The organism is Microbacterium sp. PAMC21962 (genome assembly GCF_019443465.1).
GTDB lineage: Bacteria > Actinomycetota > Actinomycetes > Actinomycetales > Microbacteriaceae > Microbacterium > Microbacterium hominis.
Genome location: NZ_CP080381.1, coordinates 3,252,167 through 3,309,629, shown reverse-complemented (window position 1 = coordinate 3,309,629; position 57,463 = coordinate 3,252,167). Strand labels below are relative to the sequence as shown.

General features: G+C 70.6%; 51 protein-coding genes and 1 pseudogene (2 of these 52 cut by a window edge). 22 read left to right on the top strand and 30 right to left on the bottom strand.

Annotation, left to right across the window (positions count from 1 at the left end):
- A protein-coding gene (locus tag KY498_RS15495; RefSeq protein WP_060960937.1) for a glycosyltransferase crosses the window boundary here: on the bottom strand, window positions 1-718 show its 5' portion. 185 nt of this gene lie to the left of the window's left edge; 718 of the gene's 903 nt are visible here — the first part of the coding sequence; its start codon is at window positions 716-718; its stop codon lies beyond the left edge, outside the window.
- Window positions 719-768: 50 nt separating this feature from the next.
- Window positions 769-1,959 (bottom strand): glycosyltransferase family 4 protein, encoded by a 1,191-nt coding sequence (locus KY498_RS15490; RefSeq protein WP_191008932.1) that lies wholly within the window; start codon window positions 1,957-1,959, stop codon window positions 769-771.
- An 86-nt stretch (window positions 1,960-2,045) separates the two neighbouring features.
- On the opposite strand from KY498_RS15490, the gene KY498_RS15485 reads away from it, so the two are divergent.
- The 3 genes from KY498_RS15485 to KY498_RS15475 all read left to right on the top strand — a co-directional run bounded on the left by KY498_RS15485 (window position 2,046) and on the right by KY498_RS15475 (window position 5,085).
- The gene (locus KY498_RS15485) at window positions 2,046-2,912 is read left to right on the top strand and encodes a glycosyltransferase family 2 protein (RefSeq protein ID WP_191008933.1); all 867 of its coding nucleotides are present in this window, start codon (window positions 2,046-2,048) and stop codon (window positions 2,910-2,912) included.
- Window positions 2,905-3,792, top strand: coding sequence for a glycosyltransferase family A protein (locus KY498_RS15480; RefSeq protein WP_219879423.1), 888 nt, complete (start codon window positions 2,905-2,907; stop codon window positions 3,790-3,792). Before KY498_RS15485 ends, KY498_RS15480 begins: the two co-directional genes overlap by 8 nt.
- Window positions 3,793-3,948: 156 nt before the next feature.
- Complete coding sequence (locus KY498_RS15475; protein ID WP_191008935.1) at window positions 3,949-5,085, top strand: NAD(P)-dependent oxidoreductase; 1,137 nt, start codon at window positions 3,949-3,951, stop codon at window positions 5,083-5,085.
- On the opposite strand, the gene KY498_RS15470 is transcribed toward KY498_RS15475, so the two are convergent.
- From KY498_RS15470 to KY498_RS15460, 3 genes are read right to left on the bottom strand one after another with little or no spacing between them, the layout of a single operon-like run.
- Window positions 5,078-5,542 (bottom strand): DUF2304 domain-containing protein, encoded by a 465-nt coding sequence (locus KY498_RS15470; RefSeq protein ID WP_060960941.1) that lies wholly within the window; start codon window positions 5,540-5,542, stop codon window positions 5,078-5,080. The genes KY498_RS15475 and KY498_RS15470 overlap by 8 nt on opposite strands.
- Window positions 5,539-6,285 (bottom strand): glycosyltransferase family 2 protein, encoded by a 747-nt coding sequence (locus KY498_RS15465; RefSeq protein WP_060960942.1) that lies wholly within the window; start codon window positions 6,283-6,285, stop codon window positions 5,539-5,541. The genes KY498_RS15470 and KY498_RS15465 overlap by 4 nt, the downstream gene beginning before the upstream one ends.
- Before the next feature lie 23 nt (window positions 6,286-6,308).
- Entirely contained in the window at window positions 6,309-8,252 is a 1,944-nt protein-coding gene (locus KY498_RS15460) for a DUF6541 family protein (protein WP_191008936.1), read from the bottom strand.
- Between the two features lie 144 nt (window positions 8,253-8,396).
- Between KY498_RS15460 and rfbA the strand changes: the two genes are divergently transcribed.
- Genes rfbA through KY498_RS15435 form a run of 5 tightly spaced genes read left to right on the top strand, consistent with a single transcriptional unit; the run spans window position 8,397 to window position 14,019 of the window.
- On the top strand, window positions 8,397-9,266 hold the full coding sequence (rfbA, locus tag KY498_RS15455; protein WP_060960944.1) for a glucose-1-phosphate thymidylyltransferase RfbA: 870 nt from the start codon (window positions 8,397-8,399) through the stop codon (window positions 9,264-9,266).
- Entirely contained in the window at window positions 9,266-10,267 is a 1,002-nt protein-coding gene (rfbB, locus tag KY498_RS15450) for a dTDP-glucose 4,6-dehydratase (RefSeq protein ID WP_191008937.1), read from the top strand. The genes rfbA and rfbB overlap by 1 nt, the downstream gene beginning before the upstream one ends.
- Window positions 10,268-10,326: 59 nt before the next feature.
- Window positions 10,327-11,238, top strand: coding sequence for an ABC transporter permease (locus KY498_RS15445; protein WP_191008938.1), 912 nt, complete (start codon window positions 10,327-10,329; stop codon window positions 11,236-11,238).
- A gap of 7 nt (window positions 11,239-11,245) precedes the next feature.
- Window positions 11,246-12,469 (top strand): ABC transporter ATP-binding protein, encoded by a 1,224-nt coding sequence (locus KY498_RS15440; RefSeq protein WP_060960947.1) that lies wholly within the window; start codon window positions 11,246-11,248, stop codon window positions 12,467-12,469.
- A gap of 38 nt (window positions 12,470-12,507) precedes the next feature.
- Complete coding sequence (locus tag KY498_RS15435; RefSeq protein ID WP_191008939.1) at window positions 12,508-14,019, top strand: polysaccharide pyruvyl transferase family protein; 1,512 nt, start codon at window positions 12,508-12,510, stop codon at window positions 14,017-14,019.
- Window positions 14,020-14,028: 9 nt separating this feature from the next.
- On the opposite strand, the pseudogene KY498_RS15430 reads toward KY498_RS15435, so the two are convergent.
- The 8 genes and pseudogenes from KY498_RS15430 to KY498_RS15400 all read right to left on the bottom strand — a co-directional run.
- Window positions 14,029-14,589, bottom strand: a pseudogene (locus tag KY498_RS15430) (dTDP-4-dehydrorhamnose 3,5-epimerase family protein); the annotation flags it as partial.
- Window positions 14,586-15,455: an NAD(P)-dependent oxidoreductase gene (locus KY498_RS15425; RefSeq protein ID WP_101306722.1), complete on the bottom strand. Its 870-nt coding sequence runs from the start codon at window positions 15,453-15,455 to the stop codon at window positions 14,586-14,588. The gene KY498_RS15425 and the pseudogene KY498_RS15430, both read right to left, overlap by 4 nt.
- Window positions 15,456-15,459: 4 nt before the next feature.
- On the bottom strand, window positions 15,460-16,692 hold the full coding sequence (locus KY498_RS15420) for an acyltransferase (protein WP_223848972.1): 1,233 nt from the start codon (window positions 16,690-16,692) through the stop codon (window positions 15,460-15,462).
- A gap of 7 nt (window positions 16,693-16,699) precedes the next feature.
- Window positions 16,700-17,827 (bottom strand): glycosyltransferase family 2 protein, encoded by a 1,128-nt coding sequence (locus KY498_RS16570; RefSeq protein WP_060960952.1) that lies wholly within the window; start codon window positions 17,825-17,827, stop codon window positions 16,700-16,702.
- Window positions 17,824-18,090: a hypothetical protein gene (locus tag KY498_RS15415; RefSeq protein WP_060960953.1), complete on the bottom strand. Its 267-nt coding sequence runs from the start codon at window positions 18,088-18,090 to the stop codon at window positions 17,824-17,826. The genes KY498_RS16570 and KY498_RS15415 overlap by 4 nt, the downstream gene beginning before the upstream one ends.
- A 214-nt stretch (window positions 18,091-18,304) precedes the next feature.
- Complete coding sequence (locus KY498_RS15410) at window positions 18,305-20,947, bottom strand: LGFP repeat-containing protein (RefSeq protein WP_191008941.1); 2,643 nt, start codon at window positions 20,945-20,947, stop codon at window positions 18,305-18,307.
- A gap of 38 nt (window positions 20,948-20,985) precedes the next feature.
- Window positions 20,986-21,507, bottom strand: a complete 522-nt coding sequence (locus KY498_RS15405) for a hypothetical protein (RefSeq protein ID WP_060960955.1) — start codon at window positions 21,505-21,507, stop codon at window positions 20,986-20,988.
- Between the two features lie 73 nt (window positions 21,508-21,580).
- On the bottom strand, window positions 21,581-22,951 hold the full coding sequence (locus tag KY498_RS15400; protein ID WP_223848993.1) for an excalibur calcium-binding domain-containing protein: 1,371 nt from the start codon (window positions 22,949-22,951) through the stop codon (window positions 21,581-21,583).
- 171 nt (window positions 22,952-23,122) lie between these two features.
- Here KY498_RS15400 and KY498_RS15395 point away from each other — a divergent pair, with 171 nt between their 5' ends.
- Window positions 23,123-23,716 carry an HAD-IIIA family hydrolase gene (locus tag KY498_RS15395; protein ID WP_191008942.1) on the top strand — a complete coding sequence of 198 codons (594 nt, stop codon included), beginning with the start codon at window positions 23,123-23,125 and terminating at the stop codon, window positions 23,714-23,716.
- Here the strand turns inward: KY498_RS15395 and KY498_RS15390 are convergent.
- The 11 genes from KY498_RS15390 to KY498_RS15340 all read right to left on the bottom strand — a co-directional run bounded on the left by KY498_RS15390 (window position 23,701) and on the right by KY498_RS15340 (window position 36,328).
- Window positions 23,701-24,282, bottom strand: a complete 582-nt coding sequence (locus tag KY498_RS15390; protein WP_060960958.1) for an SIS domain-containing protein — start codon at window positions 24,280-24,282, stop codon at window positions 23,701-23,703. The two genes, KY498_RS15395 and KY498_RS15390, sit on opposite strands and share 16 nt — an antisense overlap.
- A 24-nt stretch (window positions 24,283-24,306) precedes the next feature.
- The gene (locus tag KY498_RS15385) at window positions 24,307-25,791 is read right to left on the bottom strand and encodes a PfkB family carbohydrate kinase (RefSeq protein ID WP_191008943.1); all 1,485 of its coding nucleotides are present in this window, start codon (window positions 25,789-25,791) and stop codon (window positions 24,307-24,309) included.
- A 37-nt stretch (window positions 25,792-25,828) separates the two neighbouring features.
- On the bottom strand, window positions 25,829-27,100 hold the full coding sequence (locus KY498_RS15380; RefSeq protein ID WP_219879422.1) for a glycosyltransferase family 9 protein: 1,272 nt from the start codon (window positions 27,098-27,100) through the stop codon (window positions 25,829-25,831).
- Between the two features lie 17 nt (window positions 27,101-27,117).
- On the bottom strand, window positions 27,118-29,406 hold the full coding sequence (locus KY498_RS15375; protein WP_191008945.1) for a glycosyltransferase: 2,289 nt from the start codon (window positions 29,404-29,406) through the stop codon (window positions 27,118-27,120).
- Window positions 29,406-30,326 carry a glycosyltransferase family A protein gene (locus KY498_RS15370; protein WP_061782060.1) on the bottom strand — a complete coding sequence of 307 codons (921 nt, stop codon included), beginning with the start codon at window positions 30,324-30,326 and terminating at the stop codon, window positions 29,406-29,408. Before KY498_RS15370 ends, KY498_RS15375 begins: the two co-directional genes overlap by 1 nt.
- A 38-nt stretch (window positions 30,327-30,364) precedes the next feature.
- Complete coding sequence (locus tag KY498_RS15365; RefSeq protein WP_191008946.1) at window positions 30,365-31,486, bottom strand: glycosyltransferase; 1,122 nt, start codon at window positions 31,484-31,486, stop codon at window positions 30,365-30,367.
- A 4-nt stretch (window positions 31,487-31,490) separates the two neighbouring features.
- The gene (locus KY498_RS15360; RefSeq protein ID WP_191008947.1) at window positions 31,491-32,966 is read right to left on the bottom strand and encodes an LCP family protein; all 1,476 of its coding nucleotides are present in this window, start codon (window positions 32,964-32,966) and stop codon (window positions 31,491-31,493) included.
- Window positions 32,963-33,430, bottom strand: a complete 468-nt coding sequence (gene purE / locus KY498_RS15355; RefSeq protein WP_191009570.1) for a 5-(carboxyamino)imidazole ribonucleotide mutase — start codon at window positions 33,428-33,430, stop codon at window positions 32,963-32,965. Before purE ends, KY498_RS15360 begins: the two co-directional genes overlap by 4 nt.
- Before the next feature lie 252 nt (window positions 33,431-33,682).
- Window positions 33,683-34,798 (bottom strand): 5-(carboxyamino)imidazole ribonucleotide synthase, encoded by a 1,116-nt coding sequence (locus KY498_RS15350; RefSeq protein WP_258186424.1) that lies wholly within the window; start codon window positions 34,796-34,798, stop codon window positions 33,683-33,685.
- 99 nt (window positions 34,799-34,897) lie between these two features.
- A complete protein-coding gene (locus KY498_RS15345) occupies window positions 34,898-35,470 on the bottom strand; it encodes a PH domain-containing protein (RefSeq protein WP_061782057.1) in 573 nt (190 codons plus the stop codon).
- Window positions 35,471-35,548: 78 nt separating this feature from the next.
- A complete protein-coding gene (locus KY498_RS15340) occupies window positions 35,549-36,328 on the bottom strand; it encodes a biotin--[acetyl-CoA-carboxylase] ligase (protein ID WP_101306731.1) in 780 nt (259 codons plus the stop codon).
- 170 nt (window positions 36,329-36,498) lie between these two features.
- Here KY498_RS15340 and KY498_RS15335 point away from each other — a divergent pair, with 170 nt between their 5' ends.
- A complete protein-coding gene (locus tag KY498_RS15335) occupies window positions 36,499-38,100 on the top strand; it encodes an acyl-CoA carboxylase subunit beta (protein ID WP_219879626.1) in 1,602 nt (533 codons plus the stop codon).
- Window positions 38,097-38,351 (top strand): acyl-CoA carboxylase subunit epsilon, encoded by a 255-nt coding sequence (locus KY498_RS15330; RefSeq protein ID WP_060960969.1) that lies wholly within the window; start codon window positions 38,097-38,099, stop codon window positions 38,349-38,351. The genes KY498_RS15335 and KY498_RS15330 overlap by 4 nt, the downstream gene beginning before the upstream one ends.
- Window positions 38,352-38,598: 247 nt before the next feature.
- Here KY498_RS15330 and KY498_RS15325 read toward each other — a convergent pair whose 3' ends face one another.
- The 4 genes from KY498_RS15325 to KY498_RS15310 form a co-directional block, all read right to left on the bottom strand.
- The gene (locus tag KY498_RS15325; RefSeq protein ID WP_101306733.1) at window positions 38,599-39,636 is read right to left on the bottom strand and encodes a hypothetical protein; all 1,038 of its coding nucleotides are present in this window, start codon (window positions 39,634-39,636) and stop codon (window positions 38,599-38,601) included.
- Window positions 39,633-40,889: a sensor histidine kinase gene (locus KY498_RS15320; protein ID WP_223849530.1), complete on the bottom strand. Its 1,257-nt coding sequence runs from the start codon at window positions 40,887-40,889 to the stop codon at window positions 39,633-39,635. The genes KY498_RS15325 and KY498_RS15320 overlap by 4 nt, the downstream gene beginning before the upstream one ends.
- Complete coding sequence (locus KY498_RS15315; protein WP_060960971.1) at window positions 40,879-41,547, bottom strand: response regulator transcription factor; 669 nt, start codon at window positions 41,545-41,547, stop codon at window positions 40,879-40,881. The genes KY498_RS15320 and KY498_RS15315 overlap by 11 nt, the downstream gene beginning before the upstream one ends.
- 69 nt (window positions 41,548-41,616) lie before the next feature.
- Window positions 41,617-42,960 carry a class I SAM-dependent RNA methyltransferase gene (locus tag KY498_RS15310; RefSeq protein ID WP_191008949.1) on the bottom strand — a complete coding sequence of 448 codons (1,344 nt, stop codon included), beginning with the start codon at window positions 42,958-42,960 and terminating at the stop codon, window positions 41,617-41,619.
- Between the two features lie 200 nt (window positions 42,961-43,160).
- Between KY498_RS15310 and KY498_RS15305 the strand changes: the two genes are divergently transcribed.
- The 3 genes from KY498_RS15305 to KY498_RS15295 all read left to right on the top strand — a co-directional run bounded on the left by KY498_RS15305 (window position 43,161) and on the right by KY498_RS15295 (window position 46,161).
- Window positions 43,161-43,838, top strand: a complete 678-nt coding sequence (locus tag KY498_RS15305; protein ID WP_191008950.1) for a nucleoside triphosphate pyrophosphatase — start codon at window positions 43,161-43,163, stop codon at window positions 43,836-43,838.
- 78 nt (window positions 43,839-43,916) lie between these two features.
- Window positions 43,917-45,713 (top strand): biotin carboxylase N-terminal domain-containing protein, encoded by a 1,797-nt coding sequence (locus tag KY498_RS15300; protein WP_101306736.1) that lies wholly within the window; start codon window positions 43,917-43,919, stop codon window positions 45,711-45,713.
- A gap of 1 nt (window position 45,714) precedes the next feature.
- Window positions 45,715-46,161: a hypothetical protein gene (locus KY498_RS15295; protein ID WP_191008951.1), complete on the top strand. Its 447-nt coding sequence runs from the start codon at window positions 45,715-45,717 to the stop codon at window positions 46,159-46,161.
- Between the two features lie 54 nt (window positions 46,162-46,215).
- Here KY498_RS15295 and KY498_RS15290 read toward each other — a convergent pair whose 3' ends face one another.
- Entirely contained in the window at window positions 46,216-47,667 is a 1,452-nt protein-coding gene (locus tag KY498_RS15290; RefSeq protein WP_061782051.1) for an NAD(P)H-quinone dehydrogenase, read from the bottom strand.
- 107 nt (window positions 47,668-47,774) lie between these two features.
- Here KY498_RS15290 and KY498_RS15285 point away from each other — a divergent pair, with 107 nt between their 5' ends.
- Together KY498_RS15285 and KY498_RS15280 are read left to right on the top strand one after the other, a co-directional pair.
- Entirely contained in the window at window positions 47,775-48,608 is an 834-nt protein-coding gene (locus KY498_RS15285; RefSeq protein ID WP_191008952.1) for a purine-nucleoside phosphorylase, read from the top strand.
- Window positions 48,605-50,296, top strand: a complete 1,692-nt coding sequence (locus tag KY498_RS15280; RefSeq protein ID WP_191008953.1) for a phospho-sugar mutase — start codon at window positions 48,605-48,607, stop codon at window positions 50,294-50,296. Before KY498_RS15285 ends, KY498_RS15280 begins: the two co-directional genes overlap by 4 nt.
- 121 nt (window positions 50,297-50,417) lie before the next feature.
- Here the strand turns inward: KY498_RS15280 and KY498_RS15275 are convergent, their stop codons facing one another.
- On the bottom strand, window positions 50,418-52,343 hold the full coding sequence (locus tag KY498_RS15275; protein WP_101306739.1) for a transcription antiterminator: 1,926 nt from the start codon (window positions 52,341-52,343) through the stop codon (window positions 50,418-50,420).
- A gap of 109 nt (window positions 52,344-52,452) precedes the next feature.
- Between KY498_RS15275 and KY498_RS15270 the strand changes: the two genes are divergently transcribed.
- From KY498_RS15270 to KY498_RS15245, 6 genes are all read left to right on the top strand, one after another.
- Window positions 52,453-52,797: a PTS sugar transporter subunit IIB gene (locus KY498_RS15270; protein ID WP_060960978.1), complete on the top strand. Its 345-nt coding sequence runs from the start codon at window positions 52,453-52,455 to the stop codon at window positions 52,795-52,797.
- The gene (locus KY498_RS15265; protein WP_060960979.1) at window positions 52,794-53,069 is read left to right on the top strand and encodes an HPr family phosphocarrier protein; all 276 of its coding nucleotides are present in this window, start codon (window positions 52,794-52,796) and stop codon (window positions 53,067-53,069) included. The genes KY498_RS15270 and KY498_RS15265 overlap by 4 nt, the downstream gene beginning before the upstream one ends.
- Before the next feature lie 20 nt (window positions 53,070-53,089).
- Window positions 53,090-54,754 carry a phosphoenolpyruvate--protein phosphotransferase gene (gene ptsP / locus KY498_RS15260; protein ID WP_082808043.1) on the top strand — a complete coding sequence of 555 codons (1,665 nt, stop codon included), beginning with the start codon at window positions 53,090-53,092 and terminating at the stop codon, window positions 54,752-54,754.
- A gap of 32 nt (window positions 54,755-54,786) precedes the next feature.
- Complete coding sequence (locus KY498_RS15255) at window positions 54,787-56,457, top strand: PTS mannitol transporter subunit IICB (protein WP_191008954.1); 1,671 nt, start codon at window positions 54,787-54,789, stop codon at window positions 56,455-56,457.
- Between the two features lie 131 nt (window positions 56,458-56,588).
- Entirely contained in the window at window positions 56,589-57,026 is a 438-nt protein-coding gene (locus KY498_RS15250) for a PTS sugar transporter subunit IIA (RefSeq protein WP_060961040.1), read from the top strand.
- On the top strand, window positions 57,026-57,463 hold the 5' portion of the coding sequence (locus tag KY498_RS15245; protein WP_061782049.1) for a mannitol-1-phosphate 5-dehydrogenase. 711 nt of this gene lie beyond the right edge of the window; the window shows 438 of its 1,149 coding nt (coding positions 1-438); it begins with the start codon at window positions 57,026-57,028; its stop codon lies off the right edge, out of view. Before KY498_RS15250 ends, KY498_RS15245 begins: the two co-directional genes overlap by 1 nt.

The following is a 57,463-nucleotide window of genomic DNA, read 5'->3' as shown; positions in this document are numbered from 1 at the left end:
GCCGGCGGCGACGACCGAACACGCGGACGAGGATGGTGCTGTTGCGCACCATGTAATAGGTGCGGAACGGAGCGTGGTACAGGACGTGTCGGGGCTTCCCGGCGATCACGAGGTGACGGCCGAAGACCGTCAGGGGCACCAGCTCACCCAGTTCGTGGGCGATCTGCGCACCCGCCGCCACCACGAAGTGCAGGCCGTGCTCTTCGGCCCGGATGGAGAACTCGGAGTCGACCGCGTCGATGAACAGATCGGAGCGGTACGGTCCGACCTCGTCGAGGACCGACATCGGGATCAGCTGGCCGGCCTGGATCGGATCGAAAGCGAACCCGTCACGGAGCAGGACGCGCTGGCCGCCGACGAACTCGGGCACGACGGCCGCGACCTCCACCCCGGACGCCGCTGATGCCGCGAGGATGCGCAGTGCGCCCTCGACGTACCCGTCGGGGGCGGACGAGTCCTGATCGAGGGTGAGCACGTGGGTGGCACCGAGCTCGCGTGCGCGCTGCACCCCCTCGTTCAGAGCGTTGCCGATGCCCGAGTTCTCGGCGATCTCGACGATGTGCAACGAGGGGAGCTCGAGGCCGAGCGCCGCCGTCGAATGGGTCCCGTCATCCACCAGGACGACCGCATCGACCTGCTCCCGGAGGGCGGTCACGCGAGCAGCGAGGGCCGGCGGCGCGTGGAACACGGGGATGACGGCGATGACGAAGTGGGACACAGGACTCCTCGGCCGCTCTCACTGGAAAGGAGCGGGATTTTCATCGTAGATCAGCGTGTTCGTGGGAACCCTGCGTACAGGCCGCGGAGGCGTCGGTCGAACGCGGTCACTCCGTAGCGGCTCTCCGCCCACTGCTGCGCGCGACGGGTGCGGGCCGAGCCGTCCGCTGCGAGGGCGCCCACGACGGAGGCGGCGAACTCGTCGGCATCGTCCGTCAGCCCGGCGAACAGGTCCGCGTCGCCGATGCCCTCCGCGCCGACGGGCGTCGCCACGACGGGCACTCCCCGCACCATCGCGTCGATCGTCTTGAACTTCACGCCGGCGCCGGTGAACAGCGGGGCGATGAAGACCGACGCCTCGGCGTAGGACGGCTCGAGGGACTCGACATACCCCGTGAGCGCTGCTCGATCCGCGCGCGCGACCATGCGCTCGAGCCCCGGCCGGGCGTGCGCGCCCGCGACGACGAGCCGCGCAGACGGCACGGCACGCAGCACCGCGGGCCACACCCGTTGCAGGAACCACTCGATGCCGTTGTGATTGTCCGCGCGGTTGAGCGCCCCGGTGAACAGCACGATCGGCTCCGCCGCGTGCGGCGCGCGGGCCGGAGCGGTCCCTTCCGGTCCCAGGCCCGGGAGAACGACCTCCACGGGAGTGCCCGGTGAGAGCTCGCGGGCCAGATCGGCGTCCTTCTGACTGAAGACGATCACGACGTCCAGCTGCGCCAGCGACCGCTGCTCGCGGCCTCTGCTGCGGGCGGCTGCGACCCGGTACGCACTGCTCAGCGGAGCTCGTGCGGCCGCTGCGGCGCGCTCCCAGCGCTGCGTGATCACGTCGTGCGCGATCCCCACCAGGAATCCGTCCGGCATCCGGCGCCGTACCGGCTCGGCGAGGGCGAACATCTCCGACCACTGGAACTCGATGACGTCGGCCCGGTGCAGCCGATCCCACACCGCGGCATCCGCTCGGCGGAACTCGTTACGCACGTTTCGCGTGACCGCGCTTCCCGCCCAGGCGGCCTCGACGTCGGCGACGGGCTTCAGCCGGCCTCCGGCGAACAGTCCACGGCCGCGCATCAGAGCCACCGATGCGACGTCCTCGACGCGTCGAGACGCGTCCGCGTTGTCCGTCGTCAGCGGAGCGGTCGCATCGATCGCCCACTCCGACGCGAGGGCGCGGTAATGCGCACCGACGTAGCGGCCTCCCGCATGGGCGATACCCGGGTACGGGATATACTTCGTCAAGCTCGCAAGACGCGGAGGCTGCGCCTCGCTCGACTCCGAAACCACGCTTCACCTCTCCCACGACGCGCTCTGACAGCGACCACTTTATGGAACAGTACGCGACGATCGTCATCAGCTACCGACGGCCCGATCTCCTGCGTTCGGTGCTGGCGGAGCTGGCGGAGCAGACGGTCCCGCCCGAGCTCGTCATCGTCGTCGACAACGCCGGCGACCTCGACGAGGACGTGCTCCGCGAGAGCCCTCTGGCCCTGCGCACGCACCTCATCCGACGACCGGACAATCCCGGCTACTCCGCGGCGGTCAACGAATCTCGCCCGTTCGTGCGTGCCGCCGACATCGCTCGGCTGCTCGTCCTCACGCACGACGCGGAGTTCTCGCCGGAGCTGGCGGCCGAACTGCTGGTCGCGGCGGCCTCGCCGGCGGTCGGCGCCGCAGGACCGTTGCTGCGCCGGGCGTCGAACCCGTCGACCGTCTTCTCGGCGGGCGGGCGGCTCACGCGCAACGGGCGGGCATGGAACACCGTGGCTCCGGCCGCGGACGCGCCCTACCCGGTGGACTGGGTGGACGGCGCGATCGTCATGTACAGGACCGATGCGCTCGATCTCATCGACTGGCTCGACGAGCGCTACTTCCTCTACTTCGAAGACGTCGACACGGCATGGCGGATGCGGCGTGCGGGACGCCAGACCGTCGTGGTGCCATCGGCGCTCGCCGCCCAGGATCCCGGCGCGCATCCGATGTATCTCGGCATCCGCAACATGGTGCTCTTCGCACGCCGCGCCGGCATTCCCGGGTGGCGCTCGGCGCTGGGCGTGGCGCGCCGCGTCGCCGAGGAGAGCGCCTTCCGCGTGCTGCACGGCCGCCGCCCGGATGTGCTCGATGCGTGGCGCGGGTGGCGCGACGGCCGTCGCGGACGGACCGGACACCCCCCGGCGAGGTCCCGCCGTGGCTGAGTTCGACATCCTGCTGCCGTTCTACGGGCCGTCGGATCAGTTCGAAGAAGCGGTGCGCAGCGTCCTCGCCCAATCGCACGGCGACTTCCGCCTCCTGTGCGTCGACGACCACTACCCCTCCCTGGAACCGCGCGACTGGTTGTTGTCCCTGGGCGACCCGCGCATCGAGTACGTGCGCAACGACCGCAACCTCGGCGTCGCCGGCAACTTCTCGCGCTGTCTGGAGCTCGCGCAGGCGGACTGGTTCGTCATGATGGGCGGCGACGACATCATGCTGCCCGGGTACCTGGAAACGATGTCACGACAGCTGCACGCTCATCCCGGTGTCGACATCATCCAGCTCGGCGTGGAGGTCATCGATGCCGGCGGCCGGCCGAGCCGACCCCTGGGCGACGTCGTGAAGGCGGTGCTGCGCCCGCGTACGCGCGGCGCATCCGTTGTCATCGAGGGAGAAGCGATGGCCAAGAGTCTCGCGCGGGCGGATTGGGCCTACTTCCCGTCCCTCCTCTGGCGCACCTCGACGGCACGGCGGATCGGGTTCGACACCACGTTCGCGATCGCTCTGGACCTCTCCCTGCTGCTGGACATCGCGCTGGACGGCGGGCGGATGCTCATCGCCGACGACCTGGTGTTCCGATATCGGCGGCACGCGGCGTCGGCGTCCGCGGCGGGGACGCACGGGGATGTGCGCTTCACCCAGGAGGCGATGCTGCTCGACGCGTATGCGCGCCGGTTCGCCGCACGGGGATGGCACGGCGCCGCGCGGACCGCACGGGCGCGACTCATCCCGCGGCTGAACGCCCTCGTGTCGGCCGCGGCGGCGCTCGCCCGCGGACGAGGTTCACAGGCACGGCGCTACCTTCGCCACGTCTTCGCGTAGCCGGCGGCATCTCGCCGCCTCGCGAACGGGCAGGGAGGGGTCGGGCCCGCGATGCGGTGACGATACAATCGAGACTCGCGCACGTGTTCGCGTATCGAGCCGACGCCCGCTCCCGCGCCGCTCGGCGGCATCCGTCCTCGCCCAGGAGAACCACACATGCCCGACCACGTCCTCATCACCGGCGGCGCCGGTTTCATCGGCTCGCATCTGGCACGCTCCTTCGTGCGGGCCGGGTGCACGGTCACCGTGCTCGACTCGCTCATCGAGCAGGTGCACGGGCCGGATCCGGAGACCACCTCACCGCTGCTGCGCTCGCTGGACGGTGTCGCGGAGGTTCGCCGTGGATCGGTCACCTCGATCGAGGATCTGCGCGACGCTCTGCGCGGCGCGACGATCGTGGTCCACCTCGCCGCGGAGACCGGCACCGGACAGTCGATGTACGAGATCGACCGCTACGTCGACGCCAACGTCGGCGGGACCGCGAAACTCCTCGACCTTCTCGCCAACGAACCGCACGATGTGCGGCGCATCGTCATCGCCTCGTCCCGCTCGGTGTACGGCGAGGGCTCGTACCTGACACAGGACGGGCGCGTGATCTATCCGCCGCACCGCGCCGAGGCCGATATGGCGGCGGGCGACTTCGAGGTGCACCTGGCCGGCGAAGGTCCTCTGCGCATGGTCCCGACGGACGAGAACGCGCGTCTGCACCCGTCGAGCGTGTACGGCATCACGAAGCAGATGCAGGAATCGCTGGTCATGACCGTCGCGCCCACGCTCGGGATCGAGCCGGTGTCGGTGCGCTATCAGAACGTGTACGGCCCCGGCCAGTCACTGACCAACCCCTACACCGGCATCCTCTCGATCTTCTCGACCCTCATCAGGCAGGGCAAGGAGATCAACGTCTTCGAGGACGGTGCGGAGAGCCGCGACTTCGTGTACATCGACGACGTCGTGGAGGCGACCTTCCTCGCCGCCACGCACGCCGACGCGGCCGGAGGCGTCTACAACGTCGGCTCCGGGGTGGCGACGACCGTGATCGACGTCGTTCATGCCCTGTTCTCCGCGTTCGGCACGGAGGTGCCGGTGCGGGTGTCCGGGAACTACCGACTCGGCGACATCCGCCACAACGTGGCCGACACGAGCGCTCTACGAGACCGACTCGGTTTCACACCGTCCGTGCCCTTCGCCGACGGTGTCCGCCGCTTCGTCGACTGGGTTCGTGCCGAACCGACGACGGACGACGCCTACGAGCAGTCGCTCGAGGAGATGGCTCGCCGGAAGCTCCTCAAGTAGTCGAGCCGTCGAGACCCCGACGATCACCCGGACCGGGTGATTCGTCGTCCCTCGCCGCGGCGGCCGACCCGTCGCCCCGTGTCCCGAGGTCGGCGCGTTCACGCTCGAGGAGAGCGAGGCGCGCGGCGAGGCCCTGGATCTCGGCGCGGGCGATGGCGGCTTCCTCGGCGAGCCGACGGATCTCGTCCTCGGCCTGAGACAGCTCCCACGACAGGTGGAGCGAGACACCGAGGAGAAGGACGATGCCGAGCGCGAAGATGAGGTTCGCCGGCACCTGGACTCCGAGCACGCCCGCAAGCCCCAGGAGCAGCTGGGGGAAGACGCCGAGGATGAGGACGGCGAAACCGATCACCAGCCACATCGCCGCATACTTCTCACGCAGACGACGAGCGAGCAGCATCCACACCACGATGACGAGGATGAGGACGGCGAGGACGATCCCGACGAGCACGATCATGCCGCAGCCTCCCCGACGGGACGACCTCGCGTCGGCGACGGACGGCGTGTGATCGCCAACGCGAGCGCGAACACCGACCGCAACAGGTACATGCTGGCCCCGATGGGCCCCTGGCTCGGAGTTCCATGAGCTCGGGGCCTCATGGCGACAGGCACCTGCGTGACCGTCAGCCCCGCGTGACAGGCCGCCACCAGCGAGTCGAGCGTGTCGCCGAGGTACTCCGCGGGGTAGTACTTCACGTATTGATCGATGGCGCGCGCGTTCGCGGCACGGAAACCGCTCGTGACGTCCGTGAGTCGGGTCTTCGCCACCCCGGACACGACGCGCGCGAGGACGATCATCGCCCAGCGCCGCGGGCCGCGCACCTGGTAGTCACCGACGTCGGCGAACCGCGCGCCGATGGAGATGTCCGCGTGCTCCAGTCCCTGCAGCACCCGGGCGATGTCGGCGGGATTGTGCTGCCCGTCGGCGTCGACCTGAATGGCGCGCGCGTAGCCCCGGCGCTGCGCGTAGGTGAAGCCGGTGCGCATCGCACCGCCCACCCCGAGGTTGAAGGGAAGAGTCAGCACCGTCGCTCCCGCGGCTCGCGCCTGCGCGGCCGTGTCGTCGGTCGACCCGTCATCGATGACGGCGACATCGAACGACGTGTCGCTCGCGCGGATTTCGCGCACGGTGGGGCCGACGCTTCGAGCTTCATTCCATGCCGGCACAATGACGAGCACGCGTCCCTCGGTCGAGCCCATACCCGCGATTCTATCCACGGACCTCACGGGCCCTCCTGTCCCCCGCACGCCACGATCTCGTAGAGACGCGCGTCACCTTGCTCGTCGACCAGACGCACCGCGGGCGACGTGGCGAGATCCTCGAACCCGGGGTAGCTGTGCGTTCCCGGAAGGATCTCGCGGGTACCGAAATCCAGCACGAAGCGCGTGTGCGTGCGATCGAGGGCCGCGCAGACGGCGTCGCCCGCGCGAGCCGAACGGAGACCGTCCTGGATCGTGCGGATGTCCGGGGACACCTCGGACAGTGTGTGCGGCTGCAGCACCTGACGCCCCGCGAGCGCGTAGGCGAGCGCGGTGCCGGTCCAGGGGTTTCCTGCGATCACCGCCCCCTCCGGCACCCGGTCGCCGAGCCGCTCGAGAAGCGCGTACTCGTCCGAACTGATCAGCAGGGAGTCGGGCGCGATGCGGTACACGGTGTTGACGAAGGACGAGACCGTCGCGACGGGGCCCGTGAGGACCAGGGCGATCGCGGCGACGCCCGCCACGCTCCCCACGGCGCGCACGGCGCGTCCGACGCGCACCCCCGAGGCATCGGCCGGCCGCTTGAGCATCCTCCAGACCCACTCCGTGCCGAGGGCCGCCAGCGGCACCATCGTCATCGGAACGATCGCGGCGAGACGCGGGATGTTGTTGTACCAGCTCCCTGTGAGGACGTCTCGCAGCGGTTGATAGGTGAACGATGAGACCACGACGAACAGCCCGGCCGCGACCACGTACATCGACAGCGCGACGAAAGCCTCCGGACGGCGCGACACGGCCGTGGCGACGATCCCGGCGAGCACCGCGACCGCCACGACGATGGAGGGCGACGCGTACCACATCGATGCCGTCAGCACTTGGCCGACGGCATCCGGGATCGACCGCGTCGGGGGCCATCCACGGGCGTCTGCCGGCGGTCGCAGCACCTTGAGCAGCAGGAGACCGACGCCTGCATAGGCCACGAAGCCGAGCACGACCAGGATGCGCCGACGCCCCGCGGTCCGCCGGGAGAGCCGCCACGCGAAGAGGGTGACCATGGGCAGGGTCAGCGCCAGGACGACGACGAACGCACCGGGGTGCGCCAGTGACAGCCCCGGGAGCGTGCCGAGGAAGATGAGCGACCACCAGGTCCGCGGCATCGTCGTCCGCGCACCGAAGCCGAGGGCCTGCACGGCCGCCGCGAGCGCCACCGGCACGAGAGCGAGACCCAGCTGGAAGGGGAAGAGGACGCCGTAGTCCATCAACAGGAAGGGGAAGGCGGGCACCCCCACGGCGGCGACCACCGCGGCGACAGACAGCAGCCGCCCCGCCCCCAGGAGCGTGCGGGTGAGCAGGAGGGCGCCGAGCGGCCAGATGACGGCCGAGACGACCAGGGTGACGGCGTTCACTCCGATCGGGATGGCCACACCGGTCAGCGTGATCACGAGCGAGACGAGAGCGTGCCACGCCGCCGGATAGAACGGCAGCGTGCCCCCCGGGTTCGTCATCCGTCCGAGGTTGAACGACGAAGCGTTTCCCGTGTCCAGGACATATCGGACACCGTTGAGATGGAAGATGTTGTCGAAGGTCTGCGAGAAGTTGGTCGGCTCCCCGATCGCGACGCAGACCCGCCAGACGAGAAAGCCGCTGCCCAGCACGATCGCGGCCAGCACCCAGAAGTCGGGGCGCGAACCCCCCGCCTCCGTCGACGGTCGCACCCACCTCCGGCGGATCAGCGTCAGTGCAACGGCCAGAATCGCAGTGAGCAGGATGAGGGGGACGGGCGACCAGACCAACCCGACCCACGGCGCGGTGACGGAGGCGAGCGCGATCGCCGTCAGGGCGAATGCCGGAGCCGCGGCACACGCCCACAGTCCGCGCAGGCCCACCGCCCAGGAGAGCACGCCGCCGACGACGGCGAGGACGGCGAGGGCAGCGAGCACGGCAACAGCGAGCAAAAGCCAGGTCACGGGGTGAAGTCCTCGGGAGTCGTGTCCGCTCGATTCTCGCGGATCCCATCCACACTAATCGTGCGGCCTGGAAGAACACCGACGCGCGCCGCGTCCGCACGTTCTGCGGAGAGAGCCGACCGCCGTCTGGCAGGATGGGAGACCATGAAGGGCATTATCCTGGCGGGCGGCTCCGGCACCCGGCTGCACCCCATCACCCTCGGGGTGTCGAAGCAGCTGGTTCCTGTGTACGACAAGCCGATGGTCTACTACCCGCTGTCGACGCTGATGCTCGCGGGCATCCGGGACATCCTCGTCGTGACCACCCCCCATGACGCGCCCTTCTTCGAGCGGCTCCTGGGCGACGGTTCCCAGTTCGGGGTGAACATCTCCTTCGCTCAGCAGCCGTCGCCCGACGGCCTCGCCCAGGCGTTCACGATCGGCGCCGACTTCATCGGCACCGACAAGGTCGCGCTCGTCCTCGGCGACAACCTCCTCTACGGCCCCGGACTGGGCACGCAGCTCAAGCGGTACACGGACGTCGACGGCGGCGCCGTCTTCGCCTACTGGGTCGCCGAGCCCTCCGCGTACGGTGTCGTCGAGTTCGACGCCGAAGGCAGAGCCGTCTCGTTGGAGGAGAAGCCCGTCGCGCCGCGCAGCAACTACGCGGTACCGGGTCTCTACTTCTACGACAACGACGTCGTGGACATCGCCCGGAACCTGCGGCCGTCGGCGCGCGGCGAGTACGAGATCACCGACATCAACAAGGCCTACCTGGAGGCGGGAAAGCTGCAGGTGGAGGTGCTGCCGCGCGGAACCGCGTGGCTGGACACGGGTACCTTCGACCAGATGACGGATGCCGCGGACTACGTGCGGACGATCGAGCGCCGCACCGGTTTGCGGATCGGGGTGCCGGAGGAGGTCGCGTGGCGGCAGGGGTTCCTGTCCGACGCGCAGTTGAACGAGCGGGCGCAGAAGCTCGTGAAATCGGGCTACGGCACCTACCTGCTCAGCATTCTGGAACGAGGACTCTGATGGCGCGCAAACTCCTGGTCACCGGTGGTGCCGGTTTCATCGGTTCGAACTTCGTCCACCACGTGATCGCGCACACCGACGATCACGTCACGGTCCTGGACAAGCTCACCTACGCGGGCAACCTGGCGTCGCTGGCGGGCCTGCCGGCGGACCGCTTCTCTTTCGTGGAGGGCGACATCGCCGATGCGGCGCTGGTCGACGACCTGTTCGCCGGGGCGGATGCGGTCGTCCACTACGCCGCGGAATCGCACAACGACAACAGCCTGAACGATCCGCGTCCGTTCCTGGACACCAACATCATCGGCACGTACACGCTGCTGGAGGCCGCGCGTAAGCACGGGACGCGCGTGCATCACATCTCGACCGATGAGGTGTACGGGGACCTCGAGCTGGACGACCCGGAACGGTTCACCGAGAACACCCCCTACAACCCCTCGTCGCCGTACTCGTCGACGAAGGCGGGCTCCGACCTCCTCGTGCGCGCCTGGGTGCGCTCCTTCGGCGTGCAGGCGACCATCAGCAACTGCTCGAACAACTACGGCCCGTACCAGCACGTCGAGAAGTTCATCCCGCGCCAGATCACGAACGTGATCCGCGGCATCCGTCCGAAGCTGTACGGCAAGGGCGAGAACGTGCGCGACTGGATCCACGCCGACGACCACTCCTCGGCCGTGCTCACGATCCTCGACAAGGGTGTCATCGGCGAGACGTACCTCATCGGCGCAGACGGCGAGAAGGACAACAAGACCGTGGTCGAGCTGATCCTCGAGCTCATGGGTCAGCCCGCCGACGCCTACGACCACGTGACCGACCGTGCCGGCCACGACCTGCGCTACGCGATCGACTCCACGAAGCTGCGCACCGAGCTGGGCTGGACGCCGCAGTACCGCGACTTCGAAGCGGGGCTCGCCGCGACGATCGACTGGTACCGCACCAACGAAGCATGGTGGGCAGCCGCCAAAGACGGCGTCGAAGCGTTCTACGCCAGCAAAGGACAGTGACCCGCGGACGGCCTCGTTCTCAGGCTGGCGCACAGGCCCCACCAGGTAGACTCGCAAGGATGTTTGCTTCAGACCGGGATGCTGGTGAGCGGATGCGCCGCCTCGCGGCGATGCCGCTCGAGGAGGTCGGCGGATCCCACGGCCGCCGCTCATCCGTCGGAGCCCTGCGCAACGTGCTGTCCCGGCGTGAGATGCTCGGTCTGCTCATTCGCCGCGACCTCAAGGCCCGCTACAAGGACTCGACCCTCGGCTTCTTCTGGTCGACCGCCCGGCCCCTCATCCAGCTCGCGATCTACTTCGTCGTCATGGGGCAGTTCCTCCAGGCGGCCAAGAGCATCCCCGATTTCGCCGTGTACGTCTTCGCCGGCCTGTCGGCCATCGGACTGTTCACGGAGATCATCACCGGAGCGACGAGCTCGATCCTGAACAATGGCGGCCTGGTGAAGAAGGTCTACCTGCCGCGAGAGATCTTCCCGCTCTCGAGCGTCGGATCGGCGTTGTTCAACTTCGGCATCCAGCTGGTGATCCTCCTCGGCGCGACCCTGCTCGTGGCGAAGCCGCCGCTGCACCTCCAGTTCCTCTACTTCTTCCCCGCACTCCTGGTCCTCGTCGTCTACGCGACCGCGTTCGGGCTGCTGTTCAGCGCGGTCAACGTGTACCTGCGCGACACGCAGTACCTCGTCGAGGTCGTGACGATGCTGCTGTTCTGGGCGAGCCCGGTCGTGTACTCGTGGGAGATGGTGCGCAACCTGATCTCGAGCCCGCTGCTCCTCGAGGTGTACACCAACAACCCGCTGACGCTCGCCGTCCTCGGATTCCAGCGCGCGTTCTGGGTCGCCGGTGACGCGCACGTGTGGCCCGGCGAACTCATGCTGCGCCTCCTCGTCGCGCTCGGGATCGGGCTCGTCCTCCTCGTCTTCTGTCACCGCACCTTCGTTCGCCTGCAGGGCAACTTCGCCCAGGAGCTCTGAGCCGGCCATGCCTTCCTCATCCCGCGACCAGGACGACGTCACGCCTCCCGTGGTGGCATCCGTCGAGCACGTCTCGAAGCGATTCGTCATCCGCAAGGACTCCTCCATCAAGGAGCGCATCGTCACACTCGGCAGGGCGGGCAGGCGCCATCGGCAGAGCTTCTGGGCCCTCGACGACGTGACGCTCGACATCCGCGCCGGCGAGACGATCGGACTGATCGGTCACAACGGGTCCGGCAAGAGCACACTGCTGAAGATGATCGGCGGGATCATCGAACCGACATCGGGAACGGTGCGCGAACGGGGTCGCCTCGCGGCGCTGCTCGAGCTGGGCGCCGGCTTCCATCCGGATCTCACCGGCCGCGAGAACGTCTTCCTCAACGCCTCGGTGCTGGGGCTGAGCCGTGAGGAGACCGAGGCGCAGTTCGACGACATCGTCGCTTTCGCCAACATCGGCGATTTCATCGATACGCAGGTCAAGTTCTACTCATCGGGCATGTACGTGCGTCTGGCGTTCGCCGTGGCGGTGCACACCGACCCCGACATCCTGCTCGTCGACGAGGTGTTGGCCGTCGGGGATGAGGCCTTCCAGCGCAAGTGCATGGACCGCATCCGGCAGTTCCAGCACGAGGGACGCACGATCATCCTCGTCAGCCACTCGTTGGATCAGGTGGTGGATCTGTGCGGACGCTCCGTCCTGCTCGATCACGGGAAGATCGTCTACGACGGCAACCCCACCATCGCGGTCGCCAAGTTCCGAGACCTCCTCGAGGAACGGCGTCTGGAGGAACGGGCGACGGATGCGGCCAACGCGCGGACGGGTGGCGCAGCCGTCACGACGGTCGTCGCACGTGCGGGCGATCCCCGCTCCGGAGGAGCGCTGCGGCGCGGTGACGACCTGGAGATCGTGGTCACGGTCGCCGCCGACCACCTCGACGACTGGGCCTGCCGGATTCAGATCGACGACAAGATGGGCCAGAAGGTCTATGTCACCGGAACGGACTGGCTGGGAGTGGCGCAGGAGCCGCTGTCCGGGGAGCGGGAGGTGCGCTTCCTCCTGCGCGCACCCGCGTTCGGCGGTGGAAAGTACTTCGTCAACGCGGCGCTGCTGAACGACCAGGGTCAGACCCTGCACAACGTGATGCAGGCGACGTCGTTCAACGTCGAAGCCGACCCCCACGCCATCGGATTCTTGAGCATCCCCGTGGAGGCATCGGCTGCAGGTCGGTGAGGCCGATGCCCCGCCGAGGAAACGGATAGGGTAGGTCGATGTCCCTCTCGCCAGCCACCACCCGGCGCCGCATGCTGCATTTCGTCAGCCGAGTCGACGACAGCAACGCCGGTGACCGCGTGGCGAGCCCGCTCACCCACTACGCCGAGCGGTTCGCCGCCTTCCCCTTCCGACGGCATGACATCCGCTACATCGACTGGGACGCCATCCGCGACGACGACGTCGTGATCCTCGGCGGCGGCGGCATGTTCGACCACACCGAGTTCATGAACCGCGCGATCAATCGGCTCCTTCGCGTCGGTGCGCCCGTCATCGCGTGGGCGCCGGGGTTCAACACGCACTTCGGCCTGTCCCCCTCGTTCCGGACGCCGATCGACTTCGATCGATTCACGATCCTCACGGTCCGCGACTTCGAGAACGAGCACGGCATCCCCTACCTCCCGGATGTGACGTGCGTGATGCCGCAGCTGCGGACGACGCACGAGATCCGCAGGCGGTTCGGAGTCGCGCACCACAAGGACTTCCCGCTGGACTTCCCCGGCCATGACGCGATCTCCAATGAGAGGAGCGTGGAGGAGATCCTCACCTTCATCGGTGAGAGCGAGATCGTCGTGTCCAACAGCTATCACATGATCTACTGGGCGACCTTGATGGGCAAGCGCTGCCTGAGCCCCGGCGGCTTCTCCACGAAGTTCGACGGGTTCGAGTACCCGCCGACGTTCATCGATCCGGGCGAGGATCTCGAGGATGCGGCGAGGAGAGCGCGCTCCTACGACGTCCTGGACGCCTGCATCGAGAAGACCGATCTCTTCCTGGAGGAGGTCCTCGCCGTCGTCCGCGCACACGTGCCCGAGGGCGTCACACCCTGGGACGCCTACGATCTGGCGACGCGGGCGGCCGAGGCCGAGCAGCGCGCACGCGATCTCCGGCTTCTGCCGGGGGACATGGTGGCCTCCAAGCTGTTGATCGACACCGGAGCCGGATTCACGGACGACCAGCGTATCGACGCCACGAACAACGTGTTCGGCGACGACCGGATGACGGTGACGTTCGATCTCTCCGCCTACACGAACATCGACAGCGTCCGCTTCCACCCCCTGGACGGATGGGTCAGCCGGATCTCGGTGCTCTCCGCGGTGTCGGACCTCGGCGACGCAGCGCTCGTTGCCGAGGGCGCGTCGTCCGCGGACGGCGTCGACACCTTCCTCACGACGAACCCGTGGTACCTGTCGTCGGCGCCGGTGGCGGGAACCCTGGAGATCTCGTTCCATCTGGAGCTGGTCCCGAAAGCGGAGACGGAGTGGAACATCCTGCAGCTGGACCGCCTGGCCCGCATCCGCACGGCAGAGCGCGACGCCGCCACCGCGGAGTTCACCGAGACGTATGAGCAGTTGATGGGCACGGCCCGCGAGCTCGACGATGCGCGATCGGAGCTGCGGGAGACCCGGTCACGACTCCAGCGCATCGAGCAGAGCCGCGCATGGCGGGCGACGAGGCCCGTCCGGGCCGTCGCGCGCCGTCTGCGCGCTCTTCGAGATCGCCGTCGGTGATCTCGCTCAGAGGGGCGTGACCTCCCCCAACCGGGGGTGCTGTCGGTCCTTGTCGGACAACTCGACGTTCGCGAGCGGAATCGGCCACGGGATGTCGGCGGTCTCATCGGCGAGGTTCACGAAGGAGTATTCGCCGAGCTTCTCGGGGCTCCAATGGTCGTTCACGAGGTAGGTGTAGACCGTGTTGGGCTCGAGCGTCTGGTAGGAGTTGCCCACCCCGCGCGGAACGAAGATCGCGGTCGACGGGTCGAGCTCCGCCGTGAAGACGGTGCCGAAGCTCTCACCGGCGCGAAGATCCACCCACGCGCCGAAGACGGATCCGAAGCCGATCGAGATGAACTTGTCCCACGGTTCGGCATGGATGCCGCGCGTCGTGCCGACGGCGTCGTTGAACGAGATGTTGTTCTGCACCGGACCGAAGTCCGGAATACCCAGCTCCATCATCTTCTCGCGCTGCCAGTTCTCCTTGAACCATCCGCGGTTGTCGCCGTGGACGGGCAGATCGACGAGGAGGAGCCCGGGTATCGGCGTGGTGCGGGCGGCGAGCGATTTGCCGTACTCGATGGTCACGAATTCTCCTTGGCGAAGGGGGAGGCGGACATGAGCGCAGATATGGCTTCTGCATCGGCCCACGTTCCGGGGGAATCATAGGGGCGGTCGGGAAAGGCTCCGTACTCGAGTGTGAGCCCCAGACCGTTGTCGGCGATGAACCTCTCCACTCGGCTCGCCAGCGACTCCGGGGCGCCGCTCGCGACGTTGAGAACCCCGGTGACACCGGGAGAGACGGCGGCGACGGCGATCTGCCGGCCGAGCTCCACCACATCGATGAAGTCGTACAGGGTCTTTCCGGTCGTGAACGGGAAGACCGTCTCCCCTCGATCTGCCGCCTCGAGCAGTTTGGCGAAGATCGAACGGTTTCGTCGATCATCACCCAGGATGTAATAGGCCCGCAGCCAGACGTACTCGGAACGCTCACCGATGGCGATGGTCGTCGAGCGTCGCAGGGCATCCTTCGCGACGCCGTACAGCGTGAGCGGATTGGTGGGGGTGTCGGCGGTCACCGGCCCCTCCCAGTAGCCGATCTCGTGCATGGTCCCGAGCGCGGCGATGCGCGGAACACCGGCATCGGCGAGGCCCGTCAGAAACGCGTAGTGACGTGACAGTTGCGCCATGTGGGACGGCGCGTTGTGCACGAAACCGTCCTGCCACGCGAGGTGGATGACCGCCGCGACGTCGCCGACCCCGACGGCCCGGAGCACATCCGCACCCTCTGTGAGGATGTCTGCCTCGAAGACACGTGCCCGGGGGTCGATGGCCGCGGCGGAGCCGGGTCGCACGACGGCGATCGGCTCGAAGCCGAGGTCGGCGACCGCCGTGACGACATGCCTTCCGACGTAACCAGCCGCTCCGGTGATGATGACCGATGATCCCGCCATAGTCCTAGATCGCTCCTCTCAGGGCCCCGACAATGACCAGCGCTCCCGTCACGAGGAGCAGAAGCACGAGCGGCGTCATCCTGAGCCACGAGGGGACGCGCGACGAGCTCGCCTTCGGCGGCACCGGCTTCCAGCCTCCCAGGACGGCGACGCCGCGCGGCATCCAGTGCTTCAAGTCCAACGCCGGCTTCTCGATGAGCATGTAGCTCGCGAGCGCATACAGGTGCACGATCACGATGACCACGGCGAGGTACGCCACCGTTCCCCACTTCTCGACGCCGAAGACCGCCGCAAGGAACATCACGGGCCATCCGGCGATGTAGATGCCGTACGAGAGGTCCGCCCTCCGGTCCCAGTTGGCAAGGACCTTCACCCGACTGCCGAACCAGATCAGACCGTAGGCGAAGGCGTACTGGCCGACGACGAACCATCCACCGCGCCACCAGCACAACGCGGCCAGAACGAGCATCCCGATCCCGAGCCGATCATCGAACGGGACCTTGTCGATGAAGAGCTGGACCAGTGTGCCGAAGGCGAACGGGGCGGCGAGCTGCAGAACCTGCGGGTTGCCGAGCAGCTGGAACGTCGACGCCAGGTCGCCGACATGCAGAGCCTGCAGCATGCTGAGCGCGAGAATCAGCACCGCGAAGGCCGCACCCACGATGCGCCCGGCCAGGGCACCCACGACGCCGAGCGCCAGGACCCCCAGGTAGCAGCCGAACTCCCACATCAGGGTCCATGCGGAGCCGTTCCAGGTGTTGTACCCCTCCAGCACCGCGTGGACGCCGGAGCCCGTGCCGGCGATCGACCACTGTCCGAGGATCAAGGTGAAGTTGCGCGCCACGTAATCCCACGGGGAATCCGATGCGACGGAGAAGAAGCCGCGAATGGTCCCGCGCTCGTGCCACCACGCCAGGGGCGCGAACACGAATGCGGTGATGACGAGGACGAGGAACCAGGCCGGGAAGATGCGGACGACGCGATGCCAGAGGAAGCGCACCGGGGAGGAGCTGTTCATCATGCTGCGGGTGATGAGCATTCCCGACAGGAAGAAGAAGCCCGTGACGGCCACTCCGCCCAGCGACGTCTCCGCGCCCCACTGGGCGCCGATGTCCACGCCGCCGAAGAGACCGGCGACGGGTCCCGCGTGCGAGAAGATGACCATGAAGGCCATCAGCCAGCGAAGAAAGCCGATGGAGTTGTTACGGGTGTCGAAGGCGACAGCGAGACTCGTCAATCCGCGCTCACAATCCGACGGGATAGCCGAACGTGTCGGCGCCCTCCCAGATCGCCGGGCGGAGGTTGGTCGCAACAGGGCGCTGCCCGCCGAAGTAGGCGACCACCGCGTCGACGACGTCGATCTGATCGGTGTCGATCTCCGTCGTGAAGCCGCACCACTGAGCCATGCACATCTCATCGGCCTCGGACCGCAGGGTCACGGTCACCACCCGCGGGTCGACATCGTCCCAGTCGGATGCCGCGTTGACGAGCGCATAGCCGTTGACAGCGGCAGCGTGCGCGATGATCGCCGCCACCGCCTCCGGGCGCGCGTCGTCCATGACCCCGGAGCGCATGAAGGCATCGACGCTCCAGCGGAACATCGGTGAGCGGTGCTCGACGATCGCTTGATTCGTCCAGTCGGCGATATCGGACTGCGACACCACCCCGGCCGCGAGAGTCGAGCCACGTCCGGCGTGGTAGACGTACGCCCCCTGGACGAGAAGGTGCCGATACCCGGCGCTCGTCGCCCGTGCGGACCAGTCCGACTCCTCGCCGTAGCCCCGCCCGAAGACGGGATCCATGAGTCCGACGACCTCCAGTCGCGGCACGGGCACCATCATGGCGAACGAGATGCCCGCGGGGATGTCGATCGCCTCCGTCCCGAAACGGTTGTGGAGGGCGGTTCCGATGAGATCGGCGACGTCCTGCTCCTCCGGATACAGCTCCACACCGCAGGGCAACGAGTACGGCTCGACGTTGGTCGACCATGCCGTCGCCGATGCGACGTCGTCGTGCCCGCGCAGCGCCTCCAGCAGCACGCTCACCGAGTTCTTGGAGTAGATGACGTCGGAGTTGGAGATCACGACGTAGTCGTACTGCAGCTTCTGCGCCGTCGCGAGGCCCAGGTTCACGTTCCGCGGGATGCCGAGGTTGCGCGTGGCGCGGTAGTACGTCGCGCCCTTGCGATCCGAGATCTCCGCCAGATGGTCGCTGAAGCCCGGCTCCGGGCTCGCGTCGTCGAGCACGAGCACATCGAGATCGAAGCCATCGTGCTCGATGGCCGCGATCGAGTCCATCGTCCGCTCGGCGAAATCGCGGCCGTTGTAGAAGGTGACCGCCAGGAGGACGCGCGGCCTCGTGGGCGCGCTCACCGGCCCATCATCCGCTTGGCGCGACGACCGATGACGTACAGGGTGTGGTTCTTGCGGAACACGTGCTCGATCTTGCGCCGCGGATCCAGCATGAGCTTGAGCTGGACGACTTCGGCCTCGAGCTCGGTGATCCGCTTCTCGCGCTCCAGCATGCCGCGAGTCAGCTCGATGACCCGTGCGTTCGCGACCTCGACGTCCTTGAGCGCACGCTCGAGCGAGACGGAATCGACGGCATCCGCGGACAGCACACGGTCATCGGTCATCTGGAATCCTCTCGTCAGTACCCTCGGCGAGGGGACGTGGGGCCGGGTTCTCACCGGGGAGCACGACCGGCCTCAGATGAGCCCGCCCCGGCAGGCGCTGCAGCGGACTCGGTGGCGATCAGGACGCCGCGGGTTCGATATCGCCCGCCGGCGATCTCCCCCGCCCCCAGCAGATTAGCATCCATCGCCGTGGACTCTTCGCGACGACCGACCGTCACGGCGCCACCGAGATCGTGCCGAACTGGAAGTCCTGAGCCGTGCCCCCCGAAACGTTCTTGGCCGCGCGCAACGGAAGTCCGTAACGCCCGTTCGCTCCCCCGGCGGCGATCCACCGGCTGTAGATCGGCGCCGACACGACGTTGGCACCCGTTGCCGGCGACCAGACGATGGATCCGTTGTCGAAGTCGACCCCGCACCATTTCCCGTTGCAGGTGGCGGCGGCGAGCACGCGCCCGAGCGTGCCGGTGGGACCACCCGCCGCCATCCAGAGATCACGGTATTCGCCGAGGACGGCGATCACGCCGTTGGAGGGAGACCCCGAGAGCACACCGCCCTGGAACGACTGCGAACACGTCACCGCCGTGCACACCGCCGCCGCCGTCGGCGCACCCAACGCCCCGCCGCCCGCACCCTGCGCCTGCCACGGCTGCAGGAACCAGCCCGACACCGTCACCATCCCGTACGCCGGCGTCCACGCCAGGACACCGCGCTGGAAAGCCTGCGAACAGCTCTTGCCGTCACACGAGTCGTTGCCCAGCGGCAGACCCAGCGAGCCCGTGACGCCGCCCGTCGCGAGCCACACGTCACGGTACTGTCCCGTCACGGCGACGACGCCGTTCGACGGCGAACCGACCAGCAGACCGCCCTGGAACGACTGCGAACACGTCACCGCCGTGCACACCGCCGCCGCCGTCGGCGCACCCAACGCCCCGCCGCCCGCACCCTGCGCCTGCCACGGCTGCAGGAACCAGCCCGACACCGTCACCATCCCGTACGCCGGCGTCCACGCCAGGACACCGCGCTGGAAAGCCTGCGAACAGCTCTTGCCGTCACACGAGTCGTTGCCCAGCGGCAGACCCAGCGAGCCCGTGACGCCGCCCGTCGCGAGCCACACGTCACGGTACTGTCCCGTCACGGCGACGACGCCGTTCGACGGCGAACCGACCAGCAGACCGCCCTGGAACGACTGCGAACACGTCACCGCCGTGCACACCGCCGCCGCCGTCGGCGCACCCAGAACACCCTGGTCATAGCCGCGGGCCGCCCAGGCGGAGAGGAACAGCCCGGTGGTGATGATCGTGCCCCGCGCCGTGGAGACGTCGATGCGCGCCCGCTCGAACAGCTGCGAGCAGGAGGTGCCTGCGCCGCACGTTGCGGGAGCGACCGGTGCGCCCAGGGCGGCATATCCCCCCGCCGCGAGGTACGGTGTCGCGATCGCGGTCGGAATCGCCTGGGCGTTCGAACCGGCCGCCACGATGAGGCCGCCGTCGAACCGCTGCGTGCACCCGCCGCCGGCGCACACCGCATCGCTCTGGGGATACCCCATCGCGCCCGCCGACATGCCGTTCGCGCTCCACGCCTGGAAGATCCCGCCCACGACCGCGGTCGCACCCCCGCCGGAGAAGAACGCCGCCCGGGCGAAGGTCTGGGCGCACTTGTCACCGGCCGAGCAGACCTCCGGGCCGCGCGCGCCGCCGAGGGCGACACCGCCCGCCGCCAGCCAGGTGTACTGGATGTGCTGTCCCACCAGCGACCCGCCGACCGAGTCCGCCGCGATCACCCCGCCGTCGAACGACTGCGCGCAGGTCGAGTCAACGGCACAGACCGGCACGCCCGTCGGCAATCCCGGCTTGCCATCGATGAACCCGAGGTTCCGCCACATCGACTCGACGACCGACGGGACACCGAACACGCCCCGCGAGGGGAACCAGAAGATCGTCCCGCCGGCGAACGACTGCTGGCAGTAGCGGTTGTCGATGCAGACGACGACGCTCCTCGGCGCGCCGAGGATTCCGGAAGCTCCGCCGAGGGACTTCCACACCGCGGCGTACTCCCCCGTGACCTGCTCTGCGGTCGGGTCGCCGAACCAGTCGGTGTACAGACGCCAGAAGTTGCGGTTGCCGTAGGACGAGCAGAAGTCACCGGTGCTGTAGAGGTTGTCGAGCGCGGCCTGATTGGGTGTGTACGGCGTGTAGACGTACAGCGCGCGCGTGGCATCGTTCTGGATGTAGACGCGCTTGGTTCCGCAGATGCCCTTCGTGTCCGGAGGGTTGGCCTGATACAGGATGTTGTTCCACCCCAGCTGGTAGCCGAACCAACTCGGGTTCTTGATGTAGATCTGCATCTGCCGAGCCGCGCCGTACAGCTGGTAGAAGAAGCCCGCATAGTCGGGGTCGCAGGCGGCCCCGTCGGGGCATCCCTGCCCGAGCGCCGCACTGTACTGCACCTCGTACGGCGACGGGTCCGTGACGAGGCTCTGCTCCTTCTGCAGCATCACGAGAATCACCTTGGGGTTGATTCCGCACGACTGGGCGACGGCCGAGATCAACTGGGCGGCGGTCATCGAGCCGCCCGGGAACGCACTGCAGTAGGCGTTCGCCGCGAGCGCCGGCGTCGACTGCGCGACATAGTCGCGCATGCACGGCATGCCGTACAACGGCCGACAGTTCGACACCTTCGAGTTCAGGAAGCTCTGGATGTCGGATGCCGAGAGCGACCCCGAATCGAAGAAGTTGCTGTCGGAGATCAGATAGCCGGCCTGGAAGCTGCTCGCGGTCGCGGCGTCCGCGGCCGGCGGTTGCAGCGGTGCGACGACTCCGACGAGTCCCGAGAACACCGCCGCAACGACGACCAGCATCGAGAGGAGACGACGGCGGAGGGTCCGCGGGGCTTCACTCACGGCTGATGGACCAGCACCGATGCGGACGAGCCGGCCGAGGTCGGCGAGGTGAAGCTCAGAACGAGCGTCCAGTCGCCGGGCTCGGCCGCGATCTTGATCAGCCCGCAGTTCACGGCTGCGGGCGTGGCGTGGGCCTCTGTCTGGGCGGTGAGGACGCGACCCGTCGCCGATGTGGCAGTCAGCGAGCACGTCCCCTCCTCGTCGGCGTCTCCCGTGACGAGGCCCGATGCGAAGACGTCCTCCCCGTCCGCTCCCGAGCTGACGATCGTGACCGTCGCCGTGGCGCCGGGCGTCGGCGACGCGATCGGAGAGGGCGTCGCCGGGGTCGCAGAGGACGTCGGCGTCGGCACGGCAACGGTCGCGCTGGTGGGAGGAACCGGAGCGGTCGTCGTCGAGCCCGGCGAGCCTGCGGAGCCGGTCGCGCATGCGACGAGGGACATCATCGCGCCGACCGACACCAGCGCGCCGAAACCGACGCGCCTCATCGCGTCGCGCCGCTCGCCGAGACCAGGCTGCACTCGTTGACCGTAGTTCACTCCCTCAGTATCAACCACAGTTGGCGAGAATGGTCGAGATCAGCCCGCGTGCCCTTCACGGACGCGACTCGCAAGCGATCCCGTTGTTGTCGCGGTCAAGCCTGGCGACATCGCCGTAGTACGGCTTGTACTTGTCGAACCATGCCTGCGCTTGCGCCTGCGTGTCAAAATCGTCGCAGTTGACCGTATCGCCGGGGTTGGCGGGCGTCCCGCCGCCGGACGAGCCGCCCGTCGACGGCGCGGAGCCCGGCAGGGGATAGCTGGCCCGCCACGCATCGGCCTCGGCTCCCGTGAGCACCCGTACGCCTCCACCGGGCTGCCACACCATGAGGCCGTGCTGGAACGGAACCTGGCACTGGCCGCTGAAGCACGACTCGGGCCCCTCGACGAGACCGAGGTGACCGTCGGGCCCACCTTCGCGATAGAGCCAATGGTCGACGTACGCCGTGGAGAGCGACACGATCCCCGTGGACGACGACGTCAGCGTGCCTCTACTGAACTGCTGATAACACGCCGCTCGTTGACACTCCATCGCACCGAGCGGAACACCGAGAGAGCCACCGCCCCCTCCTCGGGCGATCCAGTCGCCGTAGAACCAGCGCTTCGTGACGGGGAACGTCACGCCGTAGCCGCCCGGATTCCAGACGATGACACCACCCGTGAACGAAGCCTCGCAGTACCACCCGTAGCACTTCTCGGGCCCCGAGACCAGACCGATGTCGCCGTCCGGTCCGCCCCACGCAAGCCACGTGCGCACATAGGAGCTGGAGAGTTTCACGATCTGGGTGCCGTCCGAGGTGAGCACGCCACCCACGAACTCCTGCCAGCACGAGGACGACTGGCACGTGAGGCCGTTGAGCGGGATGCCGATCTCTCCGGTGACCGCACCGAGCCGCTTCCACGCCTCTTCGAACCACGGGTGCACGAGGATCACCTGAACCCCGACGCCGGGCGTCCACCGTGCGACACCGTGGGTGAACGGAGTGGCGCAGTACGTACCGAAGCAGGATTCCGGGCCCGCGACCAGCCCGAGCCCGCCGTCCGGGCCTCCGGCCGCGAGCCATGTCGAGACGTACTCGGTGGAGAGCTTGACGATCCGGGTCCCATCGGACGTGAGCACTCCGCCGGCGAACTCCTGCCAGCACGAGCTCGACTGACACTGCATCGGGTGCAGGGGTGCGCCGAGGACGCCGCCGGTTCCGCCCAATTCGGTGTACGTCGGTTCGAACCACGGGTGCACCGGGATGTCGGTCGAGGCAGCCGCTGCGCTCGACGCCGTCGAGCCGGCGATACGTGCGGGCGCGGCGTCCACGGGCGCGGCGTACGCACCGGTGCCCGCTCCTGCGGCGACGATCACCACGACCAGGGCTGCGCAGACCGCGCTGAACAGAGAAAGGCGCCCCCGCCGCCTTCGCGCCCCGACCATGGACACCAGTGGATTCGACTGCACAGTCATGTCCTTTCATCCCGCAGACGGCTCGTCTCCCGCGCCTCGACCACACGCTACCGTTCTTCTGGGATCCGCCGAGGGCGTCACCGCCGTCCACGCCCCCGATCACGTGCCGCCTTCGCCGCCCGGGTGCGATAGCGTCGCCGGGTGGACACGCTCACGCAGGAGACACGACGCCGAAACACCTCGGGTCGGCAGTGGTGTCTCTTCCTCGACCGCGACGGCGTGATCAACACCCGCATCATCGACGGCTATGTGCGCACGTGGGAGCAGTTCGCGTTCGAACCCGGAGCACTCGAGGCCCTGGCAGTCCTCGCGCAGTGGGCACCGCGCATCGTGGTCGTGACGAACCAGCAGGGCGTGGGCAAAGGGCTCATGACGGCTGCCGACCTCGACGACATCCATCGGCGGATGCGCCTCGAGATCGAAGGGGCGGGAGGGCGGGTCGACGACATCCGCGTGTGCCCCCATCTCGTGGGCGCGGACTGCGACTGCCGCAAGCCTGCTCCCGGGATGGCGCTGAGCTACCTCGCCCAGCATCCGGAGGTCGATGCGGCACTGTCGGTCATGGTGGGCGACACGGAGTCGGACATCGAGATGGGACGGCGACTGGGAGCGCGCACCGGCGGCACGATGACCGTGCGCATCGATGCCGTGGACGATCCGCACGCCGACGTCACGTTCCCCACGTTGGCGGCATTCGCCGTCGCCGCCGCGGGGCCGGATCACTCCGCGGAGTAGCCGAACCCGTCCTCGATGGCCTGCATCAGCGAGTGGATGACGACGAGCTCCGACTCCTGGATGCGGTCGGCCCAGCGACTGGCGCCGAGGGCGATCGTCACATCGGCCAACGCCCCGATCGGGCTCTCGGCCGTGCCCGACGAGGCCACGACCTTGCCTCCCGCCGCCTTCATCGCCTCCGCCGCGCGGAGCACGTTCGGTGACTTGCCGCTCGTGCTGAGCGCGAGCAGGACGTCGCCGGGGCGAGCGAACGCCTCGACGAACTTGGAGAACACGAACTCGTAGCCGTAGTCGTTGGCGACGCAGGTGAGGTGGGACGGGTCGGAGATCGCCATCGCCCGCAGCGGCGGCCGATTCCCACGGAACCTGCCGGTGAGTTCCTCGGCGAAGTGCTGAGCGTTGGTCATCGAACCGCCGTTGCCGCAGGCGAACAGCGTCCCTCCCCCGCGCAGTGAGGTCACCATGGTCTCCGCCGCGGCCGCGAACGACGCTCCGAAGCGCTCGTCCTCCGCGAGGGCCGACATCCGGCGTGCGTTCTCGAGCAGGTTCTCCTGAACGATGTTCATCTTGTGATTCCTCTCCCGCGCGGCTCAGCCGCGACGCACCTGTTCGCCCTGCGACAGCTTCGTCGTCGAGACACCGTCGAGGAGGGTCACGATATGGACTCTGCCGCCCCAGGCCTTGGCATCGTCTCCCCCGACGACCTGATCGGGTCGGTAGTCCGATCCTTTCACGATGACGTCCGGCTGGATGGCCCGGATCAGCTCGCGGGGAGTGTCCTGCTCGAACACGGTGACGAAATCCACGTAGCGTACGGCGTCCAGCACCGCCATGCGATCCGCCTGCGGTTGCAGCGGTCGCGACGGTCCTTTGAGTCGCGCCGTCGAGGCATCCGAGTTCACTCCCACGACGAGCACGTCGCCGAACGAACGGGCCTCCTTGAGGAGAGCGACATGGCCGGCGTGCAGGAGGTCGAAGACTCCGTTCGCGAAGACCACCGTCCGGCCCGCGTCCTTCTCCACCCGCACCAGTCGCGCCAGCTCATCCCAGTCCTCGATCGTGCCCGGCCGGTGGGCGGGAGAGGAATCGATCAGCAGTTCGTTGAGGAGGTCGGCCGAGGTCACCACCGCGGTGCCCGGACGGGCGCAGGCGATGCCGGCGGCCAGGTTTCCGACCTGCACGGCCTTCAGGGTGGACAGGCCGCTGCCGAGGCCCACTGCGAGACCCGCGATCATGGAGTCACCGGCACCGGAGACGTCGGCGACGAGACGGGCGCGCGTGGGAAGCCGCGTGCGCGCGCCGCCCTCGACGACCTCGACGCCCAGCGCGGACAGGGAGATCGCGACGGCCGACACATCCGGGACGGCCATCGCCTCGGCGATCTGCGCGAGCACCTCCTCGGTCGGCGCGGTCGCCGACACCCCCGCCATGAGGGCCGCCTCGGCGAAGTTGGGCTTCACGACCGTCGCGCCGCTGTACTTGCGGATGTCCGCCGACTTCGGGTCGACGACGACGGGCAGGGAGCGCTCTCGGGCGAAGGCGATCACGCGCTGCACGACCGCCTCGTCGAGCATGCCCTTCGCGTAGTCGGAGAGGACGATGACGCACCGATGGTCGTGCCCCTCGACGGCATCGCGCACAGCGCTGAGCACGGCATCCGCACCGGCCGCATCCAGCGACGACGTGTCCTCGCGATCGATGCGCACGATCTGCTGCTGCCCGGCCACGACCCGCAGCTTCTCGATCGTGGGGGCATCGCCTCGGGCGACGCGGCGCGCCTGGACGCCGGCGGCCGCGAGCAGTTTCTCGAGCTCCCGGCCCGCCTCGTCCTCGGCCCACGCCGCGATGAGAGTCGCCGCGGCGCCGAGCCCCGCGATGTTCATCGCCGCGTTCGCGGCGCCTCCGGCCACCGAGCGGTCCTGGGCGACGCGGAGCACGGGGATCGGCGCTTCCGGAGAGATGCGGTGCACCGCGCCCTCGACGTACCGATCGAGCATCGCGTCGCCGACGACGACCACATGCACCGCCTGGAACCCGAGGACGTCGTGAGGAGTGATGAGGGGAAGAGAAGTCATGGCGGGTTCCAGATCAGTGACGGAGACAGGACGCGGGTCAGCCCGCGGACGCCGGTGTCTCGGAAGGACGAGAGGACTCACCGATGAGCGCGAGGGCGGCGCCGGCGACATCGGCGGAGTCGACGGCGAGGATGCAGTGCGGCTCGCGCGACGAGCACTCCTCGCCGCATCCGGGTGCGGGCCGTTCCGGCTGGAGAACCGCTCGCTGACGCGACCACGGGCCGAATCGCTCCGGCGCATTGTCGCTCCAGGGCGAGCCCGTCGCGGGATGGCAGGTGACGACGACGGTGGGAACGTCGAGAGAGCTCGAGATGTGCTGCAGACCGGAGTCGTTGCCGATGAAGAGGTCGCACTGCGAGATCGCCGCGGCGCTCTCGCTCAAGGAGAGTTCGCCCGCGAGATCCACGGCCGCGATCCCGCGGTCGCGGAGAAGCCCCACGAGTTCGGCCGCACGCTCGCGGTCGGTCGGGCCTCCGAGGATGCGGACGCGGACCGGCCCGCTCTTCGCGATCTCGACGACGGCCTCGGTCAGACGTTCGACGGGCCACTGACGCTTCGCGTCCCGTGCGCCGATGCCGAGGCCGATGACCCGTCCGCTCTCACCGGGCAAGGAGGCGCGGGCTTCTGCGCGCGCCGCGTCGGCGGCGTCGAACAGGGCTCGTCCCACCGGCCGGGCGCCCGGATGGGTCCATGCCAGCCCGAGCCAGTCCGCCAGGCGGCGCAGCTGAGCGACGGTCAGCAGGGGGTCGTTTCCGCGCGGGAGCTCATCGGTGAAGAGCGCGCTCTGGTCGCCGAGCCAGTCGGGCTCGCGCTGGGGGACGGGGGTGAAGCCGACGACCGAGCGCGCACGGGTGGCGACCGCGAGGTACCGGATCGGGGTGTCGTCGAAGTCCCAGCGCGGCAGGACCGCCAGATCGTAGCCGCGGATCCCGAACCGGCGCAGAGCCTGCCGAACCGTGAGGATCTGCCGCTTCAACGCCGAGCCCTCCGTGATCGGCGACCAGAAGATCAGACGGTCGACGCTGGGGGCGGCATGGAAAGCGGACCCCGGGCCCGGCTTGACCACGAGGTGCAGTTTCGCGGAGGGCCACTGGCGACGCATGGCGTCCAGCAGCGTCAACGTGCTGACGGTGTCGCCGATCTCGTCGCTGCGGAGGATGACGACCCGGCGCGGCTCCTGCGTCGGGTCCCAGGAGCGCCGCCGGCGCGAACCGAACAACCGGACAAACCGCCGTGGCGACAGAGGATCGCGATGCCGGATGGCATTGATCTCCCACTGGACGCGGTGAAGCAAGGAACGCGCGTTCATCCGAGCCATTCTACTGCTCACGCGGCGCCGCCCCCCGCGGCGCGGTGGCGGAGGACGTCGTCGACGATACGTCCGGCCCGCGCGTCGAAGGAATGATCCCGTCGGATGCGCTCGGACGCGGCCGCGAGCCCCTCCGCATCCGGGAACAGATCGGCGGGGTCGCGTGCCAGCAGCTCGAGCAGTTCCTCGTCCGTTCGGAAGACGGGCACGGCGTCACCGAACACGCGGTCGATACCGTCGACGTCCTCGCTGATCACCCGCCCGCCGGCGGCCACGACGTCGAACGGCCGCATGGCGATGAACCCTTCTTGCCGCATCGCCGGCCATTGGTCGTTGAGGACGATGGAGGCCGTCTCATAGCGCTCGCTGAGCCGGTCGTTCGGAAGGTTCTCCGCCGCGATGGCCGAGGCGGGGATGTAGGTGCGCCAATCCGGTCCGTAGACGCGCACCGGGATGCCCGCCGCCAGTGGCACGACGACGCTGGGCCGAGCGATTCCTCGCGCGGTGCCGACGAAGACGATCTCGTCGGTGCGCGCCAGGCCACGCGGGTAGAACTGATCGGCGTCGGTGCACTCCAGCAGCGGCGAGACGGTGATGTTCCACCGCTCGGAGGCCGCTGCACTCCACAGATCGGATGCCGCGTAGACGATGTCGAAGTCGTCCACCTCGGCTCGCGTGATCTGGTCGGGGTGGCTGATGATCCACTCGACGCGGGTACCCGTCGTCGGGGGCGAGATGCGGTACGGACCCCGCACCACCAGCGTCACGTCGTCGAGGGCAGACGTCCACCGGTCCCGGGCATCGAAGCTGTCCACCGCCACGAAGTGTCCGCGTCGTCTGAGGGCCTTGGCGAGTCCGTCGGCGAAGTGCGTGTCGCCCCAGACGGCGCCGAGGGGACCGGGCGGTGCGCAGATCTTGATGGCCCACCGCAAGGCCGCCGGCTCCGGGCGTCGCCACTCGAGCTCGGGCAGCGGTGCGGCGGACGGCGTGAGCGCGGGGCGCCAGGCCGTCACCCGGAAGCCCGCTGCACGGAGGATCTCTTCGGCGCGACGGCGCTCATCGGAGAAGGGCGCCGCGGCGGGTTCCTCCGTCCGGAACGCGGTGTGGCGCGCGTACGACGTGCTCCGGATGCCCGCGTCGATCTGGCAGACGAAGCCGGGAACTCGAGCACGCAGGGCGGCGCTGAGGGCAGGCACGGCCGCTCCCGCCGAGACACCGTCGAACCCGCCGATCGCGGACCAATCCTCACGAGCCATCGCGAACGTGGGACCGGCCAGAAGGGGCACTTCGATGCGCGACGTCCCGAGGAGATCGAGGTCTTCGCGGGGATGGCCGCTGAGAATCGCGTAGGGCACGGTCCCGCCGGTGCCGGCCGCGCCGAAGGCCGCGACGGTTCCGTCGGGCGCGATCTCCACGGGTGCGACCGCCCGGCCCGGCACGACGCCTTCCCGCAGTGCGCGGATCTCGGCCGTGGTGAGGTCCGATCGCGGGCCGACGATCGTGATCGTGCCCGATCCGCGTCGGGGCGCGGCGTCGGCGCTGCGGACGGCATCCCGATAGGACGCGGCGCGCGGAACGATCACTCGCCGCAACGACGGGAACAGCCGTGCGGCGACGTCGAGCCCGATCCACTGACCGGCTTCGCATCCGACCGCGACGACGACCACGTCATCCGTGTGGGCCAGGGGGGTGACCTCGAGGACGCGACGGGGGTAATCGCGATCCCGCCGCTGGAGGATCCGAACGACCAGGTCGGCTCGATCTGCGTCCCCGGCGGGTGCGCGCGTCCCCCGTCGCCACTCTTGCGCGGCCTCCATCGCCCAGGCGCGCAGCTGCATCACCGGCACGGACCGCGACCGTTCGCCGATCCGAACCTCGACGATCGCGCTCTCCCGGCGCGCCCAGACGTCGTCCAGTGGCGCAACGCCCTCGGCCCGGCGGGCGTCGGCCGGCGCGTCCCACCAGGGATGGACGGACACCGTGCGTCGATCGCTCACGAGGTAGGCGTAGAGCGCGGGGACCCGATCGGGCTCGGGCAGCGCCCGCCCGGCGACGAGCTCGTCGAACAGCGGATTCAGGCTGAGGCCGGATCTGAATCCGCGCGTGACGTAGTCCACGATCGCCCGCGCGTCACCGGCACGGCGCCATCCGCGCTGTGCGGCGTAATACTGCGCGTCCACCAGGCCGGAGCGGCGGATGACCCGCCACCACAGCAGACGGTCCGCGGCCCTGACGAGCGCGCCGGCCACCGGAGCGCCCCTGACGCGACGCCAGGCGGCGCGCAGACGCGATCGGGAAGCGGTCATCACGAGTCGCCTCGGCCGCCCAGACGTCGTCGCAGACGCCGCAGACGCGAAGCGATGGGCTGATGAGAATCGATGTCAGCACGGATCTGCTCCCGGAGGCGGTCGGCCGACGCATCGACGTGGTCCGCCAGCCGCCTCTCCATCCCCGCCAGGTACAGCGGAAGGCCCATTCCGTTGGCGGACGTCCAGGCGGCGAGCTCGCGATCGCGCACGAGGGCGTCGTCTTCGGCGTGTCGATCCTCGAGGGCGAACATGCTGTTGGACGCCACTCCGGTGGCGGAAGGGCGTTGGGTCCATATCGCGAGGGGAGCACCGGGGATGAACCCCACCGAGTGTCGAGCGAGCACCCGCAGCAGGAACTCCCAGTCCTCGACGGTGCCCAGTCGCTCGTCGTAACCGCCGACCTCGTCGTGGACCCGACGTCGGTAGAGCAACGAGATCGGGACGACGCGATTGCGATCGAGCATGTCGGTCAAGGAGACGCGGGTCATCCCTTCCCAGAACGGCACCCGTGAGGCCTCGACCCATACGCCGCCGACGTTCTGCTCGTAGGCGATCGCGGTGGCGACGGCGACGCCCACGTCCTCCGGGTGCGCGTCGAGCCAGGCGACCGTGCGCTCCAGGAAGCGCGGGTCCCACAGGTCGTCGTCGTCGTGGAGGACGACGAACTCGCTCCCGTCGGCCGCCGCGACTCCGGTGTTCGCGGCGACGCACCGCCCGCCCGGTGCGGCGGTGTCGATCAGTCGGGAATCGACGCCGGCGGAGGACACGATCTGCGCGGCCACGGCGCGGTCGCCGCCGTCATTGACGACGACGATGCCGACGTCACGGAAGGTCTGTGCCGAGATGTCAGCGAGAGACCTCGTCAAGAACTCCGGTCGGTTCTTCGTCCGCACGATCACGGTGACACGAGGAGGCATGACTTACACCCTAGAACCGCGCGCGTCCTCGCGCGTCCTCACAGGTCGGCGTGCAGCTGCCAGACCCGCTCGGCCGCGCTGAGCCAGGAGAAGGCGCGTCCGCGGTCGGCGGCGAGCACGGCCTGCCGCTCGACGACGGCCGTCGACGACAGCAGGCCCGCGAGCGCGTCCGCGAAGGCGCCCTCCTCGTCCGCCGGCACCAGCACGCCGCCGTCCCACACGATCTCGCGGTGCGTCGGCGAGTCCGCGGCGATGACGGGCACGCCGACGGCGAGCGCCTCGACGACCCGCCACGGGAAGCCCGCGAGCCGGCTCGGCGCCAGCAGCGCGACGGCGCCCCCGAGGACGGCCGCACGATCGGCATCCTCGAGCGTCCCCCGCACGTGCACGCGGCCCTCCGCCAGACCGGATGCCGCGGCCTGCTCGGCGAGCGCGGGCTCCTCCCCCTCGGGGGCGTCGAGGACGACGACGGGCAGGTCGGCTCCCGAGGCCGCGATCGCCGTGAAGGCGTCGGAGAGACCCGCGGATGCCGCCGCGGAACCGGACATGACGAGGCACCCGTCCGGGATGTCGAGCGCGCGGCGTCGACCCACCTCGTCGGTGGGGACGGCGAAGCGCGCGGGTGCGGCGCCGGCGATGACGCGGAGGCGGTCGCCCAGGGGGGCGATCTCCGAGAGCCTCTCCGCCATCGCATGGGTGGGCACCACGACGGCGTCGGCATGCTTGACGGCGCGCTTGAGCATCGCCCGATGCCACGCGACGGCGGGACGCGACATCTCCGCGGCGCGCTCCCACGCGGCGAGATCCCACATCGTGACGACCGTCTGATCGTTCTCGTGCACCCGATCGTGCTTCACCAGCGGCGCGAGGGAGGTGGGCGAGTGGATCATCCCTCCCCCGATGCCCGGTGCGATCCCGAGCTGCCACGAGGCGGCGAGCTCACGGCGCGGCAGCGAGGCGCGCGTGACATCGACGAGGCCGGGAACGGCGGCCTCCAGCGCGGCGGACGCGTCGGGCACCGACGGCACGATCGCGGCGACGTCGCACCCCGACGGCGCGGTCGCCACGAGCGCGCGGGCGATCTCGCGGGTGGCGATCGCGAGATCGGCGTCGGTCGCGGCGACGATCTGATCCAGCACCAGGCGGAGGGTGGCGGTCATGACCTCAGCCCTCCGGGGTCGGCGTGGGCGAGGGCGGGTAGAGCGCCTGCTGGATGAGGTCGCGCACGTGCGCGTACTCGTCGGCCGTCGGCTCGTCCGTGTCGATGCCGGCGCCCTCGGGGGTCAGCTCGAGCGTCTGCACGGGCTGCTCCTTCGCCTTGACGCCGAGCTGCACCAGATACCCCAGCATCGAGTCGGGGATGTCGGTCTTCACGAGGTCCTCCCCCGCCGCGGCGACCGCCTGGAAGCGGCTGAGGACGTTCGCGGGGTTCGCCTGCGCCAGGATCGCCTGCTGCAGCTCCCGCTGACGGCGCATGCGGTCCCAGTCGCTCGTGGTGTACCGCGACCGCGCGTACCACTGCGCCGTGTCGCCGTCCATGTGCTGCGCTCCGGCCTCGATCCAGCCGATCGCCCAGTCCTCCGCCGGCTCCCCCTCGTAGGTGGGACCGCCGCCCTTGGGCAGCCGCTCCTGGACGGTGATGTCCACGCCGCCGAGCGCGTCGACGATGTCGGCGAACCCCTTCATGTCGACGAACACGTAGTACGGGATCTGGATGCCGAGGATGCCCTCCGCGGCATCCTTCGTCGCCTCGATGGCAGGGGTGGAGCTCTGCGCGGCGGCGTCGGGGTAGATCTCCGCGCCTCCGTCGGGCTGGCAGATCTCGACGGCGTTCATGAGCTGGTTGATGCCCGGGCCCCAGCCGCACGTCTGCGAGGGGTGGCCCTCGAACCCGTCGGGATAGCGGTCGTGCATGGGTCCGTCGGCGAACGGCGCATAGGCGAGGTCGCGCGGGATGCCGGTGATGTGCACGGCGCCGGTCTCGGCGTTGACCGAGACCACCGAGATGCTGTCGAATCGCATCGAATCGCGCCCCAGGCCGCTGTCGGCGCCGAGGAGCAGGAAGTTGTAGTACCCGTCGGAGGGCGGCACCGGCGGGGCGTTGTTCGTGAAGATCGACGCGATCGCCTCGCGAGCCGGAGCCAGCAGCTGCTGCGCGGCGTACACGGCGCCGCCGCTGCCGACGACGAGGCTGAGGATCGCGAGCGCCGCGACGATCGGCCGGGAGCCGCGGCGGACGTTCACCAGCCGGATCAGCCGGAGCGTGTCGATCGTGAGCACGACCCACAGCACGGCGTACGCCAGGAGCACGAGCTGGATGACGAGCAGCGCGAACCCGTTCGTGCCGATCGTGAAGAGCAGCGACGGCCAGATCAGCGCGGCGACGCCGGCGAGCACGACGACCACCCACATGAGCAGGGTCGCCGTCAGGCCCACCCGCCCGAGGCGCCGGCTGCCGGCGAGGGCCTGAGCCGAGCCGGGCAGGAGGAAGTTGAGGGCCAGGAGCCACCAGGCGCGCCGCGTCATGACCTGCGGCGAGCGGGTGTCGGGGCGACGCATCGGCTGCTCGCCGACGATCACGCCTCCCCCGGCACCGCCTCCCGCGCCACGGGGCGGACGCGGCGGGGCGGCGATGCTCACAGCGATTCCTTCAGACGCAGGTTCTTCTCCTCGACCTGCTCCTCGAGGGTCCGCGCGTACTGCTCGACACGGTCGGCCAGTCGCGGGTCGGACGAGCCGAGGATGCGGGCCGCGAGCAGTCCGGCGTTCTTGGCGCCGTTGATGGACACGGTCGCCACCGGGATGCCCGCGGGCATCTGCACGATGCTGAGCAGGGAGTCCAACCCGTCGAGCGTCGCGAGCTGCACCGGCACACCGATGACGGGGAGGGAGGTGACCGACGCCAGCATGCCGGGCAGGTGCGCCGCGCCGCCGGCCCCGGCGATGATCGCACGGAGGCCGCGGCCGCGGGCCTCACGGCCGTAGCGCAGGAGCTTGTCGGGCGTGCGGTGGGCCGAGACCACCTCGACCTCGTGCGGGATCGTGAACTCGCTGAGCACCTGCGAGGCGTCGCTCATGACCCGCCAGTCGGAGTCCGACCCCATGACCACGCCGACGAGAGGGGATGCCGAGGAATGCAGGGGTCTTGTCACCCGACAAGGCTATGGCGGCACCCTGGAAGAACCCCGGAACGCCACGCTCGAGAGCCGTCGGTGACGAGCGTCGGAGTCGCGCCCTCATGCCCGTCGACATCACCCGCGAGCACGCCCACGCCCACCGATGGTCCGACGTTCGTCACGCAGCAACCGCCGATCCACCCCCACGATCGGGCGCGGGCCGGAGGGCGGAGGGGCGCGTCAGTCGGTGAAGAAGGCCGCCGCCGCGCGGGCCTCGTACACCACGGCATCGAGATCGTCGCCGACGGCGTTGACGTGCCCGACCTTGCGCCCGGGGCGGGGCGCCTTGCCGTAGGTGTGCACCTTCACAGCGGGATGGGCCTCGAGCACCGCGGGGAATCGACTCTCGAGCGTGTCGTGCTGCGGACCGCCGAGGATGTTCACCATGACCGCCCACGGCTGCCGCGGGGACGCGTCGCCCAGCGGAAGATCGAGGACCGCGCGCACGTGCTGCTCGAACTGTCCGGTGACGGCGCCGTCCTGGCTCCAGTGGCCGCTGTTGTGCGGGCGCATCGCGAGCTCGTTGACCAGCAGCCGCTCGTCGGTCGTCTCGAACAGCTCGACGGCGAGCATGCCCGTCACGCCGAGACCCTCCGCGATCGCGGTTCCGATCTCGGCCGCGACCTCGGCCAGACGCGCGCCGCCGCGCGGGGCGGGCGCGATCACCTCGGCGCACACGCCGTCGCGCTGCACCGTCTCGACCACGGGGTAGGCGAGCAGCGCACCGGACGGTCGTCGCGCCACCTGCTGGGCGAGCTCGCGGGAGAAGTCCACGAGCTCCTCCGCCAGCAGCGCGCCGCCATCGAACCAGTCCGCGACCTCCGCCGGGTCGCTGACGACGCGCACGCCCTTGCCGTCGTAGCCGCCCCGGGGCGTCTTGACGACGGCGCGGCCGCCGTGGGCGTCGAGGAACGCCCGCAGCGCCTCGGCATCGGCCACGGCCGCCCAATCGGGCTGCGGCATGCCCAGCTCGTCGAGGCGGGCGCGCATCGCGAGCTTGTCCTGCGCGAACTGCAGCGCGTCGGGCCCGGGGTGCACGCGCACACCGTCGTCCACGAGCGCGCGTAGCACCTCCTGGGGCACGTGCTCGTGATCGAAGGTGAGCACGTCGACGTCGCGCGCGAACGCCCGCACGGTCTCGAGGTCGCGGTAGTCGCCGGTCGCGGTCGCGGCGATCGCGGCGGCCATCCCGGGCTCCTCGGCGAGCACCCGCACCTGCACGCCCAGCTCGACGGCCGGCGCGATCATCATCCGCGCCAGCTGACCGCCGCCGACGATTCCGAGGGTGAGTGCCATGGTGCTCCCTTTCGTCCGCTCCATCTTCTCAGGTCGGCGAGAGGGCGCTCCGCCACCGCGGCCGCGCCGTCCGCCGTCCGCCGGCCGGGCCGTACGGGGCTACGGAAGCGGGGGCGGGTCCGGGATGACCGTGGTCGCGGCGTCCCACCGGGCGTCGCGATGGGCCAGGATCTGGCTCACCTCGACCTGGTCGGACAGCGCCTCGTGCAGGAGGCGGACCGCGGGGACGTTCACGAGCCGGAGGGGCTCGTCGACGCCGTTGGAGAGCACCAGCGTGCCGGCGCCCCACAGCCGCTGCAGCGGACCCCGGCGCTCCGCGATCGTGTAGCCGCGCGCGTGCAGGAGCTCACGGCGGCGCTGGCCGAAGGTCCCGGACTGCTCGACGACGCGCCGCGTCGTGACCGTGTAGGTGTGCGACAGCCACCGCAGGTACGGGAGGACGACCAGCAGCAGGACGACGGCGCCCGCCGTCGCCCACAGCATCCAGTCTTCGAACGGAGCGGGGAGATTGCCCGTGAAGTAGCCGGCGGCTCCGGCGGCGACGATGAGGACGAGCGCCGACCAGAACAGCCGGCGCGCGTGTCCGCGCACGCGCGCGATGCGGCGCTCGGGTGTCGGCGCGCCCGGCGCGGGCGTGGCGGGTCGCCCGGGGTACGCGGTCGGCGAGGTCACGCTCTCATTGTGCCGGTCACCGCGCCGAAACGGGGCGTGACCGGGCCGAGGTCCGCGATTCGCCCGCCGCCGGCGCGATCATCGCACGTGCACGACGTCACCGGCGCCCACGACGCTCTCCGGGCCGTCGTCGGTCGCGACGACGAGCCGACCGTCGGCGTCCAGCCGCGCGGCCGTGCCTTCGATGACCCCGCCGTCGGGCAGCGAGACGGTCACCCGCGTGCCGAGCGTGCCGCAGCGCGCGACGACGTCGGAGGCCACCGCGGCTCCCCCACCGACGGCCAGGCGGGCGATGCGGTCGCGGAGCGCGTCGAGGAACGCCGCGACGAGCCGGTCCTCGTCGGCGACGGCCCGCAGGGCAGCGAACGAGGTCGCCGTGGGCACGGGCAGCTCCGCCTCGGACATCGTCGTGTTCACACCGGCGCCGACGACGACCGTGTGCGGATCCGAGGGAACGACCTCGACGAGGATGCCGCAGATCTTGCGGCCGTCGACGAGCACGTCGTTCGGCCACTTCACCGCGACGTCGTGGGCGGGCAGCTGGGCGGCGACCGCGTCGACCATGGCGGCGCCCGCGACGAGCGGGATCCAACCCCGGTCGTGCACGGCGACGGCGCCGACGCGCAGCAGCACCGACACCGCGAGGGCCGATCCGGGGGGCGTCACCCAGGTGCGGCTGAGCCGGCCGCGGCCGGCGCGCTGGTCGCGGGTGAGCAGCACCGACAGGTGCGGATGCCCGTCCGGATCGTCCTCGGCATCGCGGACGAGCTTGGCGTTGGTGGAGTCGACGGTGTCGATGACGTGAACGCGGGGCGAGACAGCGGCCGTCAGGGGATAGCCCTCGGTGGGAATCGACATAGCGTCACCCTACGCCGCACCCGCGAGGCCGGACGGCGCGTCGTTCCGCGGCATCCCACAATCGAATCGCCGTCTCGTTGTGAGCGTCCCCCAACCGACGTACGGGGGCGGTCGCTAGGGTGGGAGGCGTGCCAGAGCAGCCAGACGAAACCGTGCAGCCAGACGAAACCGTGCAGCCAGACCACTCCGCGCAGCCCGACCTGTCGACGACGGCCGGCAAGATCGCCGACCTCCGCGCCCGCTACCAGGCGGCCGTCGTGGATGCCGAGGCCACCGCGCGCGACAAGCAGCACGCGAAGGGCAAGCTCACGGCGCGCGAGCGCATCGAGATGCTCGTGGACCCCGGGACCTTCGTCGAGTTCGACGAGTACGTGCGTCACCGCACGACGGCCTTCGGCATGGACCGCTCCCGCCCGTACGGCGACTCGGTGGTGACCGGCGTCGGCACGATCCACGGCCGCACGGTCGCCGTCTACGCGCAGGACTTCACGACCTTCGGCGGGTCGCTCGGCGAGGTGGCCGGCGACAAGATCATCAAGATCATGGAGTTCGCGCTGCGCGGCGGCATGCCCATCATCGGCATCCTCGACTCCGGCGGCGCCCGCATCCAGGAGGGCGTGGTCGCCCTCGGCAAGTACGGCGAGATCTTCCGCCTGAACACGGCGGCCTCCGGCGTCATCCCGCAGATCTCGATCATCATGGGCCCGGCGGCCGGCGGCGCGGTGTACTCCCCCGCGCTCACCGACTTCGTCATCATGGTCGACAAGACCAGCCAGATGTTCGTGACGGGTCCCGACGTGATCAAGACGGTCACCGGCGAGGACGTCGGCATGGAGGAGCTCGGCGGCGCCTACACGCACAACACCCGCTCCGGCGTGGCGCACTACCTGGCCGAGGACGAGGACGACGCGATCGACTACGTCCGCTCGATGGTCGGCTTCCTGCCCGACAACAACATGGCCGAGATCCCCGTCTACGAGAACGAGTTCGAGTGGGAGACCACCGACGCCGACCGGACGCTCAACACGGTCGTGCCCGACTCCCCCAACCAGCCGTACGACATCCACCAGGTGATCTCCCACATCGTGGATGCCGGGGACTTCCTCGAGGTGCAGCCGCTGTTCGCGCCGAACATCGTCATCGGCCTCGGCCGTGTCGAGGGCCGCACCGTCGGCATCATCGCCAACCAGCCGTCGCAGATGGCCGGCACCCTGAACATCGAGGCGGGCGAGAAGGCGAGCCGGTTCGTCCGCTTCTGCGACGCGTTCTCCATCCCGATCCTCACCCTCGTCGACGTCCCGGGCTACCTGCCCGGCACCGACCAGGAGTGGACCGGCGTCATCCGCCGCGGCGCCAAGCTGCTGTACGCGTACGCCGAGGCGACCGTCCCCCTCGTCACGGTCATCCTGCGCAAGGCCTACGGCGGCGCCTACATCGTGATGGGCTCCAAGCAGCTGGGCGCCGACGTCAACCTCGCCTGGCCGACCGCCGAGATCGCCGTCATGGGCGGTCAGGGCGCCGTCAACATCCTCTACCGCGGCGAGATCCGCAAGGCGGAGGAGGCCGGCGAAGACGTCGCGGCGGTGCGTCAGCGCCTCGCGAACGAGTACACCTACAACGTCGCGTCGCCGTTCCTGGCCGCCGAGCGCGGCGAGCTCGACGGCATCATCGAGCCCGCCCAGACCCGCGTCGCGGTCGCCAAGGCACTGCGGTCGCTGCGCGGGAAGCGGGCCAGCCTGCCCGCGAAGAAGCACGGTAACATCCCGCTATGACCGCGTCCGCCACGCCGCCGCCGAGCGCGGCTGCCGCCGGCGCGGATGCCGTGCGCATCGATGTCCGCCGCGGCGACCCCACCCCGGAGGAGCTGGCCGCCGTGCTCGCGGTGGTCACCGAGGCCTACGAGCGCGAGGCCGCCGACGCCGTCGCCGACGAGACCCCGCGGCGATCGGCCTGGGAGCTCTCGGCCCGGAACCTGCGCGCGCCCCTGCGGCGCGAGATCGGCTGGGGACGCTTCGCGGGCTGACCCGCTGTCTTTGTCCCCCAAAATACCTACAGACACAGCTTCTCGGAGCCGGAAGAATCGATATCGCTGGAACGCTTCTGCGTTCGGTCGGTTCCGCTTGATGAGCGGATCGGCCCTTCGCGAGTCGGTTTTCGGGTAACCACTCGCATGGCGAGGGGCGGGCGGCTTCGCCGCCCCTCGCCTCCTCTTTCTCTCGGCGCGCTCCCTCGGGGCGCCTTTCTCGGGCTGCTGTCTCGGGCCGCCGGCCTCACCCGCGGCGCGGGATCTCGCTCCAGAGGTCCACTTGGTCCTCACCGTCGTCGGACGGGGTCCGCCCCACGACGGTGACGGCGATCTCCTCGTGCGCGGCCGCGCGCACGTAGACGCGTTCCGAGTCGGCATCGGCCAGCACCTCCGCCAGGCGTGCACGGATCACCGCGCGCTCGGCGGGCGACAGCCCGTCCAGCCCGCCCTCGTCCAGCACCGAGACGATGGTCCCGCGCTCCCGGGCGGCGGACAGGGCGGCGCGGACGGCCTCGTCCAGCAGCGCCGACCCGCGAAGCTCGTCGCGCAGCGCCTCCTCCGCGATACGGGCCGCTCGTCGCTCGCCCTCCGTCAGGCGCCCCCGGGTCTCGATCGTCCGGGTGAGCACGGGCCCCGCCAGCGCGAGCGCGCGCTGCACCTGCGTACGCCGCTCGCGCCGCGTCCCCTCCTGAGCCGCCAGCCATTCGGACGCCGCGCGCTGCAACGCGGTCAGTTCCGCCGTGTCGGATGCCGCGCGGTCGACGAGCCAGGTCAGCAGCTGCGCCACCCCCACCCACAGCACGGCGCCCACGACGCCGAGCGCCAGCGCGTCGACCGGCCCGATCCACAGGGCCGCCTCCGCGGCCAGCAGGAGCACGCCGACCCACGCGACCCACGGACGTCGGCGCACCATGACGATGGCCAGCAGCGCCCCGACCGCCCCCACGCTCCAGGTGCCGATGTCGGTGCGTCGCGCCTCCGTCCCCACGGCGACCCAGCTCGCGTTCGGCACGAGCACCGCCGTCGCCAGCGCCAGCACCGCGGCCCATGCCGGCAGCACCGAGCGGTGTCCGAGGTCGCCGGTGATCGGGTCTCGTCGCGACGGCTTGGATCCGGAGTTCCAGAAGACGCACACCCAGGTGGTCGCGAGGTAGAGCGCCACGGCGACCAGCTGCACCGCGACGTGCGGCGGCGGGCTCGACCACAGCACGGCGCCCGCGGCGAGGTAGGAGGTGAAGGCGATCGCGAGCACCGAGAGCGTGGCGCGCACCCGCAGGTTCATCGCGGGTACTCCCAGTCGAGGGTGACGACGGTTCCGGCGGCGGTGGTCCGCACGCGGGCCCGGCCGCCGACGGCGGCCATCCGCGCGACGATCGATCCGCGGATGCCGAGGCGGTCGTCGGGGATGGCGGCCGGATCGAAGCCCGGTCCGCGATCGACGATCTGCACTCGCACACGAGCGGCATCCGCGCGCAGCGACACCTGCAGCCCGCGCCCGTGGGCGTGGTCGATCGCGTTGCTCACCGCCTGCGTCGCCGCGAGCACGAGCGCCCGGGCCACCCGCCCCGGCAGCACCGGGGCGTCGGCGGCGACCTCCCCCGCGACCGGGGCGGCCCCGTCGAGCTCGGCGACCACGGCGCGGAGGGTCGCGGCGACCGCGGCGGCCGCGACGGGCTCGTCGGGACCCTCGCCGGAGTCCTGGTCGGTGTTGGCGAGACGGGTCAGCGCCTCGCGCGCCATCGCGGCGGCCAGCGCCTCCTCGCGCGGTGTGCCGGCGCGCTCGGCGGCGATGAGGGCGGCCAGCACGCTGTCGTGCATGAGGGCGGCGACGGCCACCCGTTCCGTCTCGGCCGCGTTGGCCGCGGCGGCCTCGGCGTAGGAGGCGACCGCGTCGCTGCGGGCGCCGTCGATCCCCACGGCCACGCTGCGCAGCAGCCAGCCGAGCGTGATCACGACGGCGGCCAGGATGGCCGCGAAGACGGCGTCGCGCACGACGTCGACGGTCTGGGCGGCGTCGGCGCCCAGCTGCGTCACGCGCGCGATCGCATAGAGCAGCGGCACGAGGGCCGCCCACACGATCTGCACCGGCAGCCGGAAGGCGAGGACGGCGGCGGAGGTCGCGACGTTCAAGAGGTACCAGATCCACGGCGCACCCGCCGCCTCCTCGGCACGGCCCTGCGTCACCAGCGGCCAGCACAGCAGCGCGACCGGGAACACGACCGCGAAGACGCCCGCCGCGGTGCGCACCCCCACTCCGGCGACGCACGCCGCGATCATCACCCCGATCGGGATGAAGACGGCCAGCAGCAGCGGCAGATGGGCGGCCGGATTCTCCTGACGGGAGGCGAGGGCGTTCAGGAACGACTGCGCCCCCAGCACGGCGCACCCCAGCGCCACCACGACACGGATGATCCGCTCGACCCGCGCCTGCGTGAAACGCTCGGCGCCGGCCGCGATGTCGCCGAGCGGGCGACGCACCGCCGGATCGACGGCGATCGGCGGCACACCGGCCGGTGACGACCCGTCAGTCGCCACCGGCGCCCGCTCCGGCGTGGCCGGGCATGAGGCCGTCTTCCATCGCTCGGCGCAGGAGATCGACCTTCGTGGGTGCGGGACGGCCGACCTCGACGTACTTCACGCGCACCCGCGTGATGTTCTCCTTGGCCGTGGAGTAGGCGATGCCGAGACGGTCGGCGACCGCCTTCAGCGGAAGGCCGGCGGCGTACAGGCGCAGGACGTCGCGCTCGCGCTTTGAGAGCTGGGCGTCGGCGAACGCGCGGTCGCCGTCCACCGCGCTCGCCCACTCCACGTTGTCGAGCGCCTCTCCGCGCGCCACCGTGCGGATCGCCGCGATGACGTCGTCGATGCGGGACGCCTTGCTGATGACGCCGGCCGCACCGGCGGCGAGCGCCTCGCGCACGGCCCCGGGACGGTCGGCGACGCTGTGGATCAGCACGGGCGACCCGTCGGCGACGAGGCTGGAGACGTTCTCCGTCACGGTCGTCCCGTCACCCAGGGTCAGATCCAGCACGACGATGTCGGCGGGGGCCGCTCCGGATCGCTGCCGCCATTCCAGGTAGGCGCGCACACTGCTGCCGGAGAACACGACGTCCTTGGTCACGGCGCGTGCACACGCGGCCTCGAGCCCGAGCCGCACGGACTCGTGGTCGTCGATGAGAGCCACACGCGTCATGGGGTCAGCCTAACCATGACGCGTGGCGCCGACATCCGCCGAACGGGTGAGTTCCGCGGCGCCGTCGGCTCACTCGGCGCGTTGCAGGACCGCCACCGCTTCGACGTGATGCGAGTGCGGGAACAGGTCGCGCGCCTCGATGCGACGCGGCTCGTAGCCGTGCTCGCGGAAGCTGCCGAGGTCGCGCGCGAGGGCGACCGGATCGCAGGCGACGTACACGACGGATGCCGGGGCCAGCGCCGCGATGCCGTCGACGACCGCGCGGCCCGCTCCCGCCCGCGGCGGGTCGAGGAGGATGACGCCGCGGCTCAGCCGCGCGCGCTCGGCGGCGCCGGCGTCGGCGTTGAGCCGGGCGAGGAAGCGGTCGGTCCGCGCCGTCTCGGCGCGCGCACCGACCCAGTCGGCGAGGTTCTCGCCGGCGTGCTCGGTCGCGCGCGGATCGGATTCCACCGAGGTCACCCGGGTGGCGGCGCCGCCGAGCTCGCCGAGGGTGGCGGCGAAGAGCCCGACGCCGCCGTAGAGGTCCAGATGCTGGGCGGTGTCGTCGATGCCGCCCAGCTCTCGCAGCGCCTCGGCCACGACGGCGGTCAGGGTGTGCGCCGCGAGGCGGTGCACCTGCCAGAAGCCGCCCGCGTCGACGCGGAAGCGCCGTCCGGCCGCCTCCTCCCAGACCACCTCGGCGGCGGCATCCGCCCGGCCGCGGCCCGCGGAGGCAGGCGCTCCGGCGCGGTTTCGGCCGCGACCCCTCCCGCGTCCGGCGCGTTCCGCTTCGGGCCGCGGCACGATCCGCACCCGCCCGTCGGCGGGCTGGACGAGGTCCACCCGACCGGGCCGCGCGGTCAGCTCCCGCGCGGCACGGGCGATCTCCGCCGTCGCCAGCGGCAGGTCGTCGACCGGCACGACGCGGTGGCTGCGCGCCGCGTAGGGTCCGACGCGTCCGTCCGCGTCGACGTGCAGGCTGACCCGGGTGCGCCAGCCGGTCGCATCCTCCGACTCCGCGGCGAGCACCTCGCCGTCCGCACCGTGCAGCGCCGCCGCGCCCGAGACGACCACCTCGGGACCGGTCAGCCCGCCGAAGCGCTCGAGGGCGTCGCGGAGCACCTGCTGCTTCAACGCGCGCTGGCGCTCGAGGGTGATGTGGCCGAAGTCGGCACCGCCGGGGCGCAGGTCGGGGTCGACGTCCAGGTCGGCCGCCGCCCAGACGTGGGCGCGCCGATCCGGCGAGGCGTCGAGCACCTCGACCGTGGCCGCGCGCCAGAACGACGACTTCGCGGTGTCGGTGAGACGGGCGCGCACCCGTTCGCCCGGGATGGCGTCGGCCACGAACACGACGCGTCCCTCGTGGCGGGCGACGAACACACCGCCGTGCGCCACGTCGGTGATGTCGAGGTCGATGAGGTCGCCGGAGTCCATCCTCCGATGCTGTCACGTCGGCCGAGCGCGCGCCGACCGCCGGTGACGGTCGTCGGATTCTTGTCCGTCCTCCGGCGATCGGCCGCGCGTCCGGCTCGCGCGCAGCGGAAACTCCGACGTTCGTCACGCGCGGGACCGGGCGGGTGCCGGCGGGTGCCGGCGGGGGCGGGTGCCGTGGTGGGGACCGTACCCTTGACGGCATGCGCGTCTGCCTGGCCTCCACTTCGCCCGCCCGCCTGATGCTCATGCGGCAGGCGGGGATCGAACCGATCCTGCGCGCCCCGCAGGTGGACGAGGAGGCCGTCATCGCCGCGGTCGAGGCGAGCGAGCACCGGGTGTTGCCGCCGGACGAGCACGTGCTGCTGCTGGCCCGGCGCAAGGCGGCCGACGTCGCGGCCGCGCTCGTGCGCGACGATCCCGACTTCGACGGACTCGTCGTCGGGGGCGATTCGATGTTCGAGATCGACGGACAGGTGCTCGGCAAGCCGCTGCGGCCGGAGGTCGCGGTCGCGCGGTGGGAGCAGATGAGAGGACGCACCGGCATCCTGCACTCGGGGCACAGCGTCATCCGGGTGGCCCCGGGGATGCCGCCGCGCGAGGAGCACGCCGTCGCCGCGGCGTCGGTGGGTTTCGTCGCCGACGTCTCCGACGCCGAGATCGCCGCCTACGTCGCGACCGGCGAGCCGTTGCAGGTGGCGGGGGCGTTCACCGTCGACAGCCTCGGCGGTCCGTTCATCGACCGGGTCGAGGGCGACCCCTCCACGGTCGTCGGGATGTCGCTGTCGACCGTCCGCCGGCTCTGCGCGCGGCTCGGGGTCGTCTGGACCGATCTGTGGGCACCGCCCGAGCAGGCGCCGGAGGCGGCGGCGTCTTCGTAGGCTCTCGCACACGATTTCCCGACGATCTTGTGCGGGTGATCCAAATGCGGGGGGTCGGACGTGGGTAGGCTGACATCCATGCCACGCTCACTGGACCTGGCGGCCGCGCGCCCGCAGATCACCAAAGTGCTCATTGCGAACCGCGGCGAGATCGCCGTCCGGGTGATCCGGGCCGCCCGCGACTCCGGCCGCGGCTCGGTCGCGGTGTACGCCGATCAGGACCGCGACGCGATGCACGCGAAACTCGCGGACGAGGCCTACGCCCTCGAGGGCGCCACGAGCGCGGACACCTACCTCTCGATCGAGAAGATCCTCTCCGTCGCCCGCCGCTCCGGCGCCGACGCGGTGCACCCCGGCTACGGCTTCCTCGCGGAGAACGCGGAGTTCGCCCGCGCCGTGATCGCCGCGGGCCTCGTCTGGATCGGCCCGTCGCCCGAGGCCATCGAGGCGCTCGGCGACAAGGTCACCGCCCGCCACGTCGCCGAGAAGGTCGGCGCCCCGCTGGCGCCGGGCACGCCCGGGCCCGTGGCCGGCGCCGACGAGGTCATCGCGTTCGCCGAGCAGGTCGGCCTGCCGATCGCGATCAAGGCCGCCTACGGCGGCGGCGGACGCGGGCTGAAGGTCGCCCGCGAGCTGGACGAGGTCGCCGAGCTGTTCGAGTCGGCCACGCGCGAGGCGGTCGCCGCCTTCGGCCGCGGCGAGTGCTTCGTGGAGAAGTACCTCGACAAGCCCCGTCACGTCGAGACCCAGTGCCTCGCGGATGCCGAGGGCAACGTCGTCGTGGTCTCGACGCGCGACTGCTCGCTGCAGCGCCGTCACCAGAAGCTCGTGGAGGAGGCGCCGGCGCCGTTCCTCACCGAGGAGCAGAACCGCACGCTCTACGACTCCTCCAAGGCGATCCTGCGCGAAGTCGGCTACGTGGGCGCGGGAACGTGCGAGTTCCTCATCGGCGCCGACGGCACGATCTCGTTCCTCGAGGTCAACACCCGGCTGCAGGTGGAGCACCCCGTGTCTGAGGAGGTCACCGGCATCGATCTCGTGCGCGAGCAGTTCCGCCTCGCCGAGGGCGGCGTGCTCGACTACGACGACCCCCAGCCGACCGGCCACTCGATCGAGTTCCGCATCAACGGCGAAGACCCGGGGCGCGGCTTCCTCCCCCAGCCCGGCCGCATCCACCAGTTCAAGACCTTCGGCGGCCCCGGCATCCGTCTGGACTCCGGCGTCACCGCCGGCGACAGCGTCTCGGGCGCGTTCGACTCGCTGCTCGGCAAGCTCATCGTCACCGGCCGCGACCGCGCGGAGGCGCTCGAGCGTTCGCGCCGCGCGCTCGACGAGTTCGAGGTCGCCGGCATGCCCACCGTGCTGCCCTTCCACCGCAAGGTGGTGCGCGACCCCGCCTTCACCGCGGAGGACGGCCGCTTCGGTGTGTTCACGCGCTGGATCGAGACCGAGTTCGTCAACGACATCGCCCCGTGGGACGGCGAGGCGGAGTCCCCGGCGGAGGCCGAGCCGCGCCACACCGTCGTCGTCGAGGTGTCGGGCAAGCGTCTCGAGGTGAGCCTTCCCGACCGCATCGCGGTCGCTCCCGCGAAGATCGGTCGCCCGGTCGCCGTGCCGCCGTCGCGCCGCTCGCACGCCCCGTCGGTGTCCTCCGGCGCGTCGGGCGACGCCGTCAAGGCGCCGATGCAGGCCACGATCGTCAAGGTCGCGGTCGAGGACGGGCAGCCCGTCGTCAAGGGCGACCTCGTCGTTGTCCTCGAGGCCATGAAGATGGAGCAGCCGATCCAGGCACACAAGGACGGCGTCGTCGGCGCCATCAACGCCGACCCGGGAACCACCGTGTCCGCCGGCCACCAGCTGCTCACGATCTCCTGACATGACCGCTCGGCGCCGCCGTCTCGCCCTGGTCGCGGCCGCGGCATCCGCCGTCGTGCTCGTCGGCTGCAGCGCGGGCCCCTCCGACGCGGACCGCGCGGCATGGTCGGCCTGGTCGGAGTCGGTCATCGGCTCGGCGCCGGACACGGCCGTCGGCGGCATGCTCGCGGCGGTCGAGGGCGGGCCCGCGGCGACGCTGGACTTCGCCGAGCCGAGCCCGTTCCGCGCGGTCGAGCTGCGCTGCATCGGCGCCGACCGCGCACAGTTCGCCCTCGTCTACACGGCGGGCGGACAGACCCTCAGCACCACCCAGGACATCGTCTGCCAGCAGGGCGCCCTGCGCACACCCATCGCGATCCCCACCGCCGTGCAGAACCTGACGGCCGTCAGCGTGTCGGCGACCTCTCCCGAGGGCACCGGCATGTGGACCGCCCAGGTGCAGCACTAGCCGTCGCGTTCACCCCGCGGCGGGCGGCGCAGGCGGATGCCGGCCCCCGGCCGGTCAGCCGAAGAAGTCGTCGTCGCGGTTGACGAGGTGCATCGCGCGCGTGGCGTCGGTGATCGAGCCGCTCAACGAGGGGAACACCGCGAACACGCGCGAGACCTGATCGACAGTCAGGCGCCGCTCGACGGCGATCGCGATGGGGTAGATCAGCTCCGACGCCCGCGGGGCGACGATCACGCCGCCGATCACGGTGCCGCTGCCCTCGCGCGCGATGATCTTGACGAAGCCGTCCTTGATCCCCATCATCTTCGCGCGCGCGTTGGCGGTCAGCGGGAGCTTGTAGACGTAGCCGTTGATCGCGCCGGTCTCCAGGTCCTTCTCCTGCCGTCCGACGGTCGCGATCTCCGGCGCCGTGAAGATGTTCGCGGTGATCCGGCGGCGCTCCAGCGGGATGACGGTGTCGCCCAGGGCGTGGAAGATCGCGGTGCGCCCCTGCATCGAGGCGACGGAGGCGAGCGGGACGAAGGTCGTGCAGTCGCCGGCGGCGTAGATGTTGGGAACCGACGTGCGCGCGACCCGGTTGACGCGGATGTGACCCGAGTCGGTCAGCTGCACGCCGGCATCCTCGAGGCCGATGCCGGCGGTGTTCGGGATCGATCCGACGGCGAGCAGGCAGTGGCTGCCTTCGACGGTGCGCCCGTCCGAGAGGGTCACGACCACGCCGTCGCCGGCGCGCTGCACACTGTCGGCGCGCGACTTCGAGAGCACCGTCATCCCGCCGCGGGTGAACACCTTCTCCAGGACGGCGGCGGCGTCGGCATCCTCGCCGGGCAGCACCTGATCGCGACTGGAGATGAGCGTGACCTTGGCGCCGAGGTTCATGTAGGCCGACGCGAACTCCGCGCCGGTGACGCCCGAGCCGACGACGATGAGGTGCTCGGGAAGCGCCTTCATGTCGTAGAGCTGGGTCCACGTGAGGATGCGCTGGCCGTCGGGCTTGGCCGTCGGCAGCTCGCGCGGCGAGGCGCCCACGGCGACGACGAGCGTGTCCGCCTCGACGCGGTCGAAGTCGGTGCCGCCAGGGCCGGTGGCGACCACGAGGGCATGATGGCCGTCGAGGCGTCCGTGGCCGGAGATGATCCGCACGCCCGCATCGACGAGCTGGGCCCGCATGTCGTCGGACTGCTGTCGGGCCAGCGACAGCAGGCGCTTGTTGACGGCGGCGAGATTGATCGCGACCTCGGGCTTGAGCGCGACGCCGCTCTCCCCCTTCGCGAAGAACTGGACCCCGAGGTCGGACGCCTCGGAGATCGCGACCGCGGCATCGGCCGTGGCGATGAGGCTCTTGGAGGGGACCACGTCGGTGATCACGGCGGCACCGCCGACACCCGCGCGCTCGACGAGGGTGACGTCCGCGCCGAGCTGCGCGGCGGCGAGCGCCGCCTCGTAGCCGCCGGGGCCGCCGCCGAGGACGGCGACAGACTGGGTGTTCACGAAGCTCGACGACATTGCTCCATTCTCTCAGGCGCCGGCATCCGAGATGTCGCCCGCCGGCGACGGGGCCGGCTGCGGCGGAGCGAGTGGCCCGGGGCGGTCCGTGTTCCTAGAGTGGGAGGATGTCCGACATGAACAGCAATCCGCTCGACGATCCCGCCGCCGACCCCTTCGAGATCGCGGCGCGCGCCGCGGGCGACATCGCCCGCCTCACGGGCGTCGAGCACCACGACATCGCCCTCACGCTCGGCAGCGGCTGGGGCAAGGCCGCCGACCTCGTGGGCGAGACGACCGCGACCGTTCCGGCCACCGAGATCACGGGGTTCAGCGCACCGGCGCTGGCCGGACACGTCGGATCGATCCGCAGCATCCTCACGCCGACCGGCACGCGCGTGCTCGTCATCGGGGCCCGCACCCACTACTACGAGGGCCACGGCGTGCGTCGCGTCGTGCACAGCGTCCGCACCGCGGCGGCGACCGGCGCGAAGACGATGGTGCTCACCAACGGCGCCGGCGGCATCAAGCAGACATGGACGCCGGGAACCCCCGTGCTCATCAGCGACCACATCAACCTCACGGCGGACTCGCCCCTGGAGGGCGCGACCTTCATCGACCTCACCGACCTGTACTCCTCGCGCCTGCGCGAGATCGCCCGCAGCGTCGACCCGACCCTCGACGAGGGCGTCTACTGCCAGTTCCGCGGACCGCACTACGAGACCCCGGCCGAGGTGCAGATGGCGAAGGCGATCGACGGCCACATCGTCGGCATGTCGACGGCCCTGGAGGCCATCGCCGCCCGGCAGGCGGGCATGGAGGTGCTCGGCTTCTCGCTCATCACGAACCTGGCCGCCGGCATCCAGAAGACCCCGCTCAGCCACGCCGAGGTCATCGAGGCCGGCCAGGCCGCCGAGCCGGTGATCTCCGCCCTGCTCGCCCGCGTGATCGGTCGGCTGTGAACGGGGCGGATGCCGCGGGCACCGCGGTCCTCGACGCGGCCCGCGCCTGGCTCGCCCAGGATCCCGACCCCGAGACCCGCGCCGAGCTGACCGCGCTGCTGGACGCCGCCGCGTCGGGGGATGCCGCGGCATCCGCCGATCTGGCCGACCGCTTCGGCGCGCGCCTGCAGTTCGGCACGGCGGGGCTGCGCGGGCGTCTGGGCGCCGGCAGCAACCGCATGAACCGCGTGCTCGTCTCGCAGGCCGCGGCCGGCTTCGCCGCGTACCTGCGGGAGAAGGCCGGCCCCGACGCGGCACCGCTCGTCGTGATCGGCTACGACGGCCGCCGCAACTCCGACGTGTTCGCGCGCGACTCCGCCGAGCTGTTCGCGGGAGCGGGGCTGCGCGCGGTGCTGCTGCCGCGGATGCTCCCCACGCCCGTGCTGGCGTTCGCCGTGCGTCACCTCGGCGCCGCCGCCGGCGTGATGGTGACGGCCTCGCACAACCCGCCGGACGACAACGGCTACAAGGTCTACCTGGGCGGCGCGGACCAGGGGTCGCAGATCGTCTCCCCCGCCGACGCCGAGATCGCGGCGCACATCGACCGCGTCGCCGCCGGCGCGGCGGTGCCCGACCTGCTGCGCGGAACGTACGAGGTCGCCGAGGAGAGCGTCGTCGAGGCGTACGTCGCCGCGACCGCGGCGGTCGCACCCGCGACGGCCGGCGCGGCCGGGATGACCTGGGTCTACACGGCGATGCACGGCGTCGGCTCCGAGACGCTGCACGCCATCCTCGAGCTCGCGGGATACCCGCGGCCGACGGTCGTCGAGGCGCAGATCGCTCCGGACGGCCGCTTCCCCACCGTCGCGTTCCCCAACCCGGAGGAGCCGGGTGCGATGGACCTCGCGTTCGAGACGGCACGGGCGGCGGATGCCGAGTTCGTCATCGCCAACGACCCCGACGCCGACCGTCTCGCGGTCGCCCTCCCCGACCCGTCCGCGGACGGCGGGTGGCGGGCGCTCACCGGCAACGAGATCGGGCTGCTGCTCGGCTGGCGCGCGGCCGCCCGGGCGGCCGAACGCGGGGAGACGGGGTCGCTCGCGTGCTCGCTCGTCTCCTCTCCCGGACTGCAGGCGGTCGCCGAGCACTACGGACTGGACTTCCACGCGACCCTCACCGGTTTCAAGTGGATCTCCCGCGCTCCCGGCATCCTCTTCGGGTTCGAGGAAGCCCTGGGCTACCTCGTCAACCCGGAGACGGTGCGCGACAAGGACGGCATCTCGGCGGCGATCGCGATCCTCGGCATGATCGCCGAGGCGCGCGAGCGGGGCGAGGGGCTGGGCGATCTGCTGCGGCGCTTCCAGGACACGTTCGGCTTCTTCGCCTCGGGCCAGGTCTCCCTGCGCGTCGACGACCTGTCGGTCATCGGGCGCATCATGTCCGCTCTGCGCGCCGCCCCGCCGACACGGCTCGGGGAGGTCGCGGTCGAGCGGATCGACGATCTGCTGACGGGCGTTGACGGGTTCCCACCCGGTGACGTGCTCCGCCTCTGGCTCGACGACGGCTCGCGACTGATCGTGCGCCCGAGCGGCACCGAGCCCAAGCTGAAGGCGTACCTCGACGTGCGCGGCACGTCGGCCGCCGACGCCCAGGCCCGCCTCGCCGCCCTCGACGCCGCCACCCGCGCCCTCATCGCCGCCCGCTCCTGACTCCCGCGAGCCGCCATTCCCCGTGCGAGCCGCCACGCCCCGGGCGGGCCGCGCCATGGCGGCTCGGCCGGGTCGTGGCGGCTCGGCGGAGGGGGGGAGGGAGAAGAAGAAGAGGGGGGAGCTAGCCGTCTACGACGGCGACGAGCTCGTCCAGGAAGGGGGTGAAGGTGGTGCCGCGGCGGACGATGCGCTGCACGCTGTCGCGTTCGCTGAACACCTCGACGAGCTGCTCGAACACGGTCTGGAACGCCTCGCGGTCGCTCTCTGAGAAGGCGACCATCGCGATCACCTGCACGCGCCCCTCGCCCCACGCCATCGACGGGTCGGCGATCGCGACGGCGATCGCCGTGCGGGTCGCGGTCATCCCGATCGCGTGCGGCACGGCCAGCGCGTCGGTGAACGCGGTCGATGACAGACGCTCCCGCTCGAGGGTGCGCGTGACGTAGTCGTCGTCGATCACGCCCTGCGCGACCAGCCGGGCGCCGAGGTCGCGGATGACGCTCTCCTCGTCGGCATCCGCATCGACCCGCCCCACGAAGGCGTCGGCCGAGAAGTAGCGCCCGAGCTCGTCGCGAAGCCGGGCGAGACGCCGTCCCCGCCGCACGCGCCCCGCCGCGGCCTGCACCCGCTCGATGTCCGACTCGGTGAGGAACGGCTGGATGCGCACGATGCCGTCGCCCGCGAAGGGCGGGTCGATCGTGGTCAGGATGAGGTCGGTGTGGATCGCGTTCCAGTCGGGATCGGCCCGCGTGTCGACGCCGACGACGTCGACCGATTGGCCGAGGGAACGGTCGACGCTCGAGCGCAGCAGCTCGTGCAGCTCGTAGTACCCGGGGCACACGATCGTCGCCGTCAGCACCGTCCCGGCGTGCCGGCTGCGCTCCAGTTGCCCTCCGACGTGCATCGCGATGTAGGCGATCTCGTCGTCGAGAAGGGGGATGCCGAGGAGACCCCGCAAGCCGTCGGCGATGAAGACCGCGACCTCGAAGATCATCGGATAGGTCGCCTTGAGCGATCGCGTGAGGGGGTTGCGCGACCATGCCTGCTCCTGGGCGCGCAGTCGCAGGTTCTGCACGTGCAGCGCGAGACGCAGCACGAAGTCCTCGTGCTCGATGTCGACGAGGAACTCCGCCGCCGCACGGTGCACCACGTCGCGGACGGCGCTCTCGACGTCGGGCTGCAGCCCGGCGCGGGTGACGGATGCTGCTTCACCCGGACCCGGCGCCACGACACGGCCGAGGACGAGCGCGGCGAGGTGGCGGCGGTCGCCCGCGCCGAGCCGCAGTCCGAGGTGGTGGCCGCACAGCGCGTCGAGCAGGTCGCCCACCTGCTCCTGTGCCGGTGTGGCCGCGTCGACCGCGGCGGTCTCGAGGGCACGGTCGTGGGCCACGCGGTCGGCGGTGATCGCGACGTGCATCATGACGTCGCCGATGCCGAACTCGTTGACGAAGAAGCCGAGGTCGCGCAGCCCCGCCACGAGGTCGGCCTTGAAGGGACCGAACACCGCTTCGCCGATGGACCCCGCGCCCAGGCTGCGCCGGAGCGCGTCGAGGTCGAACGCGCCGTCGTCGGTCTCGTCGTGGGCGAGCCGGCTGAGCAGACGGCGCTGGGCCATCTCCGTGCCGCGCAGGCGCGCGCGCGAGCCGGTGCGTTCGAGGGTCAGCTCGGTGTCGCCCAGCAGGGCGCGGACGCGGGCGAGATCGCCCTCCAGGGTCGCCGGACTCACGTGGAACCCGTCGGCCGTCTCGTACACGTCGATGCCCTCACGACCCGACAGCAGGCTCCGCACCAGCCGATGGACGCGCTCGCGCGGCGTCGCGGTGTCGACGGCGGCACGCAGCGCGAGCGGCGCCTCGGCGCCCGCACGGTAGCCGAGCGGGCCCGACTCCACGACCCCTCCGCCGGGGACGCGGGCGTTCAGGGCCGTGACGTAGCTGCGGATGCTGCGCGGCGTGACGCCCACGATGTCGGCCAGCTCGCCGGCGGTCAGCCAGTCGCCCTCCCGCGCGAGGAGCGCGATGACACGGTCCTGTCGCGCTCTGCTCACGTGTTCCAGTCAACCATGCCCACCGTCGGGTGTTTCCGCCCCCGCGGAAACAGGTGTGGTTGTCGCCTCCCAGGCCTTTCACAAGAATGGCGGAGAAGGAGGCGGATCGATGAGGATCCTCGTTGTGTGCGGCGCGGGAGCGTCGAGCACGTTCGTGGCGCAGCGTGTCCGACACGCGGCGCAGGCGGCCGGGCGCGAGCTCAGCGCCGTCGCCGGCACCGAGCAGTCGCTCCCGATCGACATCGCTGCCGCAGACGTCGTGCTCGTGGGCCCCCACCTGCAGGACAGCCTGGACCGCATCCGTCGCGAAGCGGAGACGCGTCGCGCGCGGGTCGTCCTCCTTCCCCCCGACATCTACAGCGACCTCCACGGCACGCGCACCCTCGCGCTCGTCGACGAGGTGCTGGCGACCGGCCGAGAACAGACCGCCCCGACGGAGAGGAACCCCGCATGAGCACCGTGACCCGCACGATCCGCATCGGATCGTCCAATGGATTGCACGCCCGCCCGGCCAAGCTCTTCGCCCAGGCCGTCAAGGACTCGGGCCTGTCCGTGACCATCTCGAAGGGTTCGGGCGCGCCGGTCAACGCCGCCAGCATCCTCGGCGTCATCTCGCTGGGCGCCGAGAAGGGCGACTACGTCACCCTGGCCGCGGAGGGCGACAGCGCGAACGCCGTGCTCGACACCCTGGCCGAGCTGCTCACGACCGACCACGACGAGAACTGAACCGAAAGAGAGATCTGAAGATGAGCGAACTGCGTGGAGTGGGTATCGGACTGGGCGTCGCACAGGGCCCCGTGGCCCGCATGGCGGACCCGCTGCCGGCCCCCGCGGACGTCCCCAGCACCCTCACCCCCGACGAGGAGCTCGCCCGCGTGCGCGAGGCGGTCGCGGCGGTGGCCCGCGAGCTGGAGGACCGCGGTTCGAAGGCCGGCGGCCTCGCCCGCGACGTCCTGGAGGCGCAGGCGATGATGGCCGAGGACCCGACGCTCGACGCGGAGGTCTCCACGCGGGTGAACGCCGGCAAGACCGGCGAGTTCGCCGTCCACGAGGCGTTCGCGAGCTTCCGTGACAGCCTGGCCGCGATGGGCGGCTACCTCGGCGAGCGCGCCGCGGACCTCGACGACGTCGCACAGCGGGTCATCGCCCGCCTGCGCGGGCTGCCCGCACCGGGCGTCCCCGACCCCGGCCACCCGTTCGTGCTCGTCGCGAAGGACCTCGCTCCCGCCGACACCGCCCTGCTCGACCTCGACCAGGTGCTCGCCCTCGTCACGACCGACGGCGGCCCCACGTCGCATACCGCGATCCTGGCGCGCGAGAAGTCCATCGTCGCCGTCGTCGGCGCCGCCGCGGCGAAGGACCTGGTCGACGGCCAGACCGTCATCGTGGATGCCGCGAAGGGCGTCGTCACGACCGACCCCACCTCGGACGAGCTCGCCCAGGCCCAGCACCGCGCCGACACCCGCGCGGCCGCCGGCTCGGCACCGCTCACCCCGGGCGCGCTGAAGGACGGCCACGCCGTGCCGCTGCTGGCCAACCTCGGCAAGCCGGGCGGGGCCGCTCAGGCCGTCGAGCTGGGCGCCGAGGGCGTCGGATTGTTCCGCACCGAGTTCCTGTTCCTCTCCGCGACACAGGCCCCCACCGTCGAGGAGCAGACCGCGTCGTACACCGAGCTGCTGCAGGCGTTCCCCGGCAAGAAGGTCGTGGTCCGGGCGCTCGACGCGGGCGCCGACAAGCCGCTCGCGTTCCTCAACGACGCGCACGAGGACAACCCGGCGCTGGGGCTCCGGGGCCTGCGCGCCCTCCGCGCGAGCGAGGACATCCTGCGCGAGCAGCTGACGGCCCTCGCCAACGCGGATGCCGCGAGCGACGCGGACCTGTGGGTCATGGCGCCGATGGTCTCGACGGTCGAGGAGACGGAGTACTTCGTCACCCTCGCGAAGGAGTACGGCATCAAGACCGCGGGTGTCATGGTCGAGGTGCCGTCGTCGGCGATCCAGGCCGCGCGGATCCTGCAGCTCGCGGACTTCGCCTCGATCGGCACGAACGACCTCACCCAGTACACGCTGGCCGCCGACCGCCTGCTCGGCTCGGTCGCGTCGTATCAGGACCCCTGGCACCCCGCCGTCCTCCAGCTGATCAAGATGACCGCCGACGGCGGCAAGGCGAACGGCAAGCCGGTGGGCATCTGCGGCGAGGCCGCCGCCGACCCGCTGCTGGCCGTCGTGCTCGTCGGCCTCGGTGCGACCACGCTCTCCATGGCGCCCACGGCGCTCGCGGACGTGCGCGCGTCGCTCCTGCAGTACACCCGCGAGGATGCCGAGCGCATCGCCGCGGCCGCCCTCGCCGCCGATGACGCGGCATCCGCACGATCGGCGGCACAGGCCGCCGCTGAGAACTCCGCCGGCTGACGGCGGAGCACACCCGAAGGGAACACACGACAATGACAACGGCGTCTACGACCTCGACGGGGGTGAACCGCGCGCGCGTCGGCGTGCAGCGGTTCGGCACCTTCCTGTCGGGCATGATCATGCCCAACATCGCGGCATTCATCGCGTGGGGCTTCATCACGATGCTCTTCATCTCCGCGGGCTGGTTGGGCGGCTGGTTCCCCGTCGCCAACCTGCTCGGCGGTTTCGGCGACGCGGCGACCATCAACTGGCAGGGCGCGATGACCGCCCTCGCCCAGGACAAGGACGGCGCGACGTTCACGACGTTCGTCGGCCTGGTCGGCCCGATGGTCACCTATCTGCTGCCCCTGCTGATCGCCAACACCGGCGGTCGGATGGTCTACGGCGAGCGCGGCGGCGTCGTGGCCACGATCGCGACGATGGGTGTCATCGTCGGCACGAACATCCCCATGTTCCTCGGCGCGATGATCATGGGGCCGCTGGCCGCCTGGATCACCAAGCAGATGGACAAGCTCTGGGACGGCAAGATCCGCCCCGGGTTCGAGATGCTGGTGAACAACTTCTCCGCCGGCATCCTGGGCATGCTCCTCGCGATCTTCGGGTTCTTCGCGTTCGGCCCGGTGATGCTGGGCGTGAGCACGTTCCTCGGCGGCATCGTCGGGTGGCTCGTCGACCTCCACCTGCTGCCCGTGCTGTCGGTGATCGTCGAGCCGGCGAAGGTGCTGTTCCTCAACAACGCGATCAACCACGGCGTCTTCACCCCGCTCGGCATCCAGCAGGCGACCGAGGCGGGCAAGTCGATCCTGTTCCTCATCGAGGCCAACCCCGGCCCCGGTGTGGGTCTGCTGCTCGCCTTCACGTTCTTCGGCGTCGGCGCGGCGAAGGCCTCGGCCCCGGGTGCGATCATCATCCAGTTCTTCGGCGGCATCCACGAGATCTACTTCCCGTACGCGCTGAGCAAGCCGATGACGATCCTCGCCCTCATCGCGGGCGGCGCGACCGGTGTCACCACCAACATGATCTTCAACGGCGGCCTCGCCTTCCCGGCGGCTCCGGGCAGCATCATCGCGGTGACCGCGGCGGCGCTGACCCCCGAGGCCGGCGGCGTCGGCAACCTCCTCGTGGTCTACCTGTCGGTGGTCCTCGCGGCGGCGGTGACCTTCCTCGTGACCGGCGTCATCCTGCGGGCCTCGCGCAAGCGCGACCTCGCGGCCGAAGCGACCTCCAGCGCCTCCTTCGAGGCGGCCATCGCGCAGACCGAGGCGAACAAGGGCAAGAGCTCGGCGACGCTCGCGAACCTGCGTGCGGGTGCCGCGTCGAACGCGGGGCTCGAGGGCGACACGTCGACGCTCGCCGCCGACCGCGCCGCCGACGCCGTCGCGACGGGGACGCTGGCCCCCACCGGTCGGGTGACGAACATCGTGTTCGCCTGCGACGCCGGCATGGGCTCCTCGGCGATGGGCGCGAGCGTGCTGCGCAACAAGATCAAGAAGGCCGGCGTCGACGACGTCTCGGTCACCAACAAGGCGATCGCGAACCTCGACGGCAGCGAGGACCTCGTCATCACCCAGCAGCAGCTGACCGACCGCGCCCGCGGGCGCACACCGGACGCGACGCACGTCTCGGTGGACAACTTCATGAACTCGCCGAAGTACGACGAGGTCGTGGACCTGGTCGTGCGGCAGCACGAGAACGGGGCCTGAACGCGTCAGGCCCCCCGCGACCGCCGCGGGGACGGCAGGCGTGATGCCCCGTCCCCGCGGCTCTCGCCCGATACATGATCGCCCCGGCATACGATGACCGGGACGACGACACGAACAGAGACGAGGACGACATGTCACGCGACGTACTGAACGCCGGCCAGGTCCGGATCCACCCCGGATCGGTCACCAAGGAGGAAGCCATGCGCGAGGCGGCCGACATCCTCGAAGCCGCCGGGGCGGTCACCGACGCCTACTTCGATGCGATGCGCCAGCGCGAGCAGACCGTGTCCACCTACATGGGCAACGAGCTGGCCATCCCCCACGGCACGAACGAGACGAAGGATGCGATCCTCGCCTCCGCGCTGTCGTTCGTCCGCTACGACGGCGGCGTGGACTGGGACGGCGAGAAGGTCAGCTTCGTGGTCGGCATCGCCGGCAAGGGCGACGAGCACCTCGACATCCTGTCGCAGATCGCCCTCATCTTCTCGGAGGACGAGGAGGTCGCCCGACTGAAGGCCGCCGGCAGCCCCGAGGAGCTCTTCGGGCTCCTGGCATCGGTGAACGACTGATGAAGGCCGTCCACTTCGGCGCCGGCAACATCGGCCGCGGCTTCGTGGGCCTCCTCCTGCACGAGGGCGGCTACGAGCTCGTGTTCTCGGATGTCGCGGCATCCCTCGTCGACGCCATCAACGCGGCCGACGAGTACACCGTCCACGAGGTGGGCGACGGCGGCCGCGACACCGTGGTGACCGGCTTCCGCGCGATCGACAGCGCGAACGACGCCCAGGCGCTCATCGACGAGATCGCGACGGCCGACGTCGTGACGACCGCGGTCGGCCCGACGATCCTCCGCTTCGTCGCCCCGCACATCCTCGCGGGACTCGCCCTGCGCGATCCGGCGTTGCCGCCGCTTCAGGTCATGGCGTGCGAGAACGCGATCGGCGCCACCGACACGCTGCGCGACGAGATCCGGGCGCAGGCCGCCGACGCCTGGGATGCGATCTCG

Bases quoted from the DNA above. Each gene is read 5' to 3' on its own strand.
- KY498_RS15485 (WP_191008933.1), top strand. From the start codon at position 2,046: ATGGAACAGTACGCGACGATCGTCATCAGCTACCGACGGCCCGATCTC.
- KY498_RS15475 (WP_191008935.1), top strand. From the start codon at position 3,949: ATGCCCGACCACGTCCTCATCACCGGCGGCGCCGGTTTCATCGGCTCG.
- KY498_RS15470 (WP_060960941.1), bottom strand. From the start codon at position 5,542: ATGATCGTGCTCGTCGGGATCGTCCTCGCCGTCCTCATCCTCGTCATC.
- KY498_RS15465 (WP_060960942.1), bottom strand. From the start codon at position 6,285: ATGGGCTCGACCGAGGGACGCGTGCTCGTCATTGTGCCGGCATGGAAT.
- rfbA (WP_060960944.1), top strand. From the start codon at position 8,397: ATGAAGGGCATTATCCTGGCGGGCGGCTCCGGCACCCGGCTGCACCCC.
- rfbB (WP_191008937.1), top strand. From the start codon at position 9,266: ATGGCGCGCAAACTCCTGGTCACCGGTGGTGCCGGTTTCATCGGTTCG.
- KY498_RS15445 (WP_191008938.1), top strand. From the start codon at position 10,327: ATGTTTGCTTCAGACCGGGATGCTGGTGAGCGGATGCGCCGCCTCGCG.
- KY498_RS15440 (WP_060960947.1), top strand. From the start codon at position 11,246: ATGCCTTCCTCATCCCGCGACCAGGACGACGTCACGCCTCCCGTGGTG.
- KY498_RS15435 (WP_191008939.1), top strand. From the start codon at position 12,508: ATGTCCCTCTCGCCAGCCACCACCCGGCGCCGCATGCTGCATTTCGTC.
- KY498_RS15425 (WP_101306722.1), bottom strand. From the start codon at position 15,455: ATGGCGGGATCATCGGTCATCATCACCGGAGCGGCTGGTTACGTCGGA.
- KY498_RS15415 (WP_060960953.1), bottom strand. From the start codon at position 18,090: ATGACCGATGACCGTGTGCTGTCCGCGGATGCCGTCGATTCCGTCTCG.
- KY498_RS15410 (WP_191008941.1), bottom strand. From the start codon at position 20,947: ATGCTGGTCGTCGTTGCGGCGGTGTTCTCGGGACTCGTCGGAGTCGTC.
- KY498_RS15400 (WP_223848993.1), bottom strand. From the start codon at position 22,951: ATGGTCGGGGCGCGAAGGCGGCGGGGGCGCCTTTCTCTGTTCAGCGCG.
- KY498_RS15390 (WP_060960958.1), bottom strand. From the start codon at position 24,282: ATGAACATCGTTCAGGAGAACCTGCTCGAGAACGCACGCCGGATGTCG.
- KY498_RS15385 (WP_191008943.1), bottom strand. From the start codon at position 25,791: ATGACTTCTCTTCCCCTCATCACTCCTCACGACGTCCTCGGGTTCCAG.
- KY498_RS15380 (WP_219879422.1), bottom strand. From the start codon at position 27,100: ATGAACGCGCGTTCCTTGCTTCACCGCGTCCAGTGGGAGATCAATGCC.
- KY498_RS15375 (WP_191008945.1), bottom strand. From the start codon at position 29,406: ATGACCGCTTCCCGATCGCGTCTGCGCGCCGCCTGGCGTCGCGTCAGG.
- KY498_RS15370 (WP_061782060.1), bottom strand. From the start codon at position 30,326: ATGCCTCCTCGTGTCACCGTGATCGTGCGGACGAAGAACCGACCGGAG.
- KY498_RS15365 (WP_191008946.1), bottom strand. From the start codon at position 31,486: ATGACCGCCACCCTCCGCCTGGTGCTGGATCAGATCGTCGCCGCGACC.
- purE (WP_191009570.1), bottom strand. From the start codon at position 33,430: ATGGGGTCGGACTCCGACTGGCGGGTCATGAGCGACGCCTCGCAGGTG.
- KY498_RS15350 (WP_258186424.1), bottom strand. From the start codon at position 34,798: ATGGCACTCACCCTCGGAATCGTCGGCGGCGGTCAGCTGGCGCGGATG.
- KY498_RS15340 (WP_101306731.1), bottom strand. From the start codon at position 36,328: ATGTCGATTCCCACCGAGGGCTATCCCCTGACGGCCGCTGTCTCGCCC.
- KY498_RS15330 (WP_060960969.1), top strand. From the start codon at position 38,097: ATGACCGCGTCCGCCACGCCGCCGCCGAGCGCGGCTGCCGCCGGCGCG.
- KY498_RS15325 (WP_101306733.1), bottom strand. From the start codon at position 39,636: ATGAACCTGCGGGTGCGCGCCACGCTCTCGGTGCTCGCGATCGCCTTC.
- KY498_RS15315 (WP_060960971.1), bottom strand. From the start codon at position 41,547: ATGACGCGTGTGGCTCTCATCGACGACCACGAGTCCGTGCGGCTCGGG.
- KY498_RS15310 (WP_191008949.1), bottom strand. From the start codon at position 42,960: ATGGACTCCGGCGACCTCATCGACCTCGACATCACCGACGTGGCGCAC.
- KY498_RS15305 (WP_191008950.1), top strand. From the start codon at position 43,161: ATGCGCGTCTGCCTGGCCTCCACTTCGCCCGCCCGCCTGATGCTCATG.
- KY498_RS15300 (WP_101306736.1), top strand. From the start codon at position 43,917: ATGCCACGCTCACTGGACCTGGCGGCCGCGCGCCCGCAGATCACCAAA.
- KY498_RS15295 (WP_191008951.1), top strand. From the start codon at position 45,715: ATGACCGCTCGGCGCCGCCGTCTCGCCCTGGTCGCGGCCGCGGCATCC.
- KY498_RS15290 (WP_061782051.1), bottom strand. From the start codon at position 47,667: ATGTCGTCGAGCTTCGTGAACACCCAGTCTGTCGCCGTCCTCGGCGGC.
- KY498_RS15285 (WP_191008952.1), top strand. From the start codon at position 47,775: ATGTCCGACATGAACAGCAATCCGCTCGACGATCCCGCCGCCGACCCC.
- KY498_RS15270 (WP_060960978.1), top strand. From the start codon at position 52,453: ATGAGGATCCTCGTTGTGTGCGGCGCGGGAGCGTCGAGCACGTTCGTG.
- KY498_RS15265 (WP_060960979.1), top strand. From the start codon at position 52,794: ATGAGCACCGTGACCCGCACGATCCGCATCGGATCGTCCAATGGATTG.
- ptsP (WP_082808043.1), top strand. From the start codon at position 53,090: ATGAGCGAACTGCGTGGAGTGGGTATCGGACTGGGCGTCGCACAGGGC.
- KY498_RS15255 (WP_191008954.1), top strand. From the start codon at position 54,787: ATGACAACGGCGTCTACGACCTCGACGGGGGTGAACCGCGCGCGCGTC.
- KY498_RS15250 (WP_060961040.1), top strand. From the start codon at position 56,589: ATGTCACGCGACGTACTGAACGCCGGCCAGGTCCGGATCCACCCCGGA.